49 protein-coding genes (1 of these 49 running past the window's edge) are annotated in these 57,671 nt (G+C 64.2%); 32 read left to right on the forward strand and 17 right to left on the reverse strand.

What is annotated here, in order from left to right:
- Positions 1-465: 465 nt before the first annotated feature.
- The 10 genes from VMX79_04380 (at position 466) to VMX79_04425 (ending at position 11,396) form a co-directional block, all read left to right on the forward strand.
- On the forward strand, positions 466-1,110 hold the full coding sequence (locus VMX79_04380; protein HUV86328.1) for a hypothetical protein: 645 nt from the start codon (positions 466-468) through the stop codon (positions 1,108-1,110).
- Between the two features lie 38 nt (positions 1,111-1,148).
- The gene (locus VMX79_04385) at positions 1,149-1,769 is read left to right on the forward strand and encodes a hypothetical protein (protein HUV86329.1); all 621 of its coding nucleotides are present in this window, start codon (positions 1,149-1,151) and stop codon (positions 1,767-1,769) included.
- Positions 1,770-1,798: 29 nt separating this feature from the next.
- The gene (locus VMX79_04390) at positions 1,799-2,425 is read left to right on the forward strand and encodes a hypothetical protein (GenBank protein HUV86330.1); all 627 of its coding nucleotides are present in this window, start codon (positions 1,799-1,801) and stop codon (positions 2,423-2,425) included.
- Positions 2,426-2,472: 47 nt separating this feature from the next.
- Entirely contained in the window at positions 2,473-3,195 is a 723-nt protein-coding gene (locus VMX79_04395; protein HUV86331.1) for an HAD family hydrolase, read from the forward strand.
- 521 nt (positions 3,196-3,716) lie between these two features.
- Complete coding sequence (locus VMX79_04400; GenBank protein ID HUV86332.1) at positions 3,717-3,998, forward strand: hypothetical protein; 282 nt, start codon at positions 3,717-3,719, stop codon at positions 3,996-3,998.
- Positions 3,999-4,321: 323 nt separating this feature from the next.
- Positions 4,322-4,804 (forward strand): 2-C-methyl-D-erythritol 2,4-cyclodiphosphate synthase, encoded by a 483-nt coding sequence (gene ispF, locus VMX79_04405; protein HUV86333.1) that lies wholly within the window; start codon positions 4,322-4,324, stop codon positions 4,802-4,804.
- A gap of 27 nt (positions 4,805-4,831) precedes the next feature.
- Complete coding sequence (locus VMX79_04410) at positions 4,832-5,254, forward strand: archease (protein HUV86334.1); 423 nt, start codon at positions 4,832-4,834, stop codon at positions 5,252-5,254.
- A gap of 99 nt (positions 5,255-5,353) precedes the next feature.
- Positions 5,354-7,246, forward strand: a complete 1,893-nt coding sequence (locus VMX79_04415; protein HUV86335.1) for a BamA/TamA family outer membrane protein — start codon at positions 5,354-5,356, stop codon at positions 7,244-7,246.
- 19 nt (positions 7,247-7,265) lie between these two features.
- Positions 7,266-11,213 (forward strand): translocation/assembly module TamB domain-containing protein, encoded by a 3,948-nt coding sequence (locus VMX79_04420; protein HUV86336.1) that lies wholly within the window; start codon positions 7,266-7,268, stop codon positions 11,211-11,213.
- A gap of 18 nt (positions 11,214-11,231) precedes the next feature.
- A complete protein-coding gene (locus VMX79_04425; protein ID HUV86337.1) occupies positions 11,232-11,396 on the forward strand; it encodes a Trm112 family protein in 165 nt (54 codons plus the stop codon).
- 73 nt (positions 11,397-11,469) lie between these two features.
- Here the strand turns inward: VMX79_04425 and VMX79_04430 are convergent, their stop codons facing one another.
- From VMX79_04430 to guaB, 7 genes are all read right to left on the reverse strand, one after another.
- Complete coding sequence (locus tag VMX79_04430) at positions 11,470-11,979, reverse strand: hypothetical protein (protein HUV86338.1); 510 nt, start codon at positions 11,977-11,979, stop codon at positions 11,470-11,472.
- Positions 11,980-12,004: 25 nt separating this feature from the next.
- Complete coding sequence (locus VMX79_04435) at positions 12,005-13,222, reverse strand: zf-HC2 domain-containing protein (protein ID HUV86339.1); 1,218 nt, start codon at positions 13,220-13,222, stop codon at positions 12,005-12,007.
- Positions 13,223-13,236: 14 nt separating this feature from the next.
- A complete protein-coding gene (locus tag VMX79_04440; protein ID HUV86340.1) occupies positions 13,237-13,764 on the reverse strand; it encodes a sigma-70 family RNA polymerase sigma factor in 528 nt (175 codons plus the stop codon).
- A 69-nt stretch (positions 13,765-13,833) separates the two neighbouring features.
- Complete coding sequence (locus VMX79_04445) at positions 13,834-15,453, reverse strand: hypothetical protein (GenBank protein HUV86341.1); 1,620 nt, start codon at positions 15,451-15,453, stop codon at positions 13,834-13,836.
- A 79-nt stretch (positions 15,454-15,532) separates the two neighbouring features.
- Positions 15,533-17,614, reverse strand: coding sequence for a DUF2723 domain-containing protein (locus tag VMX79_04450; protein HUV86342.1), 2,082 nt, complete (start codon positions 17,612-17,614; stop codon positions 15,533-15,535).
- 66 nt (positions 17,615-17,680) lie between these two features.
- Positions 17,681-18,658, reverse strand: a complete 978-nt coding sequence (locus VMX79_04455) for a DUF4126 domain-containing protein (GenBank protein ID HUV86343.1) — start codon at positions 18,656-18,658, stop codon at positions 17,681-17,683.
- Positions 18,659-18,688: 30 nt separating this feature from the next.
- The gene (guaB, locus tag VMX79_04460) at positions 18,689-20,182 is read right to left on the reverse strand and encodes an IMP dehydrogenase (GenBank protein HUV86344.1); all 1,494 of its coding nucleotides are present in this window, start codon (positions 20,180-20,182) and stop codon (positions 18,689-18,691) included.
- Positions 20,183-20,387: 205 nt separating this feature from the next.
- Between guaB and VMX79_04465 the strand changes: the two genes are divergently transcribed.
- The 15 genes from VMX79_04465 to VMX79_04535 all read left to right on the forward strand — a co-directional run bounded on the left by VMX79_04465 (position 20,388) and on the right by VMX79_04535 (position 41,103).
- Positions 20,388-20,519, forward strand: coding sequence for a hypothetical protein (locus tag VMX79_04465; GenBank protein ID HUV86345.1), 132 nt, complete (start codon positions 20,388-20,390; stop codon positions 20,517-20,519).
- Positions 20,520-20,586: 67 nt separating this feature from the next.
- Complete coding sequence (locus tag VMX79_04470; protein HUV86346.1) at positions 20,587-20,781, forward strand: hypothetical protein; 195 nt, start codon at positions 20,587-20,589, stop codon at positions 20,779-20,781.
- A 318-nt stretch (positions 20,782-21,099) separates the two neighbouring features.
- The gene (locus VMX79_04475) at positions 21,100-21,741 is read left to right on the forward strand and encodes a lamin tail domain-containing protein (protein ID HUV86347.1); all 642 of its coding nucleotides are present in this window, start codon (positions 21,100-21,102) and stop codon (positions 21,739-21,741) included.
- 90 nt (positions 21,742-21,831) lie between these two features.
- Positions 21,832-23,109 (forward strand): tyrosine--tRNA ligase, encoded by a 1,278-nt coding sequence (gene tyrS / locus VMX79_04480; GenBank protein HUV86348.1) that lies wholly within the window; start codon positions 21,832-21,834, stop codon positions 23,107-23,109.
- 406 nt (positions 23,110-23,515) lie between these two features.
- Positions 23,516-24,670 (forward strand): hypothetical protein, encoded by a 1,155-nt coding sequence (locus VMX79_04485; GenBank protein HUV86349.1) that lies wholly within the window; start codon positions 23,516-23,518, stop codon positions 24,668-24,670.
- Between the two features lie 70 nt (positions 24,671-24,740).
- Complete coding sequence (locus tag VMX79_04490; protein ID HUV86350.1) at positions 24,741-28,151, forward strand: DNA polymerase III subunit alpha; 3,411 nt, start codon at positions 24,741-24,743, stop codon at positions 28,149-28,151.
- A gap of 10 nt (positions 28,152-28,161) precedes the next feature.
- Positions 28,162-30,603, forward strand: coding sequence for a M20/M25/M40 family metallo-hydrolase (locus tag VMX79_04495; GenBank protein ID HUV86351.1), 2,442 nt, complete (start codon positions 28,162-28,164; stop codon positions 30,601-30,603).
- 18 nt (positions 30,604-30,621) lie between these two features.
- On the forward strand, positions 30,622-31,821 hold the full coding sequence (locus tag VMX79_04500) for an O-antigen ligase family protein (protein ID HUV86352.1): 1,200 nt from the start codon (positions 30,622-30,624) through the stop codon (positions 31,819-31,821).
- Entirely contained in the window at positions 31,799-32,827 is a 1,029-nt protein-coding gene (locus VMX79_04505; GenBank protein ID HUV86353.1) for a glycosyltransferase family 9 protein, read from the forward strand. The genes VMX79_04500 and VMX79_04505 overlap by 23 nt, the downstream gene beginning before the upstream one ends.
- 179 nt (positions 32,828-33,006) lie before the next feature.
- Positions 33,007-33,465, forward strand: coding sequence for an Rrf2 family transcriptional regulator (locus VMX79_04510; GenBank protein ID HUV86354.1), 459 nt, complete (start codon positions 33,007-33,009; stop codon positions 33,463-33,465).
- Between the two features lie 22 nt (positions 33,466-33,487).
- Positions 33,488-33,940: a Fe-S cluster assembly scaffold protein NifU gene (nifU, locus tag VMX79_04515; GenBank protein HUV86355.1), complete on the forward strand. Its 453-nt coding sequence runs from the start codon at positions 33,488-33,490 to the stop codon at positions 33,938-33,940.
- On the forward strand, positions 33,924-34,124 hold the full coding sequence (gene thiS / locus VMX79_04520) for a sulfur carrier protein ThiS (protein HUV86356.1): 201 nt from the start codon (positions 33,924-33,926) through the stop codon (positions 34,122-34,124). Before nifU ends, thiS begins: the two co-directional genes overlap by 17 nt.
- A gap of 35 nt (positions 34,125-34,159) precedes the next feature.
- On the forward strand, positions 34,160-34,465 hold the full coding sequence (locus VMX79_04525; protein HUV86357.1) for an iron-sulfur cluster assembly protein: 306 nt from the start codon (positions 34,160-34,162) through the stop codon (positions 34,463-34,465).
- Between the two features lie 283 nt (positions 34,466-34,748).
- A complete protein-coding gene (locus tag VMX79_04530) occupies positions 34,749-40,181 on the forward strand; it encodes a tetratricopeptide repeat protein (GenBank protein ID HUV86358.1) in 5,433 nt (1,810 codons plus the stop codon).
- A gap of 13 nt (positions 40,182-40,194) precedes the next feature.
- Entirely contained in the window at positions 40,195-41,103 is a 909-nt protein-coding gene (locus VMX79_04535) for an NAD(+)/NADH kinase (GenBank protein HUV86359.1), read from the forward strand.
- A 34-nt stretch (positions 41,104-41,137) separates the two neighbouring features.
- On the opposite strand, the gene VMX79_04540 is transcribed toward VMX79_04535, so the two are convergent.
- The 10 genes from VMX79_04540 to rpmF all read right to left on the reverse strand — a co-directional run bounded on the left by VMX79_04540 (position 41,138) and on the right by rpmF (position 51,254).
- Positions 41,138-43,495 carry a tetratricopeptide repeat protein gene (locus tag VMX79_04540; protein HUV86360.1) on the reverse strand — a complete coding sequence of 786 codons (2,358 nt, stop codon included), beginning with the start codon at positions 43,493-43,495 and terminating at the stop codon, positions 41,138-41,140.
- 43 nt (positions 43,496-43,538) lie between these two features.
- The gene (locus VMX79_04545) at positions 43,539-44,696 is read right to left on the reverse strand and encodes an acyl-CoA dehydrogenase family protein (GenBank protein HUV86361.1); all 1,158 of its coding nucleotides are present in this window, start codon (positions 44,694-44,696) and stop codon (positions 43,539-43,541) included.
- Between the two features lie 4 nt (positions 44,697-44,700).
- Entirely contained in the window at positions 44,701-45,516 is an 816-nt protein-coding gene (gene rnc / locus VMX79_04550) for a ribonuclease III (protein HUV86362.1), read from the reverse strand.
- Positions 45,517-45,536: 20 nt separating this feature from the next.
- Positions 45,537-46,781, reverse strand: a complete 1,245-nt coding sequence (fabF, locus tag VMX79_04555; GenBank protein ID HUV86363.1) for a beta-ketoacyl-ACP synthase II — start codon at positions 46,779-46,781, stop codon at positions 45,537-45,539.
- A 141-nt stretch (positions 46,782-46,922) separates the two neighbouring features.
- A complete protein-coding gene (gene acpP / locus VMX79_04560) occupies positions 46,923-47,162 on the reverse strand; it encodes an acyl carrier protein (protein ID HUV86364.1) in 240 nt (79 codons plus the stop codon).
- A gap of 62 nt (positions 47,163-47,224) precedes the next feature.
- Positions 47,225-47,971, reverse strand: coding sequence for a 3-oxoacyl-[acyl-carrier-protein] reductase (gene fabG, locus VMX79_04565; GenBank protein HUV86365.1), 747 nt, complete (start codon positions 47,969-47,971; stop codon positions 47,225-47,227).
- A gap of 26 nt (positions 47,972-47,997) precedes the next feature.
- Entirely contained in the window at positions 47,998-48,939 is a 942-nt protein-coding gene (gene fabD / locus VMX79_04570; protein HUV86366.1) for an ACP S-malonyltransferase, read from the reverse strand.
- Positions 48,940-48,999: 60 nt separating this feature from the next.
- Entirely contained in the window at positions 49,000-49,995 is a 996-nt protein-coding gene (locus VMX79_04575; GenBank protein HUV86367.1) for a beta-ketoacyl-ACP synthase III, read from the reverse strand.
- Positions 49,985-50,989, reverse strand: coding sequence for a phosphate acyltransferase PlsX (plsX, locus tag VMX79_04580; GenBank protein HUV86368.1), 1,005 nt, complete (start codon positions 50,987-50,989; stop codon positions 49,985-49,987). Before plsX ends, VMX79_04575 begins: the two co-directional genes overlap by 11 nt.
- An 82-nt stretch (positions 50,990-51,071) precedes the next feature.
- Positions 51,072-51,254 carry a 50S ribosomal protein L32 gene (gene rpmF / locus VMX79_04585; GenBank protein ID HUV86369.1) on the reverse strand — a complete coding sequence of 61 codons (183 nt, stop codon included), beginning with the start codon at positions 51,252-51,254 and terminating at the stop codon, positions 51,072-51,074.
- A gap of 206 nt (positions 51,255-51,460) precedes the next feature.
- Here rpmF and VMX79_04590 point away from each other — a divergent pair, with 206 nt between their 5' ends.
- The 7 genes from VMX79_04590 to VMX79_04620 all read left to right on the forward strand — a co-directional run.
- Positions 51,461-52,024: a DUF2284 domain-containing protein gene (locus tag VMX79_04590; GenBank protein ID HUV86370.1), complete on the forward strand. Its 564-nt coding sequence runs from the start codon at positions 51,461-51,463 to the stop codon at positions 52,022-52,024.
- 21 nt (positions 52,025-52,045) lie between these two features.
- Positions 52,046-53,887: a sulfatase gene (locus tag VMX79_04595; protein ID HUV86371.1), complete on the forward strand. Its 1,842-nt coding sequence runs from the start codon at positions 52,046-52,048 to the stop codon at positions 53,885-53,887.
- Between the two features lies 1 nt (position 53,888).
- A complete protein-coding gene (locus VMX79_04600; protein ID HUV86372.1) occupies positions 53,889-54,674 on the forward strand; it encodes an inositol monophosphatase family protein in 786 nt (261 codons plus the stop codon).
- A gap of 107 nt (positions 54,675-54,781) precedes the next feature.
- The gene (locus VMX79_04605; protein ID HUV86373.1) at positions 54,782-55,870 is read left to right on the forward strand and encodes a HEAT repeat domain-containing protein; all 1,089 of its coding nucleotides are present in this window, start codon (positions 54,782-54,784) and stop codon (positions 55,868-55,870) included.
- 13 nt (positions 55,871-55,883) lie between these two features.
- Positions 55,884-56,312: a PaaI family thioesterase gene (locus VMX79_04610; GenBank protein HUV86374.1), complete on the forward strand. Its 429-nt coding sequence runs from the start codon at positions 55,884-55,886 to the stop codon at positions 56,310-56,312.
- A 2-nt stretch (positions 56,313-56,314) separates the two neighbouring features.
- Complete coding sequence (gene tsaD, locus VMX79_04615; protein HUV86375.1) at positions 56,315-57,298, forward strand: tRNA (adenosine(37)-N6)-threonylcarbamoyltransferase complex transferase subunit TsaD; 984 nt, start codon at positions 56,315-56,317, stop codon at positions 57,296-57,298.
- A gap of 79 nt (positions 57,299-57,377) precedes the next feature.
- A protein-coding gene (locus VMX79_04620) for a tetratricopeptide repeat protein (protein HUV86376.1) crosses the window boundary here: on the forward strand, positions 57,378-57,671 show its beginning. Its footprint extends 1,419 nt past the window's final position; only the first 294 of its 1,713 coding nucleotides appear in the window; its start codon is at positions 57,378-57,380; its stop codon lies beyond the right edge, outside the window.

The raw sequence follows: 57,671 nt of genomic DNA on the forward strand, positions 1-57,671 counted from the left end.
GGCGTCGGGTGGTAACACCCGACGCCACGATAACGCAATAATGTAGGGGCGTTTGGCCGGTAGGGGCGACCGGCCGGTAGGGGCGACTGGCCAGTCGCCCCTACTCTATAACCGCTCCGTGTGCCGTCAGGTGTTACCACCTGACTGTTTCGGTAAGGGTTGGCGTCGGGTGGTAACACCCGACGCCACGATAACGCAATAATGTAGGGGCGTTTGGCCGGTAGGGGCGACCGGCCGGTCGCCCCTACGGTCGCGCCGATATCCCCCCGTGCCGCCGGCGTTCGTGGCAGTGTGGTGTTTTGGACAGTGGGCTTAAGCCCACTGTCTACGCCATAGCGTCGACCCGGCCATTTGTCCCAAGCTACGCCACGATAACCGGTTTGACTTACCGCGGCGGTTTTGATATATTGAAAACGATTGGTCAGAGCTGCGGCAATCGCCGCGGCCGAGCAACGGAGGTGACGTATGAGAACGTGCGTTATAAGGGCGGTCGCGTTGGCGGTTTGTCTGGCCTGGGGCCAGGCCGCGTTCGCTACCGGCAGCGAGGTTTACGTCAAGTACGGCGAGGGGATGAACGCCATCCCGTGGTGGCCGCACCCCACGCTGACGAGCGTGCGGTGCCAGATGCTCTACGACAGCTCGTACATAAGCTACGCCGGTACCATTACGGAGTTCCAATTGGAGAAAAGCGACGGCAATTCGGCGGAATTCTACAACGTCAAGTTCTACCTGTGTCACACCGGCCTCGTGTCGCTGACGCCGGTCTTCCGGCAAAACTACGACGGCAACACGCCGACGATGGTCGCCAGCTTCGCGACGTACAAGGTCCCGGCGGTGGTGGGGCCGTACCCGATTCCGATGGCCGAGACGTTCGCGTACAACAACGTGGACAACCTCCTGTTCGAAGTTACGTGGGAGTCCTCGGACAAGACGAACATAATGTGTCGGATTAAGAACGGGTCCGTGGCCAACCACCGCTGCTTCGCGTGGGATTATCAGGCCGAGACCGGGACACCAGATATCATCGCGTACAACGCCCTTATAGTCTTCGACAAGTACCCGGGCGTCGCGCCGGCGTCGTTCGGTCGCCTCAAGGCTTTGTTTCGGTAGCCGGGAAGCGCTTTTTCGAGCGAGGAGGTTGTTCGCCTATGAGAGCGGTAGTTTTGACGTTTGCCGCCGCGGCGCTTTTAGCGGGTCCGGCTTGGGCCACGGGTCACGCCGTTTACATCTTAAACGGCAGCTCGGGTTCCAGCTATCCGTGGTACTCTCCCAACGAAGGCATGCGCTGTCAGATGCTGTTCGACCGGGACAAGCTCAGCTACGCCGGGACGGTCGCCGAGTTCGAATTGGAGAAGCAAGTCTACGTGGGCGAGTACGGCAACGTCAAGTTCTACCTGTGTCACACGCCGCTGGCGGCGCTGGCGACGGATTTCAACGCCAACTACGGCGGCAATACTCCCAAGCTGGTGGCGAGCTTCGCGACGTATAAGCTGCCCGCGGTCGAGGGCGTTTATCCCATCCCGATGGCGGAGACGTTCGATTACAACAACCGCGATAATCTCATTTTAGAGGTGACGTGGGAGACGGGCGGCCGGCAAAAGGTGACGTTGTTATCGGGTCCGGTGACGGCGTACGTCTGTTACGCGTACGATGCGAAGGCTACGGTCGGGGCCGTCGCGAACGTGGGATTGAACGCCCGCATTTCCTTCGATACCTATAAGGGGTTCGCGCCGGCTTCCTTAGGCCGCGTCAAGGCGCTTTACCGGTAGGTTGGGTTACTTCGACCGAGGAGGTCGGGATGGTAACGCGAGGTGTTCTCTTCGGCGTCGTCGCGTCTTTGGCCGTCGTTGCCGCCGCGGCCGCGACGGGTAAGCAGGTCTACGTGTACGTCGGCAACGAGCCGAGCGACCATCCCTGGGTCGCGTGGCGGCCGGCGCTGCGGATGCAGATGCTGTTCGACCAAAGCCGTATCGATTACGCCGGGACCATTAACGAGTTCGAGCTGGAGAAGAACGAGACGACGGCGACGTTCTATAACGTCAAATTTTACCTGTGCCACACGCCGCTCGCGGCGCTGACGTCGGATTTCGCCGCCAACTACGGCGGCAACACGCCCAAGCTGGTCGCGAGCTTCGCGACGTACGAGTTGCCCTCCGTCCAGGGCGTCTACCCCATACCGATGGCGGAGACGTTCGATTACAACAACCGCGACAACCTGATTTTGGAAATTACGTGGGAATCGGCGACCGGCGGGAAGGTCCTCGTTTTGATGGACAAGCTTGCGGGGCATCATTGCCTCGCGTACGACCACCGGGCCACGACCGGGACCGTGGGCGAATGGGGATATAACGCCCGCATCAGTTTCGGCTTTTACCCGGCGGTGACGCCGGCGTCCTTCGGGCGCGTTAAAGCGCTTTACCGCTAGGTCCGGTTGCGGCCTTAGGCCGCGGCCGGCGCGAAAGGAACCGCGTTTTGGAAAAACCCGCGGCGGTCTTCTTCGACCTCGACAATACGCTGTACGACCATCGCCGCGCCGCCCGGGAGGCGTTGGCCGAGCTCTACCGCCGCTACCGCGTATCCGATACCGGGATGACGGTCGGCGCTTTCTCCCGCCTTTTCTTCGACGTCAACCAGCGTATGTGGCTCGAGCTTGCCACCGGCGAGATCGACGGGACGACGCTCCGCGCGCGGCGTTTCGCGGAGCTCTTCGCGCTGGCCGGCAAGCCGCCGCCCGACGACGCCGCGGCCTTGGGCCGCGAATATCTGGATATCTACATGACCGTCAGCTACCCGCTGCCGGGTGCCGAGGAGACGCTCGCCGCGCTGGAGCCCCTCGTTCCGCTCGGCCTCCTCACCAACGGCTTCACCGACATCCAGCGGCCCAAGGTAGCCCGGCTGGGCTGGGAGAAGTACTTCCGATGGGTCGCGGTCGCCGAGGAGATGGGCGTCTACAAGCCGGACGTCGCCATCTACGAGAAGATGTGCGCGATGGCGGGGTTCTCGCCCGGCGAGGTCCTGTACGTGGGCGACTCGCCGGCGGAGGACATAATCGCCGCGCGCAAGGTGGGGCTCGGGACGGTGTGGGTGCGGCGCGACGGCCCGGAGGTGGCGCGGTGGGCCGCGGCGGCGGAGGCCGACTACGAGGTCGCCGACGTGCGCGACGTGGTACCGTTGCTCGAGCGCGTCATCGGGTAGGGTTAGGTCCGTTTATACAACGAAGCGCGAGGCGCTGGCCGATAACGTGTCAGTAGGGGGCGATTAATGATGCGTAGGTTATTGGCAGTAGTCCTTGGGGCGACGACGTTCGCCGGGGCCGCGGCGGCGTGGGAACTCGTCGGTTCCTTCCGCTGCCCCGTAGCAAACGCTCGTGGTTACGCGCGGTATGCGTTGGAAAGCGGTTGGACCGTAAGCGGCGGCCCGACGCCGTATATATATTATATTTCCTCTCAGTTTAGTATGATCATCTCCAGTTTCCCGGCCCCGGGAGGAGCCGGCGCGTGGGGTGTCGGGAGCGACTCGGGGTATGCCTTATTCATTTCCAATAACCGTACTTCATGGATCTACAAAACCACCACCAGTGGTTCGTTATATAGGTCGTTCCAGTGCCCGGTCCCGGGGCCCGCCGACCCGGACGTAAGGGTTATCCGGGATCCCTTTACATAGCGATACCCGACCGCAACGTCATCGCCGTCGTAAACCCCACGACGGGTTCGTTGGTGAGTACGTTCGCGGGGCCCGGGTCGCGGCCTACGGGCTGCTGCGGCTACGGCATGACGTTAATATCGGACTCGGCGACGCACACGATATACGAGGACGGCCGCCCCGTTATCGTGGGCATACAAACGCCAGTGGGAATCGACGAAGACCATACCGTCGGCCAAGACATTGGACATTTCATTTGGGTCTTGGACGCGGCGACGAACTACATATACCGTTACGACAACTGGGTAGACGTCGGGCCTGCTTCCCTCGGCCGGGTGAAGGCGTTGTTTAAGTAGGGCGACCGGCTAGTAGCCCCCGACAAGGGCCTTAAGGCCCTTGCCGCCTGAACTTGCCTCTGTAGCGCCCGGCGTTTCGCCGGGGTTTTTTTATTAATAGGGGAAAATATTTGCCGTTATTCTGACGGACCCGGCCCCACCTCGCGCGCGGGCGCTTTCTCCTCTTTCTCGGCGCGAGCGGCTTCCTCGAGCGTAATCGCCGGCTTCATAGTACGTCGCGCCCAGCTCGAAGGCCAAGGCCGGGTCGTCCGGCGCCGCGGCAAAAGGCGGATATTTAAGCCGTTGCCGCCGGGCCGATACGTTGTTATAATAGCCGTTGGAATATGACCAGAATAGGTATAGGGTACGACGTGCACGGCTTCAAGAACGAGGGCCCGTTAATCCTCGGCGGCGTGGAAGTCCCCTACGAGCGGGGGCTGGCCGGGCACTCCGACGGCGACGTCCTGTTGCACGCCGTTATGGACGCGATGCTCGGCGCCGCGGCGCTCAAGGACATCGGCCACCAGTTCCCGGACACCGACGTTCGCTTCAAGGGCGCGGACAGCGCCAAACTCCTGGCCGAAGTGCGGACCATGGTCGAAAGCGAAGGGTTGAGGGTCGGCAACGTCGATTGCGTAGTCGTCGTCGAGCGGCCTCGCCTCGCCAAGTACGTCGACCGGATGCGCGCCCGCGTCGCGGAGCTGCTGGGCGTGGGCATAGCCGCGGTAGGCGTAAAGGCCAAGACGAACGAGGGCTTCGGTTACATCGGCGAAGGGGAGGCCATAGCGGCGTGGGCGACGGTGTTGCTCGAGCCGCTCGAGGGGTGAAAGCCCGGGGGCGCCTTCGTAGTCGGGATGGGCGACATACGGTATATAGAGCACACGGCCGACGCCGGCGTCGAGGTCACCGCGGCCTCTCGGGAGGAGCTCTTCGTCCTGGGCGCGCGGGCCTTGTATCAGCTGGCGCTCGACTACGACGCGGTCGAGGCCGTGGTGGAACGGCGGCTCGAGCTCGCCGCGGCCGACCTGGCCGAGCTCTTCCACGAGTGGCTGGCGGAACTCCTATACCTGCTCGACGCCAAGAGCTACGCCTTCAAGAAGTTCAGCTTCGATTTTCGGGACGACGATACCGGGCTCGCGGCGACGTTGTGGGGCGAGGAGGTCGACGTCGACCGTCATCGGCCCCACGGCGAAATTAAGAACGTGACGTACGGGGACTTCGTCGTCGAGCGCCGGGGCGACGGTACGTACGTCGCGCGCGTGATCTTCGACCTCTAGAACCGCGTCGGCGCGAACGTTTGCCGCCCGTCGGGCGGCTTTTTAGCAACTCGGGGCCGTATGTTGCGCGGCCCGTAAGTTGTGTGATAGAATTCAAATATGAAGCTTAAGGCCGCCTTTCTAGTAGTTGCGGCGTTGGCGGCGACGTGCGCCGCGGCCGCCCAGGACGAAGGCGGCGAGGGCGCGTTCGTTATTTCGAAGGTGGCCGTAGACGGCAATAAGTATTTCAAGGACGACCGGGTCAAAGACCTCTTGGCCGTCGAGAAGGGGGAGCGGTACGAGAGGTACCTCTTCGATTATGTGTTGGAGCGCGGCGTGGACGCGATAGAGAACGCCTACCACGCGGAGGGTTTCCCGGAGGCCAACGTGCTGTGGGCTTTCCGCGACGTTAAGGAGGACAAGCGTAAGCTCCAGCTGCGGGTGGAGGAGGGGCCGCGGGCCAAGATTAAGGAGATCTTGCTGGGGGGCGTCAGCCCGGAACGCTACCTCGAGGTGCGCGAAAATTTGGGCGTTGACGTCGGTTCGCCGCTCTCGGCCCGCCTCCTCAACGAGGCGGCGGTGAAGATAGGCCGGTACTACGGCGAGCGCGGTTACGCCCGCGCCAGCGCCAAGCTCGAGATAGATCGGGACGCCGGCGTCGTCACCTTTACGGTGGACGAGGGCCGCGTATACCGCGTGGGCGGCATTTTAGTCGCCGGCAACGAAAAGACGCGGCCGAAAATCGTTACCCGCGAAATCAACTATAAGATTAAACCGGATCGCTTGTGGCGGGCGTCCAAGATTGACGAGAGCCGCGCCAACATCTACCGTACCGGCTTATACCGCGACCTCAGGGTAGAAACCGTCGATTCGCCGCGTTCGCCGGATTTGGTCGACATCCTCGTCATCGTGCGGGAGGATAGATTCAAATGGTACAAGCTCGAGCCGGGTTACGAGTCGCCGGACCGCGCGACGGTCGCCGTGGGGTGGGGCCACAACAACGTGTTCGGGAATAACCAGCGTTTATCGACGGAGGTCTCCGCGGCGTACGGGTTCGCGTTGGAGGAATCGAAGTTCGGGGCGAACGTCACCTATACCGAACCTTGGCTCTTCGGGTATCGGTACATCGGTTCGGTGACGCTGTTCTACGACCGGGAGTTGCGGGTGGACCTGCGCCAGTGGGAAGTCGGCATCAAGCCGGACGTTACGCGGGAAATTACGGAACATCTGGAGGTTACGGGCGGCTTCCGGTTCAAGAAGTCGAAAACGACGTTCGGGGGGGACGAGGCCCCGCTGGTAATAGTCTGGCCCGCGGGGGAAGTCGTCCTGGCCGAGAGGTTCGTGGGTGCGCGGGGTTTGCAGAACATCGCCAGCGTCATCTTCTCGTCCACGTACGCCACCCGCGACGATATCTTCAACCCGCGGCAAGGCGTCTATCTGTTCGGTTCCGAAGAGACGGCGGGCGGTTTTATAACCGGAGCCGACTTCTGGCGCGTAATCGGCGACGGGCGTCAATACATCCGCGTGGCTGAGGCCGCGACGGTGGCCGCTCACGTCCGCGGCGGATACGCCCGCGCGTACGCTCAGACGAAGGACGTTCCGTACTCCGAGAAGTTTTTCGCGGGCGGCGCGTATTCCATCCGGGGTTACGGCGAACGCGACGTCGGGCCGAAGGTCGTCGTCGACGACGTGGATTATCCCTTGGGCGGCAACATGATGTTTATCGCGAACGTCGAGTTCCGCTTCCAACTCCCGTTTACGGCGGGGAGACGCGTACCCGGCATAGGGCTCAACCTCGGGAATATGTGGGCGGGTTTGTTCGTCGACGGCGGAAACGTGTGGAGCGATTGGCCCGAGACGAAAAAGGTGGGCCTGTTTTACGGCGCCGGCTTCGGCCTGCGCTATAATACGCCCGTCGGGCCCATACGGTTCGATTACGGCGAGCCGATTCTCGGGAAGAGCGGCGGGGGGAGGCCGGGTCGTTTCTATTTGGCCTTCGGCCACATCTTCTAGTCGAGTCGGAGTTGAAGTTTTGGCCAGGTTCTCGAAGAAAGCCCTTTTAGTTTTACGAGACGCGTCGTGGATCCTGCTTCGCCTCGCGCTGGCGTTCGTCCGCGTCCTCGGCGTGGTGACTTCGGTAGTTTTGGTCGGCGCGTTCGCGCTCGCCTTCGCGCTGTACGGGGCCGGTTATTTCCACTCGCTGGTGGACTTCGCCATCGAGAAGTACACGAGCGATTATACCCGGACCGAGTGCCGCGTGGGGCGGGTGGAGGGCACGCTGCTTACGGGCGTGGATATATACGATTTCGCCATCGGCGACGGGCCGTCGCTGACGCGCGACGGCGCCGCGCTCGTCATCGACGAAATCCACGTCCGCTATAATCCCCTTCATTTTATGCGCCGCGACGTCGTAATCGACCGCGTGCACTGCGTCCGGCCGCGGCTGTTGCTGAAGGAGGACCCCGACGGTCGCGTAAACCTCGACCGCATCTTCGGCGCCAAGGGGCCGCCCGAGGGCAAGGGGGTATACTTCGAGATCGTTAACGTATATCTGGAAGACGCCTACTTCAGGATGCTCGTAGGCGGCCCCTTGAGTGAGTTCGCGGACGCCGACATCGAATGTACTTTCACCAAGGCGCGCGGTGCCGTCTTCATCGATTTGCGGCACTGCAGCTGTTATTTGCCGGAATTCGGCCAACGCATCTTACACTTCGGCTCGGGCTCGCTGGCCATAAACGAGCGGCTTATGCACTTCTCCGGCGTGGACGCGGCCTCCCATATTACTCGCATCAGGACCGACGGCACGATAAAATTCAAGCCGGAGGTACACATCGAGCTCGAGTTCGAGGCGGACCCCATAGATTTCGGCGAAGCGCTGCAGGGAGCGTTCGACGACCCGCCCGAGGTCTTCGGGCGCGGCCGTTATAGCGGGTCGTTGGTGGGTACTACCGAGCGGCTGGTGCAGAAAGGCTCTTTGACGGTCGACGACGCGTACATATACGGCTTCGACGTGCGCGACGTTTTCGCCTACTACGACGTCGACATCGCGACGCGGCAGGTTCGACTCCGCGGTTTTGAAGGTCGGGTCAACGAGACGCCGGTGTACGCAAAAATGACGGTCGATTTATCGAACGACAGGCCGGTCTATTGGGGCGAGGCCCGCTTGCTGCGCGTGAACCTGGCCGATTACGTTCACAGTAGCTTTCTCGAGACCGACGTCGACGTCCGGCTGCAGTTCGCCGGGGCCGGCGCCCGCCCCGACGACTACGCCGTCGACGTTTCGTTGCATCTGGGCCCGGGGCAGCTGGGTCCGCTTATAATCGACGGCGGGAACGCGGACATCCGTTACGCATCGTCTCGCGTGTACATCTCGGGGTTGTTCCTGCGTTTGGGAGGCGGCGGCGATTTCTACGTGAAAGGCGACGCCGACCCGGAAGCGCTGGATTTGGAAATCCAGGCGCGCTTCGTACCGGTCGAGCGGTTCGCCGCGGAGCGGGAGTGGCGCGGGCTCGAGGGGGCGGTATCGGTCGACGGCCGGATCTTCGGTTCCTATAAGCACCCGTCGTTCGAGGGAGGCGTGGTGTTCAAGGACTTCGCCTACGGCCGGGTGAAGTGCGGCGTCGCCCGGGCGGAGGGGTATTGGAAGGACATCGGCGCCGACGACCGCGGCGAGGTTCGCTTTATGGCGTGGGACGTATCGGTAGGGCCGCTCCGGCTCGCCCGCGCGTACGGCGACCTCGACGCCGAGGACGGCGTATACGTCTTCCGGAACGGGTATATAGAGAGTGTGAAGGGAAGCAACGTACGTTTCGATTTGGCGTACGACAGTCGTCAGGGGCGTATGGAATTGACCAGCTTAACGCTGGACTTGGGGGAAACCGAGGCCGAGCTGATGCAACCTCTGGTCGTCAGTCGCGAAAAGGGCCGGGGCGTTCTAAGCGGCGGCATTTTGAAGTTCCGCGGCGGCGAGTTCGGCCTGGCCGGCTCTTTCGGCCTCGACGGCGGGCCCTTGGCGCTGGAGATCGAAGCCCGCGGCGTTCCCCTCGACGAGTTGCTGCCCGCGGAGGTGGGCCCGAGCCTCGGCGGAACGTTGGACCGCGTCCGTTTAGATATAGGAGGTACGATGGACGCTCCCTCTTTCTACGCCAGCGTCGCCGCCTCCAACGTCTTCTTCGGGCGGCAACCGATCGATTACATAGAGGGGGAGGTCTCGTACGAGCACAACCGGTTGACGGTTCCGGGCCTGGTCGCGGGTTTGGCGGGCGGTACGCTCCGCGCCGCGGCCTACTTGCCCCTCTCCGCCTTGGCGGGCGAGGGCGACGAACCGCTGGACGTTACGTTGAGGTTCTCCAAGTTCAAGTTGGCCGCCCTTACCTCGTTATACAAGGAGGGGCTGGCGGAAGAGGGCTTCGTCGACGGCGTTATCACCGCTACGGGGACCGCGTCTTCGCCCACGGTGCGCGCCAACTTCCTGTTGAGCGAAGCCCGCTGGGGAGGGGTGTATTTCGCCAAGGGACGCGCCGACTTCACGTACCGCGACGGCGTCGTCTCCATCCGCGAAATTTCGCTTTCCGAGAGTACGCTTCCCAACGTCGTTGTCACGGGCGAACTGCCGTTGGATTTGCGTAAGGGGGAAGGTTCGCCCCTCGGAGGCGAGATGGAGCTCAGGGCGGATTTTACCGACCTCGACCTACGAGCCCTCAATCCCCTTACGGACGAAGTGCTGATTACGGGCGGGAAGGTGCGGGGCCGGCTGGAGTTAGGGGGGACGTATCGGACCCCCGCCTTCAAAGGGCGCGTCGAGGTCCTGGAGGGCGAAGGCGTGGTAAGCTCCTTACGCTCTTCTTTTTCGAACCTTTCGGGGGCGTTCGAAGCCCGGGGGGACAGCGTCGTCGTCCCGCCCGAGGACCCCATTACGTTCGACCTTGACGAAGGCCGCGGCCGCGCGTGGGGGAGCGTGTCCTTCGAGGCCGTAAAGCCGCTCGAGTTGGATTTGTCCGTATCGTTGGAGGACTACGTCGTACGCGCTATCAGCGGGGTACAAGCTTCGGGGGACGTCGAGGCCAGCATTAACGGCCCGGTGGACCGGTTACGGGCGACGGCGGAGGTGAGGCTGTCCAGCGGCCTCATTACCATAGGTTTCGGCGGGGAGTCGAAGGCCGGCGGCCCTCCTTCCTCCGGGGGGTTCGACTACGAAGTCCACGTACTGGCCCCGGGGAACCTGTGGTTAAGAAACAAGGACGCGGAGATCGAGCTCGAGGCCGACGTGGTTTTCCGCCGAACCGGCGCCGCGACCTATTACGCCGGCGAGTTGCACGCACGCCGGGGCTACTATTACTTCCTCAAGCGCGATTTTACGGTCGAGAAGGCCGACATAATATTAACCGGGACCGAAGAGCTGAACCCGGTCATCAACCTACAGGCCAAGCACGTGATACGCGCCGTTCGCCCGGGGAACGCCGACGCCGTCGTATACGTCGACGTCACCGGTACGCTGCGGGAACCGGAGGTCACGCTGCGCTACGAGCTTACTTCCGGCCAAACGGTCGGATTGGCGCAGGACGAGATTATGAAGGTGTTGGCGTTGGACGTTACGTGGGAAGACTACAACGACCTCAGCTCGAGCGAACTGGCCTCCAAAGGCTCAAGCGACTACGTCCGCCATTACGCCGAAGCGGAGGTGTCGCGCGCCGTGCGCCGCGAGACCGGCGTCGACGTCTTCGAGTTCGACGCCAACGTCTTCCGAGGGGAGCAGCAAAACCCGTACGCCGAATTTACCGTCGGACAGCACTTGACCCACGACCTCTTCGTCTCTTATACTGGCAAGTACCGGGAGGAAGTTTCCGGGGCCCGCGAGCTCGAGCACTCCGCGGAGGTCGACTACGAGCTTAAGCGGGATTTCTACGTCGTGGGCAGTACGTTCGAGGACGAGGGAAGTCAGCGTTACGGCCTCGGCCTGCGCTTTATCCACAAATATTAAAAGACGGGAGTATATACTATGGTCGATAAGGAACTGCTCGAGATCTTGGCCTGCCCGGACTGTAAGGGCGACGTCGAGTACGATGAGGAGAACCAAAAGATAATATGCTGTAAGTGCGGCCTTAAGTATCCCGTCCGGGACGGCATTCCCGTGATGTTGGTCGAAGAGGCGGAACGCGACTGAGGCCCGGCCCGCCGGCCGCGGCATAAGAAAAACGCCCGGCGAACCCGGGCGTTCTAATTCCGCGGAGGGCGCCTTACGGCTGCCGCGTCGCCGGCCCCGGCGGCTGGCGTTGTTGCTCCTGGACGAACCGGCGCAGCGTCCGATTGAAGTTGTGCTCGAAAAGCAGCAGTCGGGCGTATTGGTCGTCGGACAACAGCGACCTGAACTCGGCCCGCAAACGGTCCTCGGAGCCCCGACTCTCCGCGTCTACGGCGTCGACGTCGTCGAGTATTTCGGCTACGGGCCTGGCGTCACTTCCCGCTATGGCCAGGCGGAGTTCTTCCATCAGCGCGCCGCGCCGTTCGCGGTAGCGCCAACGCACTTCCTCCCAACGGTTGTATACGCCCAGGAAGGTCTCTTCCTCCCCGTCCTCCAGCTCGAGAACGTCGACCACGTTCTTCTGTTTGATCTCGTTAATCGCGGCCCGGACGGCTTCGCGCTCCGGCGGCGTATCCTCGGGCGGTTGTTGGGCGTACGACGCCGCGCCGAGAAGGATTGCCGTAAGGCAAACCGCGGCGAAACCGCCCGTCGTGTTCGTCTTCATCGCGGCACCCCCGGGAACCGATTGGTCAGTGCGATAGTAGTAACTCCGCGGCGGTAGCGGCTTCCGCTTCCCGCCGTAGACGGCTCAACACCGTTTTTTGTTCTTCCACCGGTAGCTCGTAGAAGTACGTCATGAGCAGGCCGTTGGGCGTGACGTAATCCACCAGGGCCACGCCCCCCCGCGTAAGCCGCTCGACGTCGGCCTCGAAGCGCGCGTCCATCCGGGCCTCGACGTCGGCCGCGGTCAGGGTTTCCTCTTCCAATCCCGCCAACGCCGGCGTTCCGTCGTCGTCGGTTAAGCGTCCGAACGTAGAGACCTCGGCGCGCCGGCCGTAGTCCGCGGCGTCGTAGCGCGCGCGGGTCCGGGCCGCGAACGGCGCCGTTGCCGTTTCGTAGGTTTCGGGCGAAGCCGTTACCGGATAAGGTGCTTCCGCCGTGGCTTCTTCTTTTTCTTTCGCCGCGAGCGTCCTCGCCGACTTTTCCTCGGTCGCGGCCAGTTCGAAGCGGCGAGGGGCGGTTTCGCCGGCCGCACCCGCTCCCGCCCGAGTTCCTCGCGACGCTACTTCCGACCGTCCTTCCGCGGCGGTAGCGTCTTTGTCTCGGGTCGGCACTTCAGCCGGTTTGCCGGCTGCCGCCGCGAATTCGTCGGCCGCCGGTTCCTCGGCTGCGGCGATTTCCGTTAACGAGAGAGCGAGCTCGCCGCGTACGCCGGTCCCGGCTCGAGTTCCCCGCAGCTCTACTTCCGGCCGTCCTTCGGCGGGCGCGGTTTCCTTTTCGGGCGCCGGCGCCGCGGCCAATTTACCGGCCTTCGACGCGACTTCGCCGGCCGGGGGCATCGTGGGTTCTCGCGACGCGCGCGGCAGCCACACCTTTACGTACAATATCGCCGTCACCGCGGCGATAGACGCGGCCGCGACCGCCGACGCGACGGCGGGCCGGCGCATCCAGCGCCGGAGGCCGGGGAGGGCTCCTTCGTCCATCGCCCCGGGCGCTGCGGCTTCGGTTTCTTTCCGGACGGCGTGCACCACTTTCGCGGCGAAGAACGGCCCGGGTTTCGCCGGCTCGAAGTCGCCCAGGAGGTGGTACATTTCTTCCATCTCGGCGAGCTCGCGGCGGCAGCGGTCGCACCGCGATAGGTGCCGCTCGAGCCGCCCGCGGTCGCGTTCGTCGACGGTCCCCAGGACGTATTCGCCGAGGATAATTTGCCATTTACGGCACGAGCTTTTTTCGGTTTCGCTTTCCATTTCCGTTACCCGTTCTACGTTACGTACGGCCTTAACGCCCCTTTGAGTTTTTGTACGGCGTGAAAGAAATTGGCTTTTATCGCCCCTTCCGTTACGCCCAGCGTCTCCGCTATTTCGCGATGAGTCATCCGTTCGAAGTAGTGCAGTATGAACACTTCCCGTTGGCGCGGCGGCAGCCGGCGGACGGCGCCGTCTATGGCCTCCCCCAGTTCGGTATTGGCGGCGCCGTCGGCCGGGTTGAGGCCGCGGGCCTCGATGAACGGCGCCACGTCGTCGAAGTCTACTCCCCCCCTCCGACTCGCTTTTCTTAAGTGGTTGTGCGCCGTGTTGACCGCTATCCGGTATAACCAGGTGTAAATGCTGGCCTCGCCGCGAAAGCGCTTGAGGTTCTTGTAGGCTTTTATGAACGCCTCTTGTACGATGTCTTCCGCCGCGTCCCTGTTCCGCACGATTCCCAAGGCCAGGCCGAACAAGCGGTCGCGGTAGGTCTCGACGATGAGGCCGAACGCGTCGTCGTCGCCGTCGCGGGCCCGTTGCACCATTTCGCGGGATACAACGGCCTTTTTGCTTTCCCCACCGCTAATGTTGGACGCCATAACGCCCCGGGAAGTTTAGTCGCTTAAGAACTTTATTTTATAGAGCACCAGCCGAGGGTACGCTATCGCGGTAACGCTTAACCACCGTCGTCGGCTGAGATTGAGGTTCCACGATTTGAGGAATTCGATTCGGAAGACTTTGCCCTCGTCTTGATAGAAGCCGAGCCGTTCCGCCAGCGGTATAATTTCCGGCGATTCGACTTCCATCATCGCGACGTAGTCGGCGCCTTTCATTTTCAGGTACCGGCTCATAGTCTTGGTGCGGAGGTACTTGTCGGCGTCGCGGTCGAGGAGGCCGCCCAGGTCGATGATGTAGTGGTCGGCGTAGTAGCCGAAGGCGCCGATGTCGAAGGCCGCTATGCGCGCCTCCGCCGGGAGGTTTTGGGCGACCCATTTGCCCGCGCGCTCGTGGACCGTGGTGATGTGGTGGATGTTGTCGGCGTACATTATACGCCATTGTAAGTACGAGCCCGCCGCCGAGACGAAGGCCGCCGCGAGGAAGACGTACGGGATTATCTTGTATCCCCTATCCTTGACCCAACCCAACACGAGTAGGGCGCCGTACGGTATGGCGATGGCGAATAGCGCGAAGTTGCAGCCCTCGTACCTGCCGGCGGTGCCGAAGTTGGGCAAAAGGAAGCCGTACAAGACGTTGTGGGCCAGCACCCAGATTATGAAGAACGCGAAACCGGATTGCAAGCGGCGCCGGAAGAGCTGGATAGCGGCGCCCCACAGGCCGAGCTGGCTCAACACGACCGGTTCGGTGAATATCTTCATAGCGTTGGATAGGTCGTTTTGCCCCAGCATCCACACGTGGATGTACCGGTACCAGTAAAACGCCAGTATGGCGGGGCCGTTCCATACGACGCGCTGATAATCGGCCGCCGCGCCCAGGTAAAGCCAGTGCCGGCCGAAATACGTCGTGGGGAAGGGCACGCCCGCCACGAGCCAACTGTGGACTACAAACGGCGTGTCGAACAGCAGCGGCATCAGTACGTAGCCGACGAGCTCGCCCGCGTTCGGCCGCCGCCTTTCGCGGACGAGCTTAAAAACCCACCACGCGAACAGCATGACGACTAGTATGCCTCCCTCGGGCCGCACCGGTACGGAGGCCGCGGCGGCGAAACCGGCGACGGCGTGGCGGCCCCGGCCGAAGGCCGCGGCGGCGAGAGTCGCCAGCGCGAAGAACAGCGACGTCTCCATGCCGGATACCGAAAACCACAACGCCGGCCCGAAGAGCGTAAAAAGGCACGCCGCGGCCGCGGGCCACCACCGCGAGCGGTCGGGCCAGAAACCCCGGCAGAGCCAGTATATCGCCCCCACCCACAGCACGTGGCTCGCGATGGTCAACGCCAACGCCGCGGCCCGCGCCGGGAGGTGGAAGAAATAAGTTTCGCTCAGAAGCATGGTCCATAAGGGCCCGGTGACGCCCGCGGAGCGCTCCCCCGGGTTGTACTCGAACCTTCCCTCTCGGGCCAGGTTCCGGGCGAAAACCTGGTGGATCCAGGCGTCGTCCGAGGACAAATTCAATCCCTCGAGGGGGATGACGGTCGCGAGCCAGATGGCGGGCGCTATTACCGCCAAAGATAGCGTTACGGCCAGCGGCAACTTTGGGCTCTTGAGTATATTGCTCATAAGCGGCATCCGCGTTGAGTTAATTTGGGGCCGGTCCGTCGTTTACCCGGCTTCGCGGGGCGGAAGAAGAAAGGGTTTGTTAATGGCTACCCGAGCCTAATAACCGCGCGGCCTCCTCGAGGTTTCCGGGCCGTACCATATGGCGGACGTTGGGTTGGTCGGGATAGGTCTCCAGCGAGCGGCGGAAGGCTTTTTCCGCGGCCTCAACGTCGCCGACGCGCAGGTACGCGATCGCTTTATTCGCGAGGATTTGCGCGTAGTGCAATCGGAAACTCTGGTCGCCTACGCCTTTGCGCGGAAAGGCCTCGAGGGCTCGGTCGTAGTGCGGTATGGCTTCTTTATAATAACCGTGCATAGCGTAAATATTGGCCAGCTCAAGCAAGGACTCCGTCAAGTCCCGGGCGACGGGCGCGGCCGCGGCGAGCGTCGCGAGCGCTTTGTCGGTCTCGCCGGCCTGGAAATAATCCCTTGCCAGCATTAACTTGTATTTACAAATACCGTCGCGGACCCACTCTTCGGCCAGGTAGCGCCGGGAGGCGGGGTCGGCCTCGACCTCGGCGACGCCCCGCACGGCGTACCGGCGCCAAACGGGCGACACGGGCCGTCGCTCGAGCGGCGGCTCCGTTACGCGGTACAACATACCGGCGGGCTCGAGCGCGAAGCCGTACGACGGGACTTCTTCCCTGAAGATGCTGTAGTAGACGTCGTGGTGGGTGGGCGCGGTTAAGATGTCTCGCTCGAAGGCACGCTCCCACATTTGCGCCGCCACCGGGTCCCGCGGCTCGAGGCGGCCCGCGGCGAAGCGCCCGTACTCCGAGTACACGCTCCCCGTCGCATCCACGAACACGTGGTCCGGTCGGTAGCCTTCGACCTTCTTCAAGTAAGCGGTCTCGAACGTCCCCAGCGAACCGCGTTCGAACATTATGTTAAGGCCGTTGTACGCTATCGTGCGGAGGAAGTTGGCGCCGTAGTCCTCGGCGAAGTAGTAGTCGCGGTAATCGTTCCAATAGAAGTTGAACGCCGCCGGCAGCGCTACGGCCAGCGCGAGGGCGGCGTATCCGGCCCGCCGCACCCAGGCGTTCCGGCGCGTAGTCAACTCGAAGAGCGCCAACCCCAGGAACAGCGCCGACAACATAAAGAAGGGGATGTACCAAACCTGAATCCCCGGGAGTTGATGTCCCTGGAGCAGTAGGACCAGCGCCGCCGTGGCCAGCGGCCCGGTAACCAGCAGCAGCAGCGCCAGAAAGCCCCACGGCTTGGCGCGGCGTATCAAGCCGATTACTATCCCGGCCGCGACGGCCAAGACCGCGGGCGGCGCGAACTCCTGCCATAAGAATTTCCCCAGCTCGAGTAGATGGAACGGCAGGAACTGGAGGCGCTCCGGGTTGGGGCCGCCGTACATCCGCCGCGTAATGTGGCCGTAGGCGCGCGCGAACGTGCGGGGGTCGCCCCAATTTATGGCCGGCCCCTGGACCGCGCGGATGGGTAAATAGAGGTATACCGCGAATCCGAGCAGGACGAACGCGAGCGCCGCGAATAAACCCCGAAGGCTCGGCAACCTGCGAAAACGCCAGATTAAATATACCCCTACCGGTATAGATACTATGGCCGAGGAGGTGTGGGCGCTGAGCGCGAGGCCGCCGACGAAGGCCGCGAGGTACCCCCACCTGACGTCGCGCGTGCGGGCGAAGTTGAAGGCGGCGTACAACACCGCCGCGAGCGCGAGCGCGTTCACCGCGTACGCTTCGGCGACCACGGCCTGGCTCCAGAACGCGCGGCCCAGGCCGAAGGCCGCCGCCGCGGCCGCCGCCGCAGCCGGTGCCGCCATCCGGGCGTCGGTTTTCACGTCCAGTAATAAGCGACGCAGCAGGAGGAACAACACCAGGCAACAGGCCGCGGCCGCCGCCGCCGACGCGAGGTTAACCCGCCAGGCGATGCGGCCGAAGGGCACCAGCGTGAAGAAGTGGCCTACCAGCGACTCGAGCGGATACCCCGACGGGTGGGAGATGCCGAGCTTCGCCGCGGCGGTGATAATCTGCCCCGAGTCCTCGAACGTTATCGTCGGCGGCAGCGTGACCAGGTACGCCGCGAACGGTACGGCGGCGCTTAGTGCGCCGAATAATACGTCTAACTTTTTACCCTTCTTCTTCAAGTCGCGCATTTATTACCCGTGGTTTAGCGGTTTACCCGCTGCCCTTCCGCGCTTCCGCTTTTAACGCGCCGTCCGTCACGGCTTCGCTTGCCCGGCGGCGATAAGCTCCGCCACGTAGGCCGCCGGGGGTTCTTGGCCTTTGAAGAACGACAATACGTACGGCCGGCCCCGGGCGACGAAGAACAGGCGGTCCAACAGCGTGTCCTCGCCCACGTAGACGTCTTCCAGTTCCTTAAAATAATAACCGCGGACCTTCGCCTTCACGACCCGCTTGACGTACAGCGCCAGCCGGTCGCGCCACACGAGGAGGTAGCCCATACGGCGCCGGCCGTAATTGCCCTCCAACACCCGGGCCGCGCCGAGGGGCGCTTCCGCCAGCGCCAGGTCCTGCAGCGGCGGCGGCAAGTTGACCGCCCTCGCCTCCGGCCTCCAATCGGGCTCGAGCCAACGGCGGAGCTTACGCCCCAGGTTCCGAACGTAGTTCGACGAGACCGCCCAGCTTATGCGGAACGCCCGGACCAGCTTGGGCCCGAATATCGCCGCCGAGAGGAGCGCCGCCAATACCAGCGCGCCCAACACGACGGGGTAGAACGCGGCCAGCACGGACCCCAGGGCGACGAACACGTCTTCGGCCGCGCTCACGACGGCGTTGGCGGTCGCGGCGGTGACCTTGGTGGAGGCGACTCGAGCCGTGGCCTTGCCGGCGTGCGCTACGAACGCTACGCCCCCCGCGACCAGGATGGCGATAACCTGCCACGTTACGTCCTGGCCCTGCATCAGGACCGCTACGACGACCATCGCGCCCGGCGTCCGTATGAAGGTGTGAACCGCGTCCCATACGTGGTCCACGGCCGGGATTTTATCGGCCACTACCTCGACGACGAGGAGGACGCCGGCGACGATGAGCACCGGCCAGCTCGCGAGGACGTCGAACTCCGGCCCCAGCACCGTCGCCCCGGTGAGCTTTTTGATCAGGCCCAGCGCGAAGACCGTTACGTATAAATTAATCCCGGCCAGGAACGGGATGCCGAGCGCGCGGGCGGCGATTATGATTGCCGGGGGAACGGCCTACCTCCCGGGTCCTTATTTCTTGTGCCACGGCGTGCGGACGCCGTAGTTGGGGGCCTCTTTGGTTATCTGGACGTCGTGGGGGTGGCTCTCGGCCAGGCCGGCGGGCGTCACGCGGACGAACTCCGCGGTTTTCCACAGCGTTTTTACGTCCTTGGCGCCGCAGTAGCCCATGCCGGCGCGCAGGCCGCCGACGAGTTGATAGACGACTTGCGACAACGGGCCCCGGTACGGGACGCGGCCCTCGATGCCTTCGGGCACGAGCTTCGCCGCTTCGGCGTCTTCCGGCTGGCCGTAGCGGTCGCGCGACAGCGACGAGCCGCCCAGCGCGCCCATGCTCCCCATGCCGCGGTAGGATTTGTAGGCGCGACCCTCGTAGAGTATGAGCTCGCCCGGGCTCTCCTCGGTTCCGGCGAAGAGCGAGCCGATCATCACGGACGAAGCGCCGGCGGCGACGGCCTTGGTAATGTCGCCGGAGTACTTGATGCCGCCGTCGGCGATGAGCGGTATTTTGGCCTTCCGGCATACCGGCGCCGTTTCCATTATGGCCGTCACCTGGGGGACGCCGGCGCCGGCCACGACGCGCGTGGTGCAGATGGCGCTCGGGCCGATGCCCACCTTGACGCCGTCGACCCCGGCGGCGATAAGTGCCTCGGCCCCTTCCGCGGTGCCGACGTTTCCCGCGGCCACCTCCGCCTTTTTGAATTTGCGTTTGAGCAGCTTGACGGTGTCGATGACGCCTTTGCTGTGGCCGTGGGCGGTGTCCACGACGACGACGTCGCAGCCGTTCTCGAGCAGACGCTCGACGCGCTCCAGCGCGCGTTTGCCCACGCCCACCGCCGCGGCGACCCGCAGCCGCCCCTGCTCGTCCTTGCAGGCGTTCGGGTACTCGATGGCTTTGACGATATCCTTGACGGTTATAAGGCCTTTGAGGCGCCCCTTGGCGTCGACGATGGGGAGCTTTTCGATGCGGTGCTTGTGGAGCAGCTTTTTGGCCTGCTCGAGCGAGGTCCCCACCGGCGCGGTTATCAGACCTTCGCGCGTCATCAGCTCGGCCACCGGGATGTCGCGCCGCTTCTCGAAGCGCAAGTCGCGGTTGGTGATGATGCCGAGGAGGACCCCCTCCGCGTCGACCACGGGGACGCCGGATATTTTGTAACCGGCCATAATGGCGAGGGCGTCGGCGATGGGGGAGTCGGGGGCGAGGGTGAAGGGGTCGACGATCATGCCGGAGACGTACCGCTTGACCTTGTTGACCTCCGCGGCCTGCGCCTCCGTCGGCATATTGCGATGTATTACGCCGATGCCGCCCTCCTGCGCGAGCGCAATTGCGAGCGCGGCCTCGGTGACGGTGTCCATCGCCGCCGAGACGATGGGGACGTTGAGCTTTATGTGGCGCGTGAACTGCGTCCGGACGTCCACGTCCGGCGGGAGGGCGGCGCTGTAGCGGGGTTTCAACAGTACGTCGTCGAAGGTTACGGCAATCTTGTTGGCGTCGAACTTGGGCATGGTCTGCTCCCTTTTAACTTGCAATATAGCATAAATAAACCGCCGGGGGCAAGGTTTATGGCGGCGGTATTTTTGCCTCCGCGCCGCCGTAGACTAAATACACGCCGCGCTTAAAATCCCTTTGACAACCGAGGCGGGTTGGGTTAATATACTCCGCTTCCCGCGTGTGGGTTCCGGCTCGCGGAAGGCGAAAGGGGTGGTCGGAATGCCGAAGACGGGGGAACAACCCGGGGTCGGCTTATACGTGTGCTCGAGCTGTGACCAGATCGTGCGGCTCGACGACCCCGACGACGCACTGCCGCCGTGCCCGAATTGCGAAGGGACCGAATACCGCTAGCGGAGCGGTTCGGCCGGCGAGGACGGGCGCACGTGAACGTGCGCCGCGAACACCCGGAGGGACGATTATGGTATACCGTGCCGGATTGCCGACGCCGTTGACGGACGTGTACCGTTGCGACAATTGCGGTCACGAGGTATCGCTGTCCCGGGGCGATAAATTCCCGCCCTGCCGCTGCGGCGAAGCCGATTGGGATAACGCCGGAGAACGACCGGATGCGGCGCGCCGCGACGACGAGCGCGCGGAACCGGCCGCTCGCTGAACGGCGGCCTAAAACCTTATAATATACCGTGCGGCTTCCTTTGCGGGGGCGGCTTGAACGGCGCCTTTTACTATGTCCCCGCGTATTTCGTAACCGCCGTCACGACGGCGCAAGAAACGCTGAAACGCGGGGCGGCCGTTCGTTACGGATAACTAGGGTGGTTTTTTTCCGAAATTTATTTACGCAACCGCCGGGGCGGGCGCGCCCGGGTAGGGGCCGCGAGTTTCGTTTTCGCTTGACAGATATAGGCTACCCTGCCATAATGGTAGGTGAGAGGAGAAGTTTGGCTTGCGGCCATCGGCTTACATATTAGTATGTTTGCTACTAGCTGGCGTGGGCTTGGCGGCCGACCCGGCGGATAAGGTTTTCATCTCGGAAGTCTCGTACGACCCCGCCGAAGGCTCGCCGCCGCCGTTCATAGAATTTTATAACGCCGGCAAAACCAACGTCGACCTTAGCGGGTGGCGCGTGCGTATCGCTTCCAGGCAAGGCATCGAAATGGTCGCGTTGGTGAAGGACGGCGAAAAAATGGTTATCCCGAGTCACGGTTTTTACCTTATAGGCCGGGAACGGGACCGCGGCGCCTGGTCGAAATTCTCGTATAAGCCCGACTTCTATTGTGAACTCTCGATGGATTTTTTGAAAGGCGAGGGGGGCGTTATAGTCGAGCTCCCCGGCGGCCAAAAGCGGGACGCCGTCGGCTGGGGACCGGTGCGTTGGCCTTATTACGAGGGCACGCAGCATCCCGGCGTAAGCCGCGGCCACAGCTTGGAACGCAAGTCCGGCCCGAACCACAACGAAGTTAACGGGAACTCGTACGACACCGGCGACAATCTAACCGATTTACGCGAACGCGCCAAACCTCAACCCCAAAATATCAATAGCCCCCGCGAATCCCCGGCCGCCAACACCGAGAGCAACGCCTGGGGCCGAATAAAAGCGATGTATTACAACCAGTAAAGGCCTCGCCGCGCCGACGGTGGGGCATAGGGCGCAGTAGGTCCTATGCCTTTTTTATATCCGGCGAGCCCCAGGCGAGGACGGAGCGACGTGGCGACGAAAAGCGACGCGAAAATAGAGGCCGAAGTCGAGCGACAACTCGCGGTCATCCGCGAGGGCGCGCTGGAAATCGTCACCGAGGACGACCTGCGCGCCAAGCTCCGCTCGTCGCTCGAGACCGGGCGGCCGTTGACGGTTAAGCTCGGCCTCGACCCCACCGCGCCCGATATCCACCTCGGCCACACGGTCGTATTGGGCAAGCTCCGCGACTTCCAGGACCTGGGCCACCAGGTCGTCTTCCTGGTGGGCGATTTCACCTGCAGCATCGGCGACCCGTCGGGCCGCTCCAAGACCCGGCCCGCGCTGTCGGCGGAAGAAATTCGCGTCAACGCCGAGACCTATTGCGACCAGGCGTTCAAAATCCTCGACCGCGAGAAGACGGTCATCGACTACAACAGCCGCTGGCTCGAGCCTATGTCCTTCGCCGACGTCATCCGCCTCGCCGCCCGTTACACCGTCGCCCGCATGGTCGAGCGCGACGACTTCGCCAAGCGCCTCGCCGAGGGGTTGCCTATAAGCCTCCACGAGCTGCTCTACCCGCTGGCGCAGGCGTACGACTCGGTGGCGCTCCAGGCCGACGTGGAGCTGGGCGGCTCCGACCAGAAGTTCAACCTGATGGTAGTGCGCGACATCCAGCGCGAGTTCGGCCAACTGCCCGAGGTCGCGGTCATTACGCCGCTGCTGGTGGGCACCGACGGCGCCCGGAAGATGTCGAAGTCGCTCGGTAACTACGTCGGCGTGACCGAGGAGGCCGAAGAGATTTACGGCAAGCTGATGTCGGTATCGGACGAGCTGATGTTCGACTACCTGGAGATACTCCGGCTCAAGAAGCCGGAAGAGGTGAAGAAGCTGCGGGCCGACGTCGCCGCCGGCGGGGCCCATCCCAAGGACGTGAAGATGGAGATGGCGCGTCGCGTCGTCGAGCTCTATCACGACGCCGCCGCCGCTCGAGCCGCCGAGGAACACTTCGAGCGCGTCCATAAAGAGGGCCTGACGCCCAAGGATATGCCGGTTTTCAAGTTTAAACGGGAAAGCGTTAAGAATACCCCCGTAGAAATTATGGTGGGTGCGAGATTAGTTAAATCTAAAAGTGAGGCTAGAAGGTTAGTTAACCAAGGTGCGGTGGAAATAGACGGCCGGAGGTTAAAGGAAGGCGAAGGAGATATTTCGTTTACGTTCGCCGAAGGCGATTCTTTCTTTATTGAATTAGGTAAACCTTTCGTTATTAAGGTTGGAAAACGGAGATTCGCCCGAATCGTAATCGAATGAGCGTAAAACCCTACTACGAGGCGACGTTCGCGTTGCTTTTTTAATGTAGGGGCCGGCCTTTAGGCCGGCCCGTTGCGTCGGCCGACAGGAATGTCGGCCCCACCGGCTGTACCTTCAGGTGCGGCCACCTTGTTTTTATTAAATATGAACGGCGGGCCGACAGGAATGTCGGCCCCTACGAGAACGCGGCGGCGCGGCGATGGGGTGGTAGGGGCGACTGGCCAGTCGCCCCTACAAAACGCGGCCGGGGTGGTACGGTCGTTCTAGTTGGGGCGAAAGGCCTTTCGCCCCTACGAAGGTCGGCCCCTACGAAAACCGGCCGGGATTCGTTTTTAAACGTATTCGCGCCGTGCCGTTCCGCACTCTGTTGTTGGGCGCGCCGAGCGGTTTATGTTAAACTTATATTATGCGTAGTCGTTCGTTCCCCCTTCTATATGTATCCGGTTTCGTGGTCGTTGCCCTTCTCGCCGTATCGTGCCGCCCGGGCGAAGTGGCGTGGCCCGCGGCCGGCGACGAGGATTTAAACGGCGCCGTTTACGTAACGCGGTTGGCCGAGGGGGGCGCGGAGATAATAGGAGTATCCGCGGAAGGCGGCGTCGACGAGCTGGGCCTCCGCGGCGACGGCCAAAGCGACGTCGGCCCCTCGCCCGACGGCCGGCGCCTGTACTACGGCCGCGACGGCGCCCTCCACGAGTACGAGCTGGCCACGGCGTCCGACCGCGTCGTCGCGTCGTTTCCGGCCGGCGTCGCCTGCGAAGTGGGTACGGACGATAAGGGCCGGGCCAAAGAGTACGCTTGGCGTTGCGGCGTACGATTCCGCGACGTCAGCTTTTCCCCCGAAGGGCGGGTGGCGTTCGTCGTTGAGCCGACGGAGTGCCCCGTATCGACGGAGGATGCGGCGGCCCGTGCCAAGGGCGAGTTAAAACCCCGCGCCGATTTCGCCGTCGACGCCGGCGCGTACCTTCTGGAGCCGGGGAGCGACGCGCCCCGCTACCTGGGCCCGACGCGGGCCGTCTACGGTTTTGTGGGCGACGAAGCGTTAATAATCGAGAACAAGTTGACGGTGGCGCGCTACGAGCTCGAGGGGGGAACGGTGCGGCCGCTGTTGGGCGCGGACGCCCACGAGCTGGGGTGGCTGCCGTCGGCCGCGGCTCGAGGCGACGACGTCGTAATCGTAGCCGCCAAGGCCGACGAAAAATCCCACGAGGTCGTGCTCAATCGCGTCTTCGTCGTCCGCGGCGGCGGCGGCGGCGATGAACCCGTCGTAGAGCTCGAGGGCAGGGACCCGGCGACGCGCGCCGAGGTTTCGGCCGACGGCCGGTACGTCGCCGTCCAGTGTACGCCGCAAGTGTTCGGGGAGGCCACGATTTACGCGGTGGACCTCGAGCGGAAGAGGTTCAAAATTTTAGTGAACGGCGCGAACCTGGTCGGCTTCGGGCGCGGCTCGCGGGCCGTCTTCTACGTCGTCGGCGCGGGGCGGGCCGGCGACCTTTTCCTTGCCGGCCTCGACGGCGCGGCGCGGCGCCTCACCTCGGGCGGGGATATAATCCTGCCGCCATAATTTCGGCTCGGCTACGGCGGCCTTGCGGCCGGCCCGAACGTTATGTATAATCGGGCGAAGGGTGTACGCCTTGGCCGAGTTTACCCATCTCCACGTCCACAGCGAATATTCGTTCCTCGACGGCATGTGCCGCCCGCGCGAGGTTGTGGCCCGGGCGCGCGAGCTCGGCATGTCGGCGGTGGCGCTCACCGACCACGGCGGCCTCTTCGGTGCCGTCCCCTTTTATAAGGCCGCCGTCGAGGAGGGCGTTAAGCCCATAATTGGGTGCGAGCTGTACGTCGCGCCGGAGGGCCGGTTGGTGAAGAAGGCCGGGCCGCGCGGCGAGGCGGGGGGACACCTCGTCGTCCTGGCTGAAACGGACGAGGGCTATCGCAACCTTCTTAGGCTTTCTACCAAGGGTTACCTGGAGGGCTTTTATTACAAGCCGCGCGTAGACCGCGAACTCCTGGACCAGTACGGCCGAGGCCTTATCGCTTTATCCGCTTGCCTCAAGGGCTACGTGGCGCAGGCGGTATTGGCGGGCGATTGGACCCGGGCCGACCGCGTCGTCGGAGAGTACGCCGACATCTTCGGGCGGGAGAACTTCTTCCTCGAGGTGCAGGACCACGGCCTGCCGGAGCAGCACCGCGTCAACCGCGGCCTCTACGAACTCGCCGGCCGCCATAAATTGAAGCTCGTCGCGACCAACGACGTCCACTACGTCGGCGCCGGCGACGCACGCGCCCACGACATTTTGCTTTGCATCCAGACCGGGAAGACTTTGAGCGACCCGGGCCGGATGCGTTTCGAGACCGACCAGGTCTATTTAAAATCACCGGAGGAGATGGCGACGCTTTTCGCCGAGCTCCCCGCGGCCCTCGACGAAACCGCGAATATCGCCGAACGTTGCAGCGTGGAGCTCACCTTCGGCCAGGTGCGGCTGCCGCGCTTCGACGTCCCGGAGGGCGGGTCCGCCGCCGACTTCCTCCGCAAACTCGCGTCCGAGGGGCTCGCGCGCCGCTTCCCCGACGCCGGCCCGGACCTACGGGAGCGGCTGGAATTCGAGCTCGGCGTCATCACCCAAATGGGGATGGAGGCTTACTTCCTCATCGTGTGGGACGTGGTGCGGTTCGCGCACAGCTGCGGCATTAAGGTGGGCCCCGGCCGCGGGTCCGCGGCGTCGTCGTTGGCGGCGTATCTTTTAGGTATAACCGGCGTCGACCCCATCGAACACGGCCTGGTCTTCGAGCGCTTCCTGAATCCGGAGCGGATATCGATGCCGGACTTCGACATCGACTTCGGCGACCAGCGCCGCGACGAGGTCGTCGCGTACGTTACCGAGAAATACGGCCAGGAGAGCGTGGCGCAGATAATTACGTTCGGGACCATGGCGGCGCGCGCCGCGGTCAAGGACGTGGGCCGGGTGCTCGAAATCCCGTTCGCGGAAGCCGACATGATCTCGAAAGAGATAAACCCCATGGCCCCTCTCGCCGAATCGTTGAAGGAGAACCCGGTCCTCAAGCGCGAGTACGAGGACAACCGCCGCGTGCGGGAGTGCATCGACCTCGCGCTCCAGCTCGAGGGCCTGACGCGCCACCCGTCGGTGCACGCCGCGGGCGTCGTTATTGCCCCCGACGAATTGACGAAGTACACCGGCCTCTACCGCGGTCGGAAGAACGAGGTCACGACCCAATTCGACATGAACGCGGTCGAGGCGCTGGGCCTGCTCAAGGTCGACATCCTGGGCCTGAAGACGTTGACGGTTATCGAGGACGCTATAAAGGCCGTTCAACGCCGGCGGGGAGTGGACGTCACCTTCGAGAACGTGCGCTACGACGACGACGCGACGTACGATCTCTTGTGCCGGGCCGATACCGACGGCGTGTTCCAGCTCGAGTCCGAAGGGATGCGCGACCTGTGTCGCCGCGTGGCGCCGCGCACCTTCAAAGAGCTCATCCCCATCCTGGCGCTCTTCCGGCCCGGGCCTATGGGCTCCGGCGCGACGGAGCAGTTCATCAACCGCAAGCACGGCCGGGCTACGGCGCCGCTGCTCCATCCCTCGCTCGAGCCGATCCTGGACGATGCCTACGGCGCCATCCTGTACCAGGAACACGTCATGAAGATCGCGAGCGAGGTCGCCGGATACTCGCTGGGCCAGGCCGATATACTTCGCCGGGCGATGGGTAAAAAGAAGCGGCGTGAGATGAAGGCGCAGCGGGAGTCGTTCGTGGAGGGCGCGCGCCGTCGCGGGTACGGCCGGGAAGAGGCGGAGGCCATTTTCGACGCCGTAGCGCCCTTCGCCGAGTACGGCTTCAACAAGGCGCACGCCACGGCCTACGCCTTCCTCTCCTACCAGACGGCGTACCTCAAAGCCAACTACCCGCCCGAATTTATGGCGGCGCTGCTCACCTCCGAGCAGGGCAACGCCGATAAAATCGTCCAGTACGTCCGGAGCGCCCGCCAGATGGGCCTCGAGATCCTTCCGCCTGAAATAAATTCCTCCTGGTACAATTTCTGGGTGGAGGACGACGACCGCATACGGATGGGAATGGGGGCTATAAAGAACGTGGGCCGGGCCGCGATCGACGAGATCGTAGCCGCGCGCGACCGGGGAGGGCCGTTCGCGAGCCTTACCGACCTCTGCAGCCGCGTCGACCTGCGCGTCGTCAACCGGGCCGTCGTCGAGTCGCTCATTAAAGTGGGCGCGTTCGATTCTTTCGGGAAAGGCCGGGCGCCGCTGTACGAGGGCGTGGACGCCGCGCTGGAGGTCGGCAAGAGGCTCCACCGCGACCGGACGTTGGGGCAGGAGAGCCTCCTCGGTTCCTGGGGCGAGGAGGCCGGCGCGGAGGAGGTCAAGGCCGAGGGGAGCGATTGGCACCACCTCGAGCTCCTCCGCTACGAAAAGGAACTCCTGGGCGTCAGCATCTCGGGCCACCCCCTCGACCGCTACCGCGACGTCTTGGCCCGGCACGGCGCCGTTACGGTGGGGGACGTTCTGGCCGGCCGCGCCGGCCGGACGGCGAAGGTCGGCGGCATGGTAGGGCGCATCAAGACCTTAGCGGACAAGAAAGGCCGGGAGATGGCGTTCTTCACGCTCGAGGACGACGGCGGCGTCGAGGTTATTGCTTTCGCGGACTGCTACGCCAAGGCGGAGTTCGTCATCTTCGTCGACCGGCCGGTCCTCGTACGGGGGAGCGTGCGGCGCGACGAGGGGGCGTACAAAATAATCGCCGACGACGTCACGTCGCTCGAGGATGCGGAGTACCGGTTCGCCCGCGAGATTCACATAACGCTGCCCGAGAACGCCGACGCCGAACTTTTGGCGGATATGGAAAAAATTATGGGCCGCCACGTCGGCCGGTGCCCGGTATTCTTCCACGTCCGGCGTAACGGCCGCGAAGTCGTCATCCGCGCGCGGCCGCAATTCAACTGCAACCCGACGCGGCAATTGGTGCGTTCCCTCGAGCGTTTCACCGGACGCGGCCGCGTTCAGTTGAAATAGAGGAACCGACATGCGAAGAGCGGTAATAATCGCGATCATTTCGGCGGCCGCCGGCGCCGCGTTCGCCGGACCCACGCTCGTCGCCGTCGAGCTCGAGCGGCCGGCGGACGCGTACGCGCTGTTGGCCGAAGGCGTCGCCGTAGTCGAAGCCCGGCCCGATTTCGCGCTCGCGTTCGCGGCGCCCGATACCTTGGGCGCTCTCGACGGGTATCGGTACGCGGACCTGGGGCCGCCGCCCGGGCCCGTTTACCTGGCCTGGCCCCGCCCGGGGGCCGAGTTGCCCCGCGTCGCCGGCGTAACGGTCCTCGCCCGCTTCGGCGAGACGTACGTCGTCGCGGGCGCCGCCGCCGCGGTGGAGGAATTGGCGACGCTGGGCGCCGAGATTAAACGCGTGAGCGGCGAGCCGCTCAAGGCGCCGCGGAGAGCCGTCCTGCCCGAGATAACGTACGACCCGGCGGTAGCGCAGCTCGTCGCGCGCGTCCGCGCCGACCGCTACTTCGGCCATATCGAAAACCTAGCGGCCATAAAGACGCGCTATTCCCACGCCGACGAGATAGCCGAGGCCACCGCCTATATCGAGGACCATTTCAAGGAGCTGGGTTACGAAACCGCTCGGCGACCGTACGAGTACGAGCCGATGGCCAACGACTACCTCGCGGACTGCGTCTTTCGCGCGGGCGGCAGGTTGGGGTGGCTGATTTCGTCGTGGGGATACGTGTGGCGCAGCGACGACTCCGGCCGGAGTTGGACCTATCATAAGTCGGAGGGGCGGCTGGACCACGGTTGCTTCGTTACCGACCGTACGGGGTTCGTCGTCGGCGGCCGGGGTTTCCTGGCGCGGACCGACGACGGCGGCCGGAACTGGGCCCGGCTCCCGCTGGAGGACCCGACCGACTATTTGCGGGATATCTATTTCTTCGGCGCGACGCTCGGCGTGGCCGGCGGCGCGGACGGCGCGGTCTACCGGACGGTGGACGGCGGCGCTACGTGGCGCAAGGTGACGACGCCGACGAAGGAGTTGGTCCTCGGCGTTTACGGGCAGACGGCGGATAAGTGGTGGGCCCTCGGGATGGAAGGGCTGGTGATGCGCTCGTACGACGGCGGCGCCGGCTGGAAGGTCGTGGACGTACCGCAGACCGAGGGCTTCGGCATGCGACGCATGGCGTTCGCGGACGACACCCACGCCGTGATGGTGGGCAACGAGGGGACCATCCTCTACTCGCAGGACGCGGGCGAGACGTGGCGGCGGGTGTCGGGTTATTACCCGGCCTGGCCTTTCTTCACCGAGGTCGCCTTCGCGGACGCTACGCGGGGATGGGCCGCCGGCTCCGACGGCCACGTCTACCGCACCGACGACGCCGGTGCGAGCTGGAAGCGGCAGCGAACGCCCTTCGGCGACAACTACACCTACTTAGGCATATCCGCCGTCAGCCGCGACGAGGCGTGGGTCGTCGGCGGCCCGTCGGCCGTTATCCACACTACCGACGGCGGCGAGCATTGGAAGAAGGTCGAAGTAAAAAACGCCCGGCCCGTCGTCTGGTACAACGTCGAGGCCGTGAAGAAGGGCGTCGCCCGCCCCGACGAGGTGTACGTGCTGTGCGGCCACTACGACTCGATATCGGAAGACCCGTGGAACCGGGCGCCCGGCGCGGAAGATAACGCCTCCGGCGTGGCCGCGGTGCTCGAGGCCGCCACCGTACTGGCGGACCGCAATTTCGATAGTACGGTCAAGTTCGTGGCTTTCTCGGGGGAGGAGGAGGGCCTGCTGGGCTCCCGGGCGTACGCCCGCGAAGAATATAAAGTCGGGGCGGGCATCCGCGGCGTCTTCAATATGGATATGATATCGTACCTCGACGAGGCCGCCCACGACGTCGAGGTCCGGTACAACGACTTTTCGGGAGAGCTCCTGGCGGCGTATCAGGACGTGGCGCGGCTGTACGTGCCGACGTGCGTCGTTTACGCGACGACGGAGGGCCGGGGCGGCAGCGACCACGAGCCGTTCTGGGAGTTCGGCTACCCGGCGCTGCTTTCGATTGAATACGCCGGCAAAGAGTTCTACCCCTGGTACCATACGACGGAGGACCTCCCCGCGCACCTCACGCCCGCGTTCGGCGCGGACGTAGCCCGCGTAAACCTTGCCGCGGCGGCGGCGCTGGCCGGCGCGCGCGGCGGGCCCGGGCCCTCGTCGGGAGTCGTGGCGTACCCCAACCCGGCGAAGCCGTCCGTCGGCCATGACCGCATCCGCTTCGCCAACGTCGTCGCCGGCAGCTCGCTCGCGCTCTACGACGTCGCCGGCGCGAAAGTGTGGGACGCGACGGCCGACGCGTCCGGCGTCGTGGAGTGGCTCCTCACGACGGCGGGAGGCGGCGCCGCGGCCTCGGGCGTCTACCTCTTCATGATCGAAGGCCCCGACGGCGACCGGCGCTTCGGCAAGGTAGCCGTAGTCAACTAAATAAGCGAAACCTTGACGGTGGAAGGAACGAGTAAACCATATACGCCCAGGCCGCGGCTCGCGGATTTATTTTTCGTGGGCGTCATAGCGCTCGCGCCGGCGCCGCTGTTCGCGACGTCGATGGCCTATTTCGGCCTGTTGACCGTAACGGTATTCTTTTTATTATACCTCCGGGCCGGGGGATGGGGGCGGCTCCGGCTTACGCCGTTGGACTTGCCCGTCGCGGCGTTCCTCCTCGTGCGTATACTCTCGACGCTTACGTCGGTATCGCCGGCGACCAGCTGGAAGGGCCTCGAGAAATCGGGGTTGTTGTTGGCATATTATCCGCTGGCCCATATGGCCCTTTCGCGGCCGCGCCGGATGGCGGGGATATACTTATTTCTGGTGGCCACCGTCGCGGCCTCGGCCGCGGGGCTCGTAGATTTCGGCGTGGGCGACGTCAACCGGGTGGTATCGCGCGCCGGCGGATATACGACTTTCGCCGAGATATTGGCGGTAGCGTTGTGTCTTTTCGTAGCCCGCGGCGCATTTTCGTTAAGCGGACGGGCCCGGGCGTGGTCGGCGGCGGCGGCCCTTTTTCCGTTCGCGGCGCTGGTACTCACTTTTTGCCGGGGGCAGTGGCTCGCTCTTGCGGGAGGCGTGGGCCTCGTCGGCGCCTTGCGGAACCGGCGCGTTTGGGCCTTGCTCCTTTTAATCGCGGTCGCGGCGGGGGTGGCCGCCTACCTGTTACCGGCCGGGGTGGCCTCGGGCCGGTTTTCGCTGGGGGACCCCGCTTTTGAGAACTACCGCGACATCCTTTGGAAAGGCGGGTTGGCGATAATTTTCGACCGGCCTTTGACCGGCTTCGGGCCGGAGACGATAAAACTAATTTTCCCTTACCAAACGCGTTTTTATTCCCCGGTGGCGGGCGTCATCGGATGGCATAACGACTACTTGCGGCTGGTTATAGAGTCGGGCCTGCTGGCGGCCGCCGCGGCCGTTTGGATCGTCGTGGCGTCGACGCAAACGGCGGCGCGAGCGTTCCGTCGGGAGGACGAAGAACCCCGCGTCCGCGCGCTGGCCTTGGGGCTGGTGGCGGCGACGGCGGCCGTACTCGTGAGCGGCCTCGTGGGCGACGTAGTGGCGGACCCGGCGATGCTCATCGTCTTCGTCATATTGTGGGGATTGTCGGCGCCCCTGTTGGCGCCCGAGGAAGATGGCGACGTTGGGAATCGATAGCGTATTGGTCGTCCGCAGCGACCGGCTCGGCGATTGGGTGTTGACGTTGCCGCTGCTCGACCGTTTGAAGGCGGCGGCGCCGGGGGTCCGCTTGGGCGCGATGGCGACGGCAGCCGTGGCGCCGCTGCTCGAGCGCTGCCCTACCGTCGATGCGATAATCGTGTCGAAAAGAGGGCCGGGGGGCTTCCGCGAGACGACGGCGGAAGTCCGGCGGGGCGGTTTCGAGGCGGCCGTCGTCGTACATCCGGATATGGTCGACACGTTGGTCGTCTGGCGCGCCGGCGTCAAGTTGCGCATCGGCAACGGTTACCGCGGGTATTCTTTCCTTTACAACCGGCGCGTATATTTTCACCGCTCGCCCTCCACCCGCCACGAGATCGAATACAATCTAAAATATTTAGAGGCGTTGGCCTTGCCGGTACCGGCGGAAGTCCCCGCTCCTCGCTTGGACGTAACCGAAGCCGACCGGGCGAAGGCGAGAGAGCTCCTGGCGGCTCGGGGCGTCGCCGACGAGGGGTACGTCGTGATTCATCCCGGCGGCGGCGGTTCGTCGCTCAACTGGTCGCCGCGGCGGTACCGCGTTTTGGCCGCCGAACTCTCCAAAGCTTTGGGCGCGGCCGTGGTCGTTACGGGCTCGGCCGCCGAGGCGGAGCTCGCCTCGTACGTCGCGGGGGAGGGGGTCGGCCGCGTAAGCGTGGCTGGGGAGACGGACTTGGGGGCGCTGTTGGGCGTGCTGGCGGGGGCGCGGCTCTTCGTCTCGAGCAATACCGGTCCGATGCACCTGGCGGCGGCGGTAGGGACGCCGACGTTGTCGCTATTCTCGCCCCTTCGCTCGGGGGCGCCGGCGCGGTGGGGGCCGCGAGGCGAACGCGCCGCGGTGATTACGCCCGCCGGTTTGGCGTGCGAGACGTGCCGCGGCGAACGGTGCGAACATTACAACTGTATGGAAGCCATAACCGTGGAAGCGGCGTTGGCGGAGGCGCGCCGCGTCGCCGTCAAATCGTAAAAGCAGCGCCGGGAGGGGGAAATCGCGCCGTATTTTGAGCCGTCGCGGAATAAGGTTATGCGTTGACTAAGTAGGCCATATATGATAAACTGATATTATAGGGTAAAAATCTTACTCAGTAAATTTGCTAAAGAACGTAACTATATATATAGTATATAAGATGAGGTTTAGTTATGCGGATGTCTACGCGGGGTCGCTTTGGCCTGAGGGCGTTACTACATCTCGCCGAGAACGATAACGACACGCCGGTCTCGGTATCGGCGTTGGCAAGGGAGATGGCGGTATCGGCCGACTACCTAATGCAGTTGTTCGTGAAGTTAAGGAGGGCCGGTCTTATCAAGAGCATCCGTGGGCCCCGGGGTGGTTTCGTACTCTCTCGCGCTCCCGCTAAGATCACGGTCGGCGACATCGTGCGGGCGGTGGAGGGCCCGATCGGCGTCGCGCCGTGCATAGCTCCCGAGCCGTGTTACGGCGGAAGGGGGCGACGCCGCTCGAAGGCCCTTTGTCCCAAGAGGGATAGCTGCGCCGCCCGGGTAGTATGGCAACAACTGAGCGCGGAGATAGAGGATTTCCTCGATAATACGGACTTGCGCCAAGTGTTGACCGAAGCCCAGCGGCTGCAACTGCGGCCCGTTTAGCGGCGGCGGAAGAGGGGAACCGGTGTACAGCGAAAAGGTAATGGACCATTTTTACAAGCCTCGCAACGTGGGCGTGATTGAGGATGCCGACGGCGTAGGTAAAGTCGGCAACCCGGTATGCGGCGACATGATGGAGCTCTTTATCAAGGTCGAAGACGACGTCATTAAAGACATCAAGTTCCGGACCTTCGGCTGCGGCGCCGCCATCGCCACCTCGAGCATGGTTACGGAACTCGTGAAGGGGAAGACGCTGGAAGAAGCGCTGAGGATCACGAACAAAGCCGTCGCCGAAGCGCTCGGCGGCCTCCCCAAGCAGAAGATGCACTGCTCCGTCCTGGGCGAGGAGGCGCTCGACGCCGCCATCTACGACTACCTCACCAAGAACGACCTGCGGCCCGACTTGCAGAAGCTCATCGAGGAAGCGCGCGAGAAGCGTAAGGGCCGCGTCGACGACCCGCATGGTGATCACGGTTAACGGCGAGCGGCGCGAGTTCCCCGGCGACGCGACCGTGGCCGGGGTGCTCGAGCACTTCGGCGTCGACGCCGCCCGGGCGGTAGTGGAGCTCAACCGCGAGATCGTGCCGCGCGAGGACTACGGCGCGACGCCGGTGGCCGAAGGCGACGTTCTGGAGCTGGTGGAAGTAGTGGGCGGCGGCTAAGCGGCGCCGCCCCGATAATTTCCGGAGGTTAGGCCGTGGCGGTAACCAAAGAAGTCGTAATGGAAGCGCTGGGCACGGTGAACGACCCCGAGATCCCGGGCCTCAGCATCGTCGACCTGGGCCTGATATACGGCGTAGACGTAGAGGGTGGCAAGGTGGACGTGCGGATGACGGTTACGGCGCCGGGCTGCCCCATGGCCCATTATATGGCGCAGATGGCGAAGAAAGCCGTCGAGCAGCTGGAGGGCGTCGACGAGGCCAACGTCGAGGTGGTCTTCGAGCCGTCGTGGAACCCGGAAATGATGAGCGCCGAGGCCAAGAAGAGGTTGGGCTTCGAGTAGCCGGGCCGAAAAAGCGTCGAGCATGGCGGCGGCTTTCGAGCCGCCTTTTTTTATTAAGCCGAATCGTTTTTATTGTTCGTTCCCGGTTGCTCCGTACGACGCCGCTCTCTTAGAACGGCCTTCAGCTCGATGCCGTTTTTAATTGAAATTCTTGGCGTTTATGCCCCGCGGCCGCGGCCAGTAATAACTTGACAACGGTATTTCGCTCTGGTATTCTGTAATATTAAGCAGGTATTCAAAAAAAATAAATCGTCGCCGCAGCCTACCAACGAAGAGGGCTAATATGAAGGCAACGAAGGTACTTACGCTATTTACGTTCGCGGCCGCGCTCGTCGCGGCTTCGGCCGCCGCGCCGGCGCTCGGCCAGTCCGAGATGGAGATCCGCAACCGCGCGCTGGAGTCCTTCGAGGAGGGGATGAAGCTCTTCGAGGCCAGCAAGTTCGCGCGCGCCGTCGCCGTGTTCGAGGAAGCGCTCGAGCTCTTCGATTCCATCGGCGACGTCGAGGGCGTCGCCCGCGGCAACAACATCCTCGGCTCGGTGTACGAAGTCCAGGGCGAGTACGACAAGGCCGTGAGCTACTATCAGAAGGCGCTGAACGACTTCACCGCGCTGAAGGATAACGCCGGCCTGGCGTTGGTCAATAAAAACCTCGGCTCCACCTATCAGGCCAAGGAGCAGTACGACCAGGCGCTCACCTACTACGGGGAGTCGTACGGCCTTTACAAGAAGGCCGACGACGTCACGGGCCAGGCCCGGGCCCAGGCCGCCATCGGCTCCGTCTACTTCGCGCGCGGCGAGTACGAGCTGGCGTTGAAGGCGTACGACGAGGCTACGGCGAAGTACGCCGGCGCCGCCGACGAGAAGATGAAGGGGAGGATGTACCTCGAGGCCGGCCAGATCGTGCTCGACAAGGGCGAGATAGACCGCGCGCTCGACTATTTCCGCAAGGGCCTCTCCATCTACGCCAAGCTCGGCGAGCGCGAGGGGGAGGCCGAGGGCGAGATGCTCATCGGCCGCGTCTCCCTCGAGAAGAAGGACTACACCGGCGCGCAGTCCCAACTGGAGAAAGCTCGCGAGCTCTATACGAAGCTCGGCAAGCAGGACGGCATCGCGCGCTGCCTGAAATATACCGGCGACGCGTTACGCGCGCAGGGCGACGCCGCCAATTCGCTGCGGTACTACGAGCAGGCGCTGTCCATAACGCGGCGCCTGGCCGACTGGGAGGGGACCGCCGAAATTCTGAATTCCATGGGCCTCGTTTACACGTACGCGATGAAGAACTACCGCAAGGCCGCCATCTACTTCAACGACGCCGTCAAGCAGTACCGCGAGATAAACAATCAGACCGGCCAGGCGGACGCGGCCCACAACGTCGGTTACGCGTACGAGATGCAGGCCGACTACCGGTCCGCCTTGGAGTCGTACAACGAGGCGCTGCGCGTCCGCCAGACGTTGGGCCACAAGGGCAACGTCGCCGATACCACCATCGCCATAGCCCGCGTCTACAAGACCACCGGCGAATATCCCAAGGCGCTGCAGACGTACGAGCAGGCGTTGGATATCGTCAAGGGCCTTAAGGACAACGCCCGCCTCGCGAAGGTTACGTGGGAGATAGGAACCATCCAAATGCGTCAGGGTCAGCTCGAGGAGGCGCGCAAGTCGCTCGAGCGCGCGCTCTCCATCTACGAGGGCGAGAACATGACGGTGGAGGTGGCGGGCGTCCAGCGCGACCTGGGCGCGGCCCTCCAGACGCTGGGCGACCAGGACGGCGCGTTGTCCCTCTTCGAGCAGTCGTCCCAGAACTTCGGCCGCGAGGGCGACGAGACGGGCAAGGCGCTGTCGCAAATGAAGGTCGGCGACATCAAGTTCGACCGCGGCCAGTACGGCGAAGCCTTGAACAACTACACGGGCGCGCTTGACACTTTCCGCCGAACCGAGGACCGCACGGACGTCGGGCTGGCGTTGAACGCGGTGGGTAAGGTGAACACGGCCCAGGGCGACTTCGAACAGGCCAACAGCGCGTTTAACGAGGCGTTGGCGACGAACCGCCTCCTTCAGAACGAGCTCGGTGTAGCGCAGACGATGGCCAACGTGGGGCGGATGCATTACGCCAAGGGCGACTACAACTCCGCGGCCCGCTACCTCGACGAAGCGCTGCGCATCAACCGCGCGCAGGACTATAAACTGGGCGTGGCGGAAGTGGAGAACGACCTGGGCGTCACGTACGTCGCCCGAGAGGACTACGATACGGCGCTTCACTATTTCGACGACGCGCTCGCGGCCTATTCCGCCATAAACGACCAACCGGGCAAGGCCCGCACGCTGATGAACCTCGGCGCCGCCCACATGTCGAAGCGCGACTACCAGAACGCTTCCTCGAAGTTCTCGGAGGCGCTGGCTATTTACCGGACCATCAAGGACCCCGCGGGCGAGGGAGCCGCGGCCGCGGCGCTGGGCGACGTGAAGTACCGCCAGGGGGACTACGACGGCGCCCAAGAGGATTACAAGGTTGCGCTGAGCGCGATGAACAAAGCCGGCAATACGAAAGACGTCCCCTCGGTTTACAATCGGATGGGGGTGGCGTTCGTCGCCGCGGGCGACCAGAAGAAAGCTCTCGCCCAATTCGATAAGGCCCTCGAGTACGAGCGGGCGGCGAACACCAAAGGGGAGATAGCGGAGACTTCGGTTTACAAAGGCCAGGCCCACCTCGAGCTGGGCGAATACGACTTCGCCAACCAGGCCTTCGGCGAGGCGCTCAGCACGTACACCTCCCTCGGCGACGAAAACGGCCAGGCCGAGGCGACGTTCGGCCGGGCCAAAGGGCTGCGCGCCCAGGAGAAAAACGACCAGGCGCTCAAGGATTTCGAAGCCGCGCTCGAGCTCTTCCGCGCCGCCCGCAATCAGATACGTTCCGCCGACGCCGGCATCGAAATAGGCGCTATCCAATTCGAAGAGGGGCGGCATAAAGAGGCTATCCGGTCGTTCAGCGAATCGCTGCGCATCTATCGTACGCTCAATATCGAAAATGGCGCCGCGCTGGCGATGAACTGGATCGGCCGGGTATACGTCGCCCTCCAACAACCGGACAGCGGCTTGAAGTATCACAACGACGCGCTGGCTCTGTATCAGCAGGTGCAGGACAAGATGGGCGTGGCCGAGACCCAATATTACATCGGCGAAGCCCAGGAGACCAAAGGCGCGCTCGACGACGCGCTTTCGGCCTTCAAGTCGGCGCTCAGCGGCTTTACCCCCTTGAACGAAGGCCATTGGGCGGCGCACACCCACCGCCGCCTGGGCGCCACCTACGAGAAGCAGGGCAACCTCGGCCAGTCGCAGACCGAGTATCAACAGGCGCTCGACGGTTTCGCAGAGACCAAAGACGACCCCGCCGCCGCGGATACCGCGGTGGACCTCGCCCGCGTCCAGTATAGCGCCGGCAACGCCGACGACGCGCTCGCGAGCTACAAGAAGGCCGAATCGATTTACAAAAAGCTCGACGACAACGCCGGTCAGGGGTATTGCGAGCTTCAGATGGGCATCATCGCCTACGACCGCTACGATTACAAGGGCGCCGAGAAGAACTTCGACCTCGGCCTCCAGTTCTATACCGCGGCGGGCGACGACGCGGGCCAGAGCCGCGTCCTGATCCGGCGCTCGACGCTGTTCGAGGCCGAGCTCCTCTTCGACCGGGCGGTGGAGGATGCTAAGAAAGCGCAGGGCCTGGCCGAGCGCGCCGGCGAGAGGGCGTACGTCGCGATGGCGTTGAACGCGTTAGGCCGGGCGGAACGTCGCAAGGGCAACGCCGACGCGGCGCTCGCCGCCCACGGCCAGGCGCTCGAGGCGTACCGCGAGCTCCACGACCAGGTAGGCATCGGCGAGTCGCAGCGCCAGCTCGCGCAGGCGCGGTTGGCCTCGGGCGACATCCGGACCGCCGCCCGCGAGTTTAACGAGGCGCTCCGCATCTTCAACGCCCTGAACGACGAGGCCGGCAAAGCGCAGGCGCTCGTCGGCTTGGGCGAAGTATTCCTCGCCCAGGGCGACACCGCCACCGCGGCGAAGTACTTCGGCGAGGCGGAGGCGATATACCGGAGCGGCAAGATCTCGGCCGGCAAGGGCGATTTCTACTACAGCCTCGGCCAAACCCTCGCGGCCCAGGGGGACTACGGCGGTGCCGTCCAGCGGTACGACACCGCGCTGGAGGTATTCCGGGCGACGCTCCAGCCGATGGCGGAGGGCGACGCGCTGCGGGCCAAGGGGCTCGCACAGGCCGAGCTGGGCCAATACGACGTCGCGGCCAAATCGTTGGGCGAGGCCGTGAGCGTCCAGAAGAAGATACAAAATACGCCCGCCGTCGCGCGGCTCTACGTCGACCTCGGCGGGCTGGCGCTGCGGCAGGGAGAACTCTCGAGCGCCGAGAAGAACTTCACGACGGCGCTCGAGACGGCGACGCTCCTCAACGACAAGGGTGTCACCGCGGAAATTAAAAACCACCTCGGCTACACCAACGAGCTCATCGGCGTTTCCAAGCTAAGTCCCCGCGTCGCCGAAGAGGACCCGGCTTATTTCCAAAAGAGTAAGACGCTATACAACGAGGCGTTGGGCGCGTACCGCTCGCTCGACGACAAGGCCGGCGTCGCGACGTCGTTGAATCATCTCGGCTCGGTGCAGGCGCGGCTCGGCGAGGCGGAAGCGGCGAAGACGAGTCAAACCGAAGGGCTGGCCTTGTGGCGTGAGCTCAGGCGCCAGGAAGAGGTGGCGCGCACGCTCGTTTACCTTGGCGGCGTCAACTACGAGTTGGGGGATTACAAGGAATCCAACAAAGTGCTGACGGAGGCGCTGCGCATCTGGCGCCGCGAGGGTAAAAAGAACGAAGAGGGGACCACGCTGCGCACCATCGGCCGGGCGTTGGGCGCCCAGGAGAATTACCGCAGCGCGTTGAAGTATTGCGACGACGCGCTGCCCCTCTTGACCGAGGCCAAGAACCAGAAGGAAATGGGTGAAACCAACTACGACGCCGGCGTCTACCGCGAGGCGCTAAAGGAATACGGCGAGGCCGACGCGTCCTACAATAAGGCCAAGCAGGCCTTCGCCGCGGCCGAAGACGAGGAGGGCCAGGCGCGGTGCCTGCGCAAACTGGGCGACGTGTATATGGCGCAGCGCCAATACGACAAGGCCAAGACCAGCTATATGCAAGCCGTCGAGGCCTATAAACCCCTTAAAAAGTACACCTCCGATTTGGCCTTTTGCTACCGCGCGCTGGGCGACGCCGAGTTCAGCACCGCCAACCTGGCCGCGGCCGGTTCCGCTTACAAGAACGCGTACGCGACGTACTCCAATTTGGACGACAAGGAGAACATCGCGTTAGCGGCGAACAAGCAGGGTTTGGTGGAGGCGGGCTTCGGGAAGTTCGAGGCCGGCGAGGCCAAGTACAACGAGGCGCTGAGTATATACCAGGGCCTGCGGGATGACCGCGGCCGGGCCGACGCGTTATTCAACATCGGCGAGGTAAAGGAAAATACTCAGCAACTTAAAGAGGCCGTAAAGATGTACGAGGAGGCTCTGGCGCTCTACAAAACGGTCGGCGCTCAGCTCGAGGTCGCGAATACGTTGAATAAGTTGGGGCTCCTCTACAACCGGGCGGGCGAGGTGGAGAAAGGTCGGTCGTACCTCGACCAATCGCAGCAGCTCTTGCGGTCCATACGGGCGGGCCGCTGACGCCGGGATACTGATGGCGGTTTCGGACAGCTACATTTTCGGCATCGTGGCCAACTGGAAGCAAAAGGACGCCGTCAACGGCGTGGCCTCTTGCTTGGAGGCGTTGGAGAAGCGGGGCCAGCGGTACGTCATCGAGGAGCGGACCGCCGTATGGGGGAATTTGAAGGGCGACCGTGTGGCCATAAGCGATATGGGTAAGGCGTGCGACCTCGTCATCTCTTTCGGCGGCGACGGAACGTTGCTTTCGGTGGGGCGGTTGGTGGCCGCTAATGAAGTGCCGGTCCTGGCGGTGAACCTCGGCGGCCTCGGCTTTCTATCCGAGATGGACATCAGCTTAATGGAAACCGCCGTCGACGCCATTTTAACGGACCGCTTCCTCGTGGAAAGCCGCATGTTGCTCTCGGTCCGGCTCGAGCGTACGAGCGGCGAAGTCGAACGGGACATATTGGCGGTCAACGACCTCGTCTTGGGGCCCAAGGCCATTTCGCGTATCGTCATCGTAAACGCCTATATCCAACGCGAGCGCTTGTTCTCCTACCGGGGCGACGGCATCATCGCCGCGACGCCCACCGGCTCGACGGCGTACTCGCTGTCCGCCGGCGGCCCCATCGTCGACCCGCGCGTAGACGTCCTGTTATTGACGCCCATATGCGCCCACTCCCTCACGGTGCGCCCCCTCATCATCCCCCCCAACCTCGAGGTCGGCATAGAGCTCCACACGCGCGGCAAGGAAGAGGTCGTGATGACGGTGGACGGCCAGGCCACGTACACCCTGGCCGAGGGCGACCGCGCGTACGCCACGCGCGCCAAGAAGCGCCTCCGCCTCATACGTTTGGAGGAGAAGGACTTCTACAAACTACTGAAGGAGAAATTGGGTTGGGGAATCCAGGAATACGTGCCCGAACCGCGCGGCGAGGGATAGTTTAAACCGCTGCAGCGAATACTCTGATGGCCGGCTACGCGCCGGCCAATATTTTTTCCGTCAACCGTATCCGCTCCAGGTTTTCCGGGTCGTCGGGGTCGAGCTCGTACGCGCGGCGATATTCCTTGAGCGCGGCCTCGTACGACCCGGTCGAGAAATAGTACGAGCCCATGTAAGTATGGGCCGTCGCGTTCTCGGGCTCGACGTGCAACGCCCGGCGGAAGTGGGGCTCGGCCTCGCCGTAGCGTTGGAGTTGTGCCAGGCAATAACCCAGCCGCAACTCCGCGTCTTCGTAATCCCGGTGGAGGCTCAGCGCTATGCCGTACTGGGCCGCGGCCGCGGACCAACGCGAGGAGCGCTCAAGGACCGGGCCGCGGTTGTAATGGTCGCCGGCGCGTTCGATGGCGGCCACAACCTCACGGTAGTGCTCGCGCGAGGGCAACCCCGGGAAGAGGGAATCGTCGAAATAGGGATGGTAGCGCCGGGCGACGAAACCGTCGTACGGCCGCCCGACTTCGAAGACGCGGAAGGAATAAGTTTCGTGAATCAGGCGGAAGCGCGTCAACGACTCGGGTTGGAACTGCATCTTCATGCCGACGGCGTCGGCCGGGGGGTTGGGGGTGGCGGCGAAGTACCGGTCGCCCGGGGGTTGGTACACGAGGAAGACGGGGGCGTTGAAGACGACGTACGAGATGCGCCACCGGCGGCATAGCTCGTAGAAGTCGTCCTCGGGGCTCATATACGCGCGCGACGTTTCGACGATCTTGGTCCTTATTTCGGGGACCTCGTACATGGGGTGAAGCGCCACCGGCCTTTCGCTCCAATACATTACGGACGCGCTCAGGCCGAATTGGCCCAGTATAGCCGACCCCTCGGGCGTGTTGTCTTTCAGCCAGAAGAATATTTCGTTGTCGCTCTTGCCGTAGTCCCACAGAGGGTCTTCCTTTTCCGGCAAAAACTCGAGCAGTCGCCGCGGGAGGCCGGGGCGGCCGTAATTCGTCGCCCAATAAAATTGGAACGCTAAAAGCCCCGCTACCAACGCCGCGCCGACGGCTTTGGTCCACGTCCGGCGGGCCGTCGCCGCCGGGAACGCCGCCCATATCGCGGCCCAGGGGGCGAAGAAAATGGTTAGCCGGACCAGAAACCAATATAAAACGGCCGTGATGACGGTCATCGCCGCCGGAAAGAACGGCGCACCTCCCGCCGGGGTTTTCCTCCGGCGTACGTACTTCCCGCACGACCAGAAGAAGGCCGTCGCCGCCGCCACGAGGAGGGGCCCGTATTCGATGAGGGCCCGCTTCAACGTCGTCGTATCGTACGGGCCCATCCAGAAAATGCGCGCGTCGACGGGCAGCCGCGTCGGGTCGTCGGGGTGCACCCCGGCCAGCCGCAGCTTCGCCCATATCAATGCGTACGCGTGGCCGTAGGCGCCGGACCCGACGGCGAGCAGCGACAGAGCCGCCAGCGCCGTCGCGCCGCCGGCCAGCGCCAACCTCCAGCGGACGGTCGCCGGCCGCCGCACCGCGCCCCACGCCGCGAGGGCCGCCGCCGCGGCGACGGTGGGAGACCAGAGGACGCCCTTCGCGAAGAGCGGTTTATTGAGGAGCGCCGCGGCCGCGGTTCCCAGCAACAAACCGACGCCGATATGGCCGTACGCGCCCGGCCGGCCGAGGAACGCCGCGAGGAAAACGGCCGCCAGCAGGACGTTGGCGTAAAACTGGGCCATGTGCCAGCAGCTCAGCGCGTAGAGGACGCACGCGCCCAGCGCCGCGGCGACAGCGATTCTCTTGCCGCGGCCTTTCGGTCTTCCCTCCAGAAGTAACCAAACCAGCGCCGAGCCGGCGAGCAGCGCCGGCGTCGCGAAGTCCTCGCGGAGGTAATTGCCGGCGGCGCGGAGGAACGTGGGGAGGCACGTGGCGTAGAGGGCGGTGGCCGCCCACGCCGGCCACGGCCGCCGGAACATGACCCAGAAAAGAAGGAAAGCCGCGGGAACGTACGTCGCCGCGTAGAACGCCATGAAGTACCGGAGGTACGCGTAGCGGTCGGCCGGGCCGAATCCGGCGCTCCACAGCCTGTAGCTCAAGCCGACGGCGTAGTCCGGCAGCGGCATTATCATCTCGTCGCGCGGAAAGCCTTCGGGCCATTGGACCATCGGGTCGGCGCGCGGCAGCGCCTCGCCCTTCATAATCATTTCCGCGTACCGGAACCGGACCAGCGACTCCGAGTACATCTCGTTGGTTTGGGGGGTAAGCTTTAAAAGGAAGTCGACGCGGGCGACGGCTACGGCGGCCAGGGCGAGCGCCGTCGCGGCCACGACTATGCCGGGTCGGCGCGCGGCCGCGGCCCAAAGCGAACGGGCCCGCGAAACGAGGCGGGAGGGGAACGCAGCCATAGGTTTAAAAAAAGCCCCCGCCGCCGGGGGCCGACCGCGGCCGCTACGAGTTGCGGCCGGCGGTCCGGATGAGGTCCAGCGCGATCACTTGCCGCTGGATCTGGTTCGTCCCTTCGTAGAGCTGCGTGATTTTGGCGTCGCGAAAGTACTTCTCGATGGGGTACTCGCGCATGTAGCCGTAGCCGCCGAATATCTGGAGTGCGTCGGCGGTCACCTCGACGGCGATGTCGGAGGCGAAAGCCTTACAGGCGGAAGAGTAACGGCTGACGTCGCGGGCGCCGGCGTCAATCGTTCGCGCCGCGGCGTACGTCAGCGCGCGCGCCGCCTCGACCTTTATCGCCATATCGGCCAGCATGAACTGCAACCCCTGGAAGCTCGAGATGGGTTGGCCGAACTGGCGGCGCTCTTTGGCGTAGGCCACGGCGAGCTCGAGCGCGCCCTGGGCGATGCCCACGGCCTGCGCGGCGACGCCGGGCCGCGTCCGGTCGAAGGTCCGCATCGCCGTGATGAAACCGGTGCCCTCTTTACCGAGCAGGTTCGCCGCCGGCACCGTACAGTCGCTAAATATTAATTCCCGCGTCGCCGACGCGCGGATGCCGAGCTTGTCTTCCCTTTTGCCGAACGTGAAGCCGGGGGTGCCCTTCTCGACCGCGAGAGCGCTCAGGCCGCGGGCGCCGCGCGCCGGGTCGGTGCTCGCGACGACGACGTATATCTCGGCCTCGCCGCCGTTGGTTATCCACTGCTTGGTCCCGTTGAGGACGTAATGGTCGCCGTCGCGGCGGGCCCGCGTCCGCACCGCCGACGGGTCCGAGCCGGCCTCGGCCTCGGTTAGGGCGAACGCCGCGAGCGCTTTGCCCGCGGCCACGCGCGGCAGGAACCTCTTCTTCTGCTCGTCGTTCCCCGCGATCAAAATAGGTTCTACGGCGAGCGCGGTCCCCAGCAGCGCGAGCGCGATGCCGGCGCACGCCCGGGACAGCTCCTCGGCGACGATGCACAGCTCGAAGGTGCCCATACCCAGGCCGTCGTATTCTTCCGGGACGAAGACGCGGAAGAGGTCCGCCTGCGCGAAGACCTCTACCATGTCCCACGGGAACTCGTCGTGCCGGTCGTAGTGCTCGGCCTTGGGCGCGACGGTGTTGCGCGCAATATCGCGGGTTAGCTTCTGGAGCTCGCGTTGCTCTTCGGTCAACAAGTAGTCCATCGGGTTAGTTCGCCTTTGTTTCTTTTTGGTGGGGCGCGCGTTGGCGCTTCTTCGACCGGAGGAGCTGCAGCGTTTTGTGCGCCGCCCTCATTTCGGCGTCTTTCTTGGAGCGGCCCCGGGCCTTGCCGTACACTTTACCTTTTATTTCGACGCCCACGACGAACTCGGCGTTGTGCTGCGGGCCCCGCCGGGTGAGGACGCGGTAGGTCGGGTTTTCGCCGAACCGCTCCAACACGACGCGCTGCAGCAGCGATTTGTAATTCTCGAGGTTGCCGCGCGAGACTATTTTCTGGATGCGCCCCTCGAGTTGCTCGGTTATGAAATCCTTCGTCTCGTCGATGGTCGACGAGAGGTAGAGCGCGCCCACCAGCGCCTCGAAAATGTCGGAGAGGATGGAGGGTTTACGCCGGCCGCGGCTCAGGACCTCCCCTTTGCCGAGGTGCATAAGCCGATTCAGGCCCAACTCGGTCGCGATTTCGGACAGCGTGGTCTGGCTGACGACCTCGCTTTTGATCTTCGTCATGTCCCCTTCGTTCATGTCCGGGAAAGTGTTGTAGAGGTATTCGACGACGACGAGGCCTATGACGGAGTCGCCCAGGAACTCGAGCCGCTCGTAATCCTCGGTGTCTTGTTCCGACTCGTGGGCGAACGAGGTATGGGTCAGCGCCTGGTCGATGAGCGAGAGGTCGGCGAGGTGGATGTCGTGCTCTTTGCAGAATTGCCTGAGCTCCCGGAGGCGGTCTTCCGGGAGCTCGTCGTCGAAGAGGTAGCCTTCCAAAGGCTCCTGGCGGCCGAGTAATTTTTTCACGAAATTAGCCATAATCGATTGGCGGGGGCCCGTTATACGCGCTTGAACGCTAAGGTTGCGTTCTGGCCCCCGAACGCGAAGGAATTGGTGATCGCGACTTTCACGTCCGCCTGGCGCGCTTCGTTGGGGACGTAGTCGAGGTCGCATTCCGGGTCGGGATATTCGTAATTTATCGTCGGGTGGATTACGCCGTTTTTTATGGTAAGGACGGCGGCGACGCTCTCGATGCCGCCCGCGGCGCCGAGGAGGTGGCCGGTCATAGATTTGGTGGACGAGATGGGTATTTTGTACGCGTGGTCGCCGAACGCCTTTTTGATGGCTATGGTCTCGGCCACGTCGTTCAACGGCGTGGACGTGCCGTGGGCGTTTATGTAGTCGATGTCCTCCGGATTTACGCCGGCGTGTTCGATCGCCATCTTCATGGCGCGGGCGCTGCCTTCGCCGTCCGGGTCGGGTGCCGTAATGTGGTAGGCGTCGGCCGTTATGCCGTAACCGACTATCTCGGCATATATGTCGGCGCCGCGTTTCTTGGCCCGGTCGTATTCCTCGAGTATAAGTATACCGGAGCCTTCGCCCACGACGAAGCCGTCGCGCTCCCGGTCGAAAGGCCGCGAGGCGTGCTCGGGGTCGTCGTTGCGGGTGGAGAGCGCCTTCATCATACAGAACCCCGCGAACCCCAGGGGCGTTATGGCGGCCTCGGTCCCGCCCGCGATCATTACGTCGGCGTCGCCCCGCTCGATTACGCGGTACGCGTCGCCGATGCAGTGGGCCGCGGTGGCGCACGCCGTGACGACGCAGCTGTTGGGCCCTTTGGCGTTGAAATATATCGAGAGCTGGCCGGACGCCATATTGGAGATGAGCATCGGGATGAGGAGCGGCGTTACCCGTCGGGGCCCTTTGTCGAGCAGTATCGTATGCTGCTTCTCGATGACGCCGATGCCGCCGATGCCGGAGCCGACGATGACGCCGACGCGCGTAGCGTCGAGGTCGTCTCGGCCCACTTTAAGGCCGGCGTCGTCCATCGCCATTACCGTGCTGGCGAGCGCGTATTGGACGAAAGTGTCCATCCGCCGGAGGGCTTTGGGGTCTATGTACTCTTCGGGCTTGAAGTTCTTGACCTCGCAAGCCACCTGGCTCGAGAACCCGTCGGTGTCGAAATGGGTAACGCGCCCCGCGCCGCCTTTGCCGGCGACCAGGTTTTCCCAGTACTCCCCGGCGTTATTCCCGTTAGGCGCCACTACGCCTAAGCCGGTTATTAGGACCCGCCGTCCCGTCATAGTCGTTTCTCCTCGCGCGCTGTGGCGTAATAAACAGCGGTCGACGCCGCGGCCCGACCCGCCGGCCGGAAGACGCGGGAACGGCTGCGGCCGGCGGTGAACTCTCTTAAGGTCCGGCCTTTACCGCGGCGCCCGGTCCGGCTACTCGCCTTTCTTGTTGATTATATAGTCGACCGCTTGCTGTACGGTCGTTATCTTCTCCGCCTCTTCGTCCGGTATCTGAATGTCGAATTCCTCTTCCAACGCCATTACGAGTTCTACCGTGTCCAGCGAGTCGGCGCCCAGGTCCTCGATGAACGATGCTTCCGGCGTAACCTGCTCCGGCGTTACGCCCAACTGCTCGACGATGATCTCTTTGACTTTTCCGGCAACGTCCGCCATTTTCGGGTTTCCTCCTGCGATAAAGTATGATTATTACTGAAAGCCTTATATCCTGACTGTGCTCACATCATCATCCCGCCGTCGACGAAGATCAATTGGCCGGTGAGGTAGGCCGAGGCCTCCGACGCCAGGAACGCGACGACTTCCGCCACGTCCTGGGGCGCGCCGAACCGCCCCACCGGGATGAGCTTCTTATACTCCTCTTTGACCTCGTCGGCGAGGGAGGCCGTCATCTCGGTTTCGATGAAGCCCGGCGCCACGGCGTTGACGTTGACGCCCCGGCCGGCGAGCTCTTTGGCCACGGTTTTGGTCAACGCGATAAGGCCGCCCTTGGCCGCGGCGTAGTTCGCCTGCCCCGCGTTGCCCATCACGCCGATGACCGACGACATGTTGATTATCTTGCCCGAGCGTTGTTTGGCCATTATGCGGCCCGCCGCCCGGCAGAAGTAGAACGCGCCGTAGAGGTTGACTTTGAGGACGCGGTCGAAGTCGTCGTCGCTCATCCGTATCAGTAGGCCGTCGCGGGCGATGCCGGCGTTGTTAACCAGGATGTCGAGCGAGCCGAATTCTTTGGGAACTCCCGACGCGAAGCCGTTGACCGCCTCCGCGTCGGCGACGTCGACGACGTATCCCCGCGCCGGCACGTCGTATTCCTGCGCCAGCGCCGTCGCCGCCTCGTCGACCTCGTCGGCCAGGACGTCGCACAGCGCCAGCGAGGCGCCGCCCTTCGCCAGCCGCGCGGCTACGGCACGGCCTATCCCTCGCGCCGCGCCCGTCACCACCGCTACTTTGTTTTCGAATTCCGGCATAAGTCCGCCTCCCTTTTAATCCCCGTTCAGAGCGCGAATTCCCGGCACGCCTCGACGGCGGCGGCCAGGCTCGCCTCGTCGCCCACGTTGAAGACCCGGGCGTCGCGTTTTACTTTTTTAAACATCCCGGTCAGGACGCGGCCGTGGCCGAACTCGACGACGACGTCTACGTCCCCGGCCGTCATCCGCTCCAACGTCTCGCTCCACCGCACCGGCCGCGAGATCTGCTTATATAAGAGGTCCCTTATGACCTCCGGCTGGCCGGCCGCTTTTCCCGAAGCGTTGGCTATGAAAACCGCCGCCGGCGGTTGGACCATCACTTTCTTCAGCGCTTCCTTCATTCGCTCACCCGCGGCGGCGACGAGCGGCGAGTGGAACGCGCCCGAGACTTTCAACGGCACGAACTTGCCGCCCCGTTCCCCGGCGAGCTCACCCGCGCGCGCGACGCCCGGCTCGCTCCCCGACACGACCACTTGCCCCGGCGTGTTGTAGTTCGCCGGCACCACGACCCCCGCCGCCGAGGCTTCCTCGCAAATCTTCTCCACGGCCTCGTCGTCCAGGCCCATCACCGCGGCCATCGCCCCCGGCGTTCGGGCGCACGCGTCGGCGATGAATTGGCCGCGTTGGCAGACCAGCGACGCGGCGTCCTCGAGCGAAAGCGCGCCGGCGGCGTAGAGCGCGGTGTACTCGCCGAGGCTGTGGCCGGCGTAGAAGTCCGCGGCCCGCGGGCACCGTTCGCCGAAGAGGTCGAAGCAAGCGGCCGAAAGCGCGAAGATGGCCGGCTGCGCGTTCTCGGTCGCGACCAGCGTCTCCTCCGGGCCCTCGAGCGTTATGGCCTTGAGGTCGCGGCCCAGCGCCGCCGAGACCTTGCCGAAGTATTCGTCGAGCAACGGTTCGCGCTCGAACAGTTCGGCGCCCATGCCGACTTCGGCCGAACCTTGTCCCGGAAATAAGAATGCGATCGCCATAAAATCTATTTAAACGTTACTTAGAGAGCCGTGCTTTACGCCCCCGCGCCGCGCCGGCGCCTATTCCCATCGCACTAAATTCGCGGCCCACGTGAACCCGGCGCCGAAGGCGACGTTCAGCACGAGGTCGCCCGCTTTTACGCGCCCTTGCTCCACCGCTTCCGACAGCGCGATGGGGATGGAGGCCGCGGAGGTGTTGCCGTACTTGTCCAGGTTTACGAAGACCTTCTCGTGCGGGATTTTGAGCTTGTCGGCCACGACGCTCATGATGCGCCAGTTGGCCTGATGCGGTATGAGGAGGTCGACGTCTTCGCCGGTGTAGCCCGCCTCGTCGAGGACGTATTGCCCCGCCTCGACCATCGACCGCACGGCGTTTTTGAAGACCTCCCGCCCCGCCATCTTTATGTAGTGCAGCTTCGCGTCGAGCGATTCGTGGGTAGGCGGTTGGCGCGAGCCGCCGCCCGGCATCTCCAGCAAATACCCCAAGGAGCCGTCCGCTTTCATGTGGGTGGCGAGGATGCCGCCGTCGCCCCGCGCCGGCCCGAGCACCGCGGCGCCGGCGCCGTCGCCGAACAGGACGCACGTATTGCGGTCGGTGTAGTCCGTGAGCTTGCTAAGCGTCTCGACGCCGATGACCAGGATGTGTTCGTAGCGGCCGGTCTCGATGAACTGGCTCGCGATGTTGCAGCCGTAGATGAAGGCGGAACAGCCTACGGAGGTATCCAAGGCCGCGGCGTTCCTGGCGCCGATTTTATTCTGAACGACGCAGGCGGTGCTGGGGAAGAAGTAGTCGGGCGTAACGGTCCCCAGGAGGATGAGGTCCAATTCTTCCGGCGATACGCCCGCCGCCTCGAGCGCGTTCAGCGCCGCGGGGACGGCGAGGTCCGACGCCGCCTGGTCGTCGCTCGCGATGCGGCGCTCGCGGATGCCGGTACGCTCGATTATCCACTCGTCGGTGGTATCGACCATCTTCTCCAGGTCGAAGTTCGTCAACACTTTCTCGGGGGCGTACCGGCCCACGCCGAGGAAAGCGGCCCGGCGGCCTTTACCCGCCATCGGCGAACCTCCCGAGCTTGTCGGTTATCTTCTCGGTCGCGCCGAAGTGGACGTATTTCTCCGCTACCAGGATAGCGTTCATAATCGCTTTGGGCGACGACTTGCCGTGGCATATAATTACGCCGCCGTTGACGCCTAGAAGCGGCGCGCCGCCGTACTCGGCGTAGTCCCATCGCTTCTTGACGCGGCGCAGGGCCGCGCGCGAAAGGCCGGCGCCGATCCGTACCAGGAGGTCGCGCTTGACCTCGCTCCTGAGCCCCGAGAAGACGATGGCGGGCACCGATTCGGCGAATTTCAGCAAGACGTTGCCGGTAAAGCCGTCGCAAGCTACCACGTCGGCCTTGCCGTTAAGGATGTCGCCCCCCTCGACGTAGCCGATATAGTTCACGGGCGCTTGCGAGAGTAAGCGATGAGCTTCGAAAACCGCCTCCGAGCCTTTGGCGGCCTCTTCGCCGATGGAGAGCAGGCCGACGCGCGGCCGCTCGAGATCGAAGATGCACTGGGCGTAAACTTCGCCCATTATCGCGAACTGGTGCAGGTGGACGCCTTTGCAGAAGAGGTTGGCGCCGACGTCCAGCACGACGCAGTGGCCTTCCCGCGTTGGGAATAGCGCCGCGATGGCGGGCCGTCGCACGCCCCGCGCGCGACCTATGGCTATAAGGGATGCCATGGCCGCGGCGCCGGTGTTGCCCGCCGAGACGAAGGCTTCGCCCCGGCCTTCGCGTACGCAGATGGCCCCTACTCGTATGGAGGCGTCTTTTTTCTTGCGAAGGGCTTCGGCCGGTTTCTCGTCCATGCCTATTATCTCGGAAGCCGGCACGACTTCGATGCGGCCGCCCGGAACGGCGTATTTCCGCAGTTCCTTCGCGAGCCGCTTCGGGTCGCCCACCAACAATATCTCGAGGTCGGGAGACTCTTTAAGCGCCTTGACGCAGCCGGCGGCCTCGTTTGCCGGGGCCGCGTCGCTGCCCATCCCGTCGACGACGATCTTCATGGCGTGGTGCGGTACTTGACCTTACGAAATAAAGCCCGCCTAAGCGGGTCTTTTACGTTGCGTGGAGGCCGTGAGGGCGCCGTCATTTCTCTTTGGGTTTAATGACTTCTTCGCCGTCGTAGTGGCCGCATTTCGGACACACGTGATGCGGCAGCCGCGCCTCGCCGCAATTGGGACATAATACCGGCTTCGGCACTTTTACGCCGTCGTGGCTGCGGCGGTTCCCCCGCCGCGAACGTGACGTTTTTCTCTTTGGGACGCCCATGACGTTATACCTTTATCGGTTAAAGTTTAACGCGGATTATACGGGATATCCGTACCGCTGTCAAGGGAAATCGAGGAAGGCGGTTTCCTAAACCGGCTTCCGGCTTAGGGTTATGTCGAATCCGGCGCGGCGGTTTCCACCTCGAGGCGGGACGGCCGGTACAGCGGGCGGTTCCCCAAACGTCAATTGACCGGGGCACCGTAAAGATGTTACTATTAATGAATATGAACGGTTGTGGGCCGCGCCAATTGGAAGAATACTGCCGGGGCGCGCTCGAGCGCGGCGCGTCTTGGGCCCGGCCCGCGCCGGCGTCGTACGTCGTTACGGCGGCGTGGGTTCGCTACAAGTGCCGGTTCGGCTGCGGGAGCTACGGCGCCCGGCACCTGTGCCCGCCGGCTACGCCCACGGCGGCCGAGACCAAGGCCGTGGTACGCTGCTACGATAGGGCTATACTCGTAACGTACGACGCCGGGGGCTCGAGCAAACAGCGGCCTTTACGGAAGAAGATGCATAAGGACCTGCTCGCGCTCGAGCGCGAAATCTTCCTGGACGGCTTCCACAAGGCCCTGGCTTTCGTGGCCGGCCCCTGCAACCTGTGCCGAACGTGCGACGTTTCGAAGCCGTGCAAGCTCCCCGGAGAGCCGCGGCCGGCGATGGAGGCTTGCGGGATAGACGTATTCGCGACCTTCGCCAACGCCGGCGTCAAGCTGGACGTCGTCCGCCGCGAGTCGGACCCCTATAAATTATGCGCTATGATATTGGTCGCGTGATTTGTAATTCAACGGGTTAATATGAGAAGTATATTACTGAAGACCGTAAAGGTAATCGGCGTTTTCCTGGCCGCGGCCGCTTTCGGCGCGACGTGGGAATTGTTCCTCAACAAATACCTACGCCTCACCGAGCCGTTGGCGGGTTGGTACTGGTTCTGGTCTTTCTTCCACCGGGCCAAGTTATACGCGCTGCTCGGCGCCGCGGCCGCGGCCTTGACGTCGCTGGCCGCGGCGGTCCTGTGGGCCGTACGGCGGCGGCGCGCCGAAGAGGCAACGGGCAGGTCGTTGGCGCGGGTCGCGTACGCCGGCGCCTTCGCGGCGTTGCTGGCGGCGACGCCCCTCTGGGTCGTTTTGGCCACCGTATCGTTGGAGCTGCCGGCGTGGGCCGCCTTCGTGATGGGCCCCGGGTGGCTGGCGGTAACGTTCGCGCTGACGTTCGGCATATATCGGTTGGCCGGTAGTTTGAGCCGCGCCGGGCCGTACGTCGTCCGGGCCTTGGCGGCCGTCGGCTACGTCGCCCTGGCGGTATACGTCGTCGCCGGTGCAATTTCGGCGCTAACGAGGCCCGCGCCCGCGCCCGGCCTCCCCGACGTAATAATAATTACGCTTGATGCCTGGCGGGCCGACAAGTTGGGCCCCCGGGCGGAGGGACCTTCGCTGACGCCCAACATCGACCGCTTCGCCAAGAACGCGTACGTCTTCACGTACTGCCGTTCGCAGGCGAGCTGGACGTCGCCGTCGCTGGGGACCCTCCACACCGGCCAGTACCCCATGGTGCACTACACCACCGCGGACCGGCCTCTCGGCACGTCGCAGCCGGCGTTGGCCGAAATTTTGCGCGACGCCGGGTACGACACCCGGGCGGTGGTCGCCAACCGCCTCTGCCACCGGAGCTCGGGGCTGGCGCGCGGCTTCGACGACTACCTGTACTGGGACCAGAACAAGCTCGTTCGCGGCCTGGGGTATTACGAGACCTATTTTTATTACCTCGAGAACCGGGTCTTCGAGAAGCGGAACACGCGCGTCGGCGTCAAGGACGACCACACGACGGTCATTACGGACCACCTGGTGCGGATACTGAGCGAGAAGAGGCGCCGGCCGCTCTTGCTGTGGACCCATTACCTCGACCCCCACTGTCCGTACAGCCCGCCGCCGGAGTACGTGGCCGCGGCGGACCGGCGTCTCATAGACAGGTTCGCGCACGGCGACGGGACGAGGGCCGACGTGCTCGAGCGTATGTACGAGGGCGAGGTCCGCTACGTCGACGACGAGCTGGGGCGCGTCTTCGCCGTAATGCCGAAGAACGCGCTGGTCGTAATCTCCAGCGACCACGGCGAAGAGTTCTGGGAACACGGCAAGTACGACCACGGCAAGACCCTGTACGAGGAGGTCATCCGCGTTCCGTTGGTGGTGCGGTATCCGGAAAGCGGCGCCGGCGTTTCGGACGCCGAGGTGGGCCTGGTCGACTTCGCGCCGTCCGTACTGACGTACGTCGGCTTGGACGTGCCGCCGTCCATGCAAGGCCGCGATATCCGCGTCGCCGCCCGGGGGGCCGAAGGGGACGTAGCCGCGTTCGCCGGCTCGAGTATGTTGAAGGGCCAAAGACGATATTGCGTCGTTTATAAAGGCCGGAAGCTCATCATAGGCCACGGGGACGATTGGTCCAAGGCGGAGTACTTCAACCTGGTGGCCGACGCCGGCGAACGGGACCCGATAAGCCTTTTCGACCCGTCGCGCGTCAAGCTCGAGGAGTCGCTCCGGAGTTGGATGGAGGGCAACATCGAATTCTCGCAGCAGTTCGAACGGGCGGGCGTGAGCAACGCCGTTCGCGACCAGATGCGCGCGGTCGGGTACATCGACTGACGTGGGCGCGTACGAACCGTACGTTTCGTTCGCCAGGCGCGTCGCCGCGGAAGCCGGCGCGTTAATCGCCGAGAACTTCCTGGGCTCGTTCGGCGTCGACCGCAAGGGCGCCACCAACCTCGTCACCGACGTCGACCGCCGCGCCGAGGCTTTAATCGTGGACGCCATAGGCCGGGAGTACCCGGCGCACGCCGTCGTCGCCGAGGAAGGCTCGAGCCGGGAGGGGCAAAGCGGCTGGCGGTGGTACGTCGACCCGTTGGACGGAACCAACAACTTCGCCCACGGCTATCCTATGGTGGCGGTCTCGCTGGCGTTGGCGCACGACGACGAGGCGGTGGCGGGCGTAGTCTTCGACGCGCTGCGCCGCGAAACGTTTTGGGCCGAACGCGGCGGCGGCGCGGCGTGTGAGGCGGGGCCCCTTAAAGTGTCGGGGGCGGAGACGCTCGCCGACGCGCTCGTCGCCACCGGCTTCCCGTACGACAAACACGAGTCGGCGGTGGACAACGTCGCGAACTTCGGCCGCGTTACCAAACGGGTCATGGGCATCCGGCGGGGCGGCGCGGCGGCGCTGGATTTGGCGTACGTGGCCGCGGGGAGGCTGGACGGGTTCTGGGAGTTGAAACTTTCACCCTGGGATACCGCGGCGGGCGTACTCCTCGTCGCCGAGGCGGGAGGACGAGTGAGCCGCGTCGACGGTTCGGCGTACGTCCCGGGCGACGTAGACGTGGTGGCGACTAACGGCCGCGTTCACGAAGCGCTGTGCGGCCTTTTGAGGCTCGAGGGGTGACCGACGTGGTTAAAAAGAAGGCGAATCCGGCGTACGTACGCGCGGTGATATACGGCGCGTTGTTCGTAATAATTATCGCCTACTTGATATGGAAGGGTGGTTGTTAGGTGAAGGCGAAGGGTATCCTTGCGTTGACGTTGGCCCTGGCCGCGGCCCCGGTACTCGCGGCGACGCTGACGCTCGAGGAGGCGTACGAAAACCTCGCGCGCGGTACGCTGGCGGAGCAGTGCGAGGCCGCGGAGTACCTCGGCGTGGCGGGCGACGAGGCGGCGCTCGAGCCGCTCATCGTCGCGCTATCGGACGAGAACCCCGAGCTTCGTCAGTGCGCGGCCATGGCGCTCGGCGAACTGGGCTCGAGCCGCGCGGTTCCGGCCCTGGCCCGGGCGCTGGGCGACCGCGACCGCGCCGTCCAATGGTTCGCCGCTACGTCGCTGGCCAAACTCGGCGAGCCGGCCGTAAAGATGCTTCTGACGGAGCTGCGGTCCGATGACGAGGACGCCGTGGTGGGCGCGGCCATCGCCCTAGGCCGCATGCGGGAGCGGCGGGCGGTGGGCCCGTTGCTCGAGCTGCTGTCGTCGCCCGACCTCTACGTACGCGAACAGGCCATCGAGGCCCTGGTGGCTATCGGCAAGCCGTCGGTCGGGCCGTTGGTTAAGAAGCTCGGTTCGGCCGACCCGGCCGTGAAGAAGAGCGCCGTCGTGGCGTTGGGCCGGCTGGCGGACGTGGAAGCGGCGGCGGCGCTGGTGAAGCTGCTCGGCGAGCGGGACCTGGTCGCGCGGCACTATGCGATGGTGGCGCTCCGCGGCATGGGCCCGGACGTTTATAATGTATTGGAAGACGCGCTGGCCTCCCGGAACCCGTCCGCCCAGAAGGCGGCTTGCGAGATATTGGGCTTCGCGCGCGACGCCCGGGCTATTGAACCCGTCGCCGCCCTGCTCGACGATGACGACGAGTCGGTCCGGTGGACCGCGGCCAAGACGTTGGGCGCCATCGACGGGAAGTACGCCGTCGCGAACCTGATCCGGGCGCTCCAGGACCCCAGCCCGCGGGTGCGCGAGGTAACGGTCCTCGCGCTGGGTAAGATAGGCCACTTCGACGCCGTGCCGGCCTTGACCACCGTCGCCGAGAACGACCCCGACGACGCGGTGCGGGCCGCCGCGACCGACGCGCTGGCCGCCATCGCGGGCCGCAAATAACCCGTGAGTTTAAATGGAGCTGAAAGGCGACGACTATTGCTTCGGTTGCGGCGCCGCGAATCCCGTGGGTTTGCGGCTCCAGTTTGACGTCGACGCCGTGAAGCGTTCGGCCGAGGCGACGTTCAAGCCCCGCCCCGAGCATCAAGGTTACACCGGCGTAACGCACGGCGGCATAATCGCGACCTTACTCGACGAGGCGATGTTGAAGCTGTGTTGGGAGCTCGGCATCCCCGCCGTCACGGCGAGGTTGGAGGTGGAGCTGAAGAGGCCGGTGCCGGTGGGCGAGGAGCTGCGGGTCCGGGGTTGGATCGCGGCGGACAGGGTAAGGATGGTCGAGGCCGAAGCCGAGATTAGGAATTCGTCGGGAGAGCTGGTGGCTCGCGGCCGGAGCACGGCGGTCGTCAAGGGCCCGCGCCGACGGCGCGGGCGGCCTTCGGATTAAAGGTGAAGATTTTAGGGCTGGAAACTTCCTGCGACGAAACGGCCGCGGGCGTCGTCGACGACGGCGTCCGTTTGATTTCCAACGTCGTAGCGAGCCAGGCGGGCCTTCACGCGCCGTACGGCGGCGTCGTGCCCGAGCTGGCGTCGCGCGAGCACGAGGTCAACCTACTCCCGGTAACGGAGGGCGCGCTCGAGCCGGTGGGGGGGCTGCGGGGCGTAGACGCGCTGGCGGTAACGGTAGGACCGGGTTTGCAGGGCTCGCTGCTGGTGGGGATGACGTTCGCCAAGGCGGTGGCGCATGCCGCCGGCCTGCCGGCGTACCCCGTGAACCACCTGGAGGGGCACCTCGCGGCGCTGCGGCTGATGGAGGGGCCGCCCGAGCCGCCGTTTGTAGCGCTTTTGGCCACCGGCGGCCATACCGCGCTCTACGACGTCGTCGGCTGGGGGGAATACCGCCTGCTCGGCGAGACGCGCGATGACGCCGCCGGGGAGGCTTTCGACAAAGTGGCGCGGTTGCTCGGGATGCCGTATCCCGGCGGGCCGCCCGTAGAACGCGCCGCGGCCGAGGGCTCGCCGACGTTCGCGTTCCCGCGGCCTATGTTGGGCCGCGGTTTGGCGTTTTCTTTCGCCGGCCTGAAGACCGCGGTATCCTTGAAGGTAAAAGAGTTGGGCGAGGGGGAGACGGCCCGCCGACGCGCGGACCTCGCGGCCTCGTTCCAGGAGGCGGCCGTCGGCGTCCTGGCGGCGAAGGCGCTCCGCGCTTGCGCGGAGTTGGGTAGGAAAGCGCTCGCGGTCGTGGGGGGCGTAGCGGCCAACCGGCGGCTCAGGGAGGCGGTCGCGGCCGGCGACGTCGAACCTTACTGGCCCCCGGCCGAACTTTGCGGCGACAACGGCGCGATGGTAGCGGCGGCGGGTTTTCTCGCCGCGGCCCGGGGCGAGCTTCTGGACGCCGCGGCGGACCCGGCGCCCTCGGCCGCTATCGGTTAGTGCGGCGGGAGAATTAACTTGCGTTATAATTAGTTTATCGGTTATAATCCGGCGCAGGAGTGGGGAAGTCTAAGCACCCATGGCTATCTGGGATTTTATAGCTCGGTTAGTAAGCTATCCGGTTTACTTCCGCGCCGAGACGGCCTTCGCCGTTCTGTTGGCGATGGTAATCGGCGGCCTCGTTTACTTCTTCTTCAAATTTAACCGCGACGTCTTTCGGACCACCGATATTTTCTGGGTGGCCGACGCCGCGGCGGTCCTGTTTATCGTAATATTCTCGGTGCTGGTTAAGAACTTCGTCGCGTCTGCGATACTGGTTGCCGCGTTCCTGGTGGCGGCCACGGCGGAGGTCATCTATTTAACGCGCCGCGGG

Source organism: bacterium (genome assembly GCA_035529855.1).
Lineage (GTDB): Bacteria > RBG-13-66-14 > B26-G2 > WVWN01 > WVWN01 > WVWN01.

What these genes read in the sequence shown, in the direction of transcription:
- VMX79_04575 (HUV86367.1), bottom strand. Translation starts at nt 49,995, where the DNA reads ATGGCGGGTAAAGGCCGCCGGGCCGCTTTCCTCGGCGTGGGCCGGTAC.
- VMX79_04380 (HUV86328.1), top strand. Translation starts at nt 466, where the DNA reads ATGAGAACGTGCGTTATAAGGGCGGTCGCGTTGGCGGTTTGTCTGGCC.
- VMX79_04505 (HUV86353.1), top strand. Translation starts at nt 31,799, where the DNA reads ATGGCGACGTTGGGAATCGATAGCGTATTGGTCGTCCGCAGCGACCGG.
- VMX79_04445 (HUV86341.1), bottom strand. Translation starts at nt 15,453, where the DNA reads ATGAGCAATATACTCAAGAGCCCAAAGTTGCCGCTGGCCGTAACGCTA.
- VMX79_04410 (HUV86334.1), top strand. Translation starts at nt 4,832, where the DNA reads ATGGGCGACATACGGTATATAGAGCACACGGCCGACGCCGGCGTCGAG.
- ispF (HUV86333.1), top strand. Translation starts at nt 4,322, where the DNA reads ATGACCAGAATAGGTATAGGGTACGACGTGCACGGCTTCAAGAACGAG.
- rpmF (HUV86369.1), bottom strand. Translation starts at nt 51,254, where the DNA reads ATGGGCGTCCCAAAGAGAAAAACGTCACGTTCGCGGCGGGGGAACCGC.
- VMX79_04545 (HUV86361.1), bottom strand. Translation starts at nt 44,696, where the DNA reads ATGGACTACTTGTTGACCGAAGAGCAACGCGAGCTCCAGAAGCTAACC.
- VMX79_04435 (HUV86339.1), bottom strand. Translation starts at nt 13,222, where the DNA reads ATGGAAAGCGAAACCGAAAAAAGCTCGTGCCGTAAATGGCAAATTATC.
- VMX79_04440 (HUV86340.1), bottom strand. Translation starts at nt 13,764, where the DNA reads ATGGTGCAACGGGCCCGCGACGGCGACGACGACGCGTTCGGCCTCATC.
- guaB (HUV86344.1), bottom strand. Translation starts at nt 20,182, where the DNA reads ATGCCCAAGTTCGACGCCAACAAGATTGCCGTAACCTTCGACGACGTA.
- fabD (HUV86366.1), bottom strand. Translation starts at nt 48,939, where the DNA reads ATGGCGATCGCATTCTTATTTCCGGGACAAGGTTCGGCCGAAGTCGGC.
- VMX79_04425 (HUV86337.1), top strand. Translation starts at nt 11,232, where the DNA reads ATGGTCGATAAGGAACTGCTCGAGATCTTGGCCTGCCCGGACTGTAAG.
- VMX79_04385 (HUV86329.1), top strand. Translation starts at nt 1,149, where the DNA reads ATGAGAGCGGTAGTTTTGACGTTTGCCGCCGCGGCGCTTTTAGCGGGT.
- acpP (HUV86364.1), bottom strand. Translation starts at nt 47,162, where the DNA reads ATGGCGGACGTTGCCGGAAAAGTCAAAGAGATCATCGTCGAGCAGTTG.
- VMX79_04540 (HUV86360.1), bottom strand. Translation starts at nt 43,495, where the DNA reads ATGGCTGCGTTCCCCTCCCGCCTCGTTTCGCGGGCCCGTTCGCTTTGG.
- VMX79_04390 (HUV86330.1), top strand. Translation starts at nt 1,799, where the DNA reads ATGGTAACGCGAGGTGTTCTCTTCGGCGTCGTCGCGTCTTTGGCCGTC.
- VMX79_04485 (HUV86349.1), top strand. Translation starts at nt 23,516, where the DNA reads ATGCGTAGTCGTTCGTTCCCCCTTCTATATGTATCCGGTTTCGTGGTC.
- VMX79_04530 (HUV86358.1), top strand. Translation starts at nt 34,749, where the DNA reads ATGAAGGCAACGAAGGTACTTACGCTATTTACGTTCGCGGCCGCGCTC.
- VMX79_04495 (HUV86351.1), top strand. Translation starts at nt 28,162, where the DNA reads ATGCGAAGAGCGGTAATAATCGCGATCATTTCGGCGGCCGCCGGCGCC.
- plsX (HUV86368.1), bottom strand. Translation starts at nt 50,989, where the DNA reads ATGAAGATCGTCGTCGACGGGATGGGCAGCGACGCGGCCCCGGCAAAC.
- rnc (HUV86362.1), bottom strand. Translation starts at nt 45,516, where the DNA reads ATGGCTAATTTCGTGAAAAAATTACTCGGCCGCCAGGAGCCTTTGGAA.
- VMX79_04470 (HUV86346.1), top strand. Translation starts at nt 20,587, where the DNA reads ATGGTATACCGTGCCGGATTGCCGACGCCGTTGACGGACGTGTACCGT.
- VMX79_04610 (HUV86374.1), top strand. Translation starts at nt 55,884, where the DNA reads ATGGAGCTGAAAGGCGACGACTATTGCTTCGGTTGCGGCGCCGCGAAT.
- thiS (HUV86356.1), top strand. Translation starts at nt 33,924, where the DNA reads ATGGTGATCACGGTTAACGGCGAGCGGCGCGAGTTCCCCGGCGACGCG.
- fabF (HUV86363.1), bottom strand. Translation starts at nt 46,781, where the DNA reads ATGACGGGACGGCGGGTCCTAATAACCGGCTTAGGCGTAGTGGCGCCT.
- VMX79_04430 (HUV86338.1), bottom strand. Translation starts at nt 11,979, where the DNA reads ATGAAGACGAACACGACGGGCGGTTTCGCCGCGGTTTGCCTTACGGCA.
- VMX79_04465 (HUV86345.1), top strand. Translation starts at nt 20,388, where the DNA reads ATGCCGAAGACGGGGGAACAACCCGGGGTCGGCTTATACGTGTGCTCG.
- VMX79_04415 (HUV86335.1), top strand. Translation starts at nt 5,354, where the DNA reads ATGAAGCTTAAGGCCGCCTTTCTAGTAGTTGCGGCGTTGGCGGCGACG.
- VMX79_04510 (HUV86354.1), top strand. Translation starts at nt 33,007, where the DNA reads ATGTCTACGCGGGGTCGCTTTGGCCTGAGGGCGTTACTACATCTCGCC.
- VMX79_04590 (HUV86370.1), top strand. Translation starts at nt 51,461, where the DNA reads ATGTTACTATTAATGAATATGAACGGTTGTGGGCCGCGCCAATTGGAA.
- VMX79_04450 (HUV86342.1), bottom strand. Translation starts at nt 17,614, where the DNA reads ATGCGCGACTTGAAGAAGAAGGGTAAAAAGTTAGACGTATTATTCGGC.
- VMX79_04595 (HUV86371.1), top strand. Translation starts at nt 52,046, where the DNA reads ATGAGAAGTATATTACTGAAGACCGTAAAGGTAATCGGCGTTTTCCTG.
- fabG (HUV86365.1), bottom strand. Translation starts at nt 47,971, where the DNA reads ATGCCGGAATTCGAAAACAAAGTAGCGGTGGTGACGGGCGCGGCGCGA.
- VMX79_04535 (HUV86359.1), top strand. Translation starts at nt 40,195, where the DNA reads ATGGCGGTTTCGGACAGCTACATTTTCGGCATCGTGGCCAACTGGAAG.